The 55,995-nt window shown below is 69.8% G+C and carries 50 protein-coding genes and 1 other RNA gene (2 of these 51 running past the window's edge); 33 read left to right on the top strand and 18 right to left on the bottom strand.

Annotation, left to right across the window (positions count from 1 at the left end; all coding sequences use genetic code 11):
* A protein-coding gene (locus FIU83_RS05815; RefSeq protein ID WP_152483174.1) for a putative 2-aminoethylphosphonate ABC transporter permease subunit crosses the window boundary here: on the top strand, positions 1-585 show its end. Its footprint begins 1,107 nt before the window's first position; only the last 585 of its 1,692 coding nucleotides appear in the window; its start codon lies beyond the left edge, outside the window; its stop codon occupies positions 583-585.
* Between the two features lie 142 nt (positions 586-727).
* The gene (locus tag FIU83_RS05820; RefSeq protein ID WP_152483175.1) at positions 728-1,624 is read left to right on the top strand and encodes a drug/metabolite transporter; all 897 of its coding nucleotides are present in this window, start codon (positions 728-730) and stop codon (positions 1,622-1,624) included.
* A 69-nt stretch (positions 1,625-1,693) separates the two neighbouring features.
* Here the strand turns inward: FIU83_RS05820 and FIU83_RS05825 are convergent, their stop codons facing one another.
* The gene (locus FIU83_RS05825) at positions 1,694-2,266 is read right to left on the bottom strand and encodes an HD domain-containing protein (protein ID WP_152483176.1); all 573 of its coding nucleotides are present in this window, start codon (positions 2,264-2,266) and stop codon (positions 1,694-1,696) included.
* The gene (locus tag FIU83_RS05830; protein WP_152483177.1) at positions 2,263-3,411 is read right to left on the bottom strand and encodes a TauD/TfdA family dioxygenase; all 1,149 of its coding nucleotides are present in this window, start codon (positions 3,409-3,411) and stop codon (positions 2,263-2,265) included. Before FIU83_RS05830 ends, FIU83_RS05825 begins: the two co-directional genes overlap by 4 nt.
* A gap of 105 nt (positions 3,412-3,516) precedes the next feature.
* Here FIU83_RS05830 and FIU83_RS05835 point away from each other — a divergent pair, with 105 nt between their 5' ends.
* Positions 3,517-4,413: a LysR family transcriptional regulator gene (locus tag FIU83_RS05835; RefSeq protein ID WP_152483178.1), complete on the top strand. Its 897-nt coding sequence runs from the start codon at positions 3,517-3,519 to the stop codon at positions 4,411-4,413.
* Here FIU83_RS05835 and FIU83_RS05840 read toward each other — a convergent pair.
* From FIU83_RS05840 to FIU83_RS05850, 3 genes are all read right to left on the bottom strand, one after another.
* On the bottom strand, positions 4,410-4,997 hold the full coding sequence (locus FIU83_RS05840; RefSeq protein ID WP_152483179.1) for an HD domain-containing protein: 588 nt from the start codon (positions 4,995-4,997) through the stop codon (positions 4,410-4,412). The genes FIU83_RS05835 and FIU83_RS05840 overlap by 4 nt on opposite strands.
* Positions 4,998-6,131, bottom strand: a complete 1,134-nt coding sequence (locus tag FIU83_RS05845; protein WP_216645068.1) for a TauD/TfdA family dioxygenase — start codon at positions 6,129-6,131, stop codon at positions 4,998-5,000.
* 165 nt (positions 6,132-6,296) lie between these two features.
* Positions 6,297-6,512, bottom strand: a complete 216-nt coding sequence (locus FIU83_RS05850) for a hypothetical protein (protein ID WP_152483180.1) — start codon at positions 6,510-6,512, stop codon at positions 6,297-6,299.
* A gap of 474 nt (positions 6,513-6,986) precedes the next feature.
* Here FIU83_RS05850 and FIU83_RS05855 point away from each other — a divergent pair, with 474 nt between their 5' ends.
* Positions 6,987-8,105: an alkene reductase gene (locus tag FIU83_RS05855; protein WP_152483181.1), complete on the top strand. Its 1,119-nt coding sequence runs from the start codon at positions 6,987-6,989 to the stop codon at positions 8,103-8,105.
* Between the two features lie 170 nt (positions 8,106-8,275).
* Here the strand turns inward: FIU83_RS05855 and ccoG are convergent, their stop codons facing one another.
* Positions 8,276-9,703, bottom strand: a complete 1,428-nt coding sequence (gene ccoG, locus FIU83_RS05860; RefSeq protein WP_152483182.1) for a cytochrome c oxidase accessory protein CcoG — start codon at positions 9,701-9,703, stop codon at positions 8,276-8,278.
* A gap of 225 nt (positions 9,704-9,928) precedes the next feature.
* On the opposite strand from ccoG, the gene mapR reads away from it, so the two are divergent.
* Positions 9,929-11,338, top strand: coding sequence for a GntR family transcriptional regulator MpaR (mapR, locus tag FIU83_RS05865; protein WP_152483183.1), 1,410 nt, complete (start codon positions 9,929-9,931; stop codon positions 11,336-11,338).
* A 76-nt stretch (positions 11,339-11,414) separates the two neighbouring features.
* On the opposite strand, the gene FIU83_RS05870 is transcribed toward mapR, so the two are convergent.
* Together FIU83_RS05870 and FIU83_RS05875 are read right to left on the bottom strand one after the other, a co-directional pair.
* Positions 11,415-11,906 carry a universal stress protein gene (locus tag FIU83_RS05870; protein ID WP_172976034.1) on the bottom strand — a complete coding sequence of 164 codons (492 nt, stop codon included), beginning with the start codon at positions 11,904-11,906 and terminating at the stop codon, positions 11,415-11,417.
* Between the two features lie 111 nt (positions 11,907-12,017).
* The gene (locus FIU83_RS05875) at positions 12,018-12,923 is read right to left on the bottom strand and encodes a LysR family transcriptional regulator (RefSeq protein ID WP_152483185.1); all 906 of its coding nucleotides are present in this window, start codon (positions 12,921-12,923) and stop codon (positions 12,018-12,020) included.
* Positions 12,924-13,138: 215 nt separating this feature from the next.
* Here FIU83_RS05875 and FIU83_RS05880 point away from each other — a divergent pair, with 215 nt between their 5' ends.
* The 12 genes from FIU83_RS05880 to FIU83_RS05935 all read left to right on the top strand — a co-directional run bounded on the left by FIU83_RS05880 (position 13,139) and on the right by FIU83_RS05935 (position 25,483).
* Complete coding sequence (locus tag FIU83_RS05880; RefSeq protein ID WP_152483186.1) at positions 13,139-14,152, top strand: D-cysteine desulfhydrase; 1,014 nt, start codon at positions 13,139-13,141, stop codon at positions 14,150-14,152.
* A 109-nt stretch (positions 14,153-14,261) separates the two neighbouring features.
* A complete protein-coding gene (gene hisD, locus FIU83_RS05885; protein ID WP_172976035.1) occupies positions 14,262-15,578 on the top strand; it encodes a histidinol dehydrogenase in 1,317 nt (438 codons plus the stop codon).
* Positions 15,579-15,588: 10 nt separating this feature from the next.
* A complete protein-coding gene (locus FIU83_RS05890; protein ID WP_152483187.1) occupies positions 15,589-16,797 on the top strand; it encodes a DegT/DnrJ/EryC1/StrS aminotransferase family protein in 1,209 nt (402 codons plus the stop codon).
* A 57-nt stretch (positions 16,798-16,854) separates the two neighbouring features.
* Positions 16,855-17,838, top strand: coding sequence for a TRAP transporter substrate-binding protein (locus FIU83_RS05895; RefSeq protein ID WP_152483188.1), 984 nt, complete (start codon positions 16,855-16,857; stop codon positions 17,836-17,838).
* Between the two features lie 76 nt (positions 17,839-17,914).
* On the top strand, positions 17,915-18,469 hold the full coding sequence (locus FIU83_RS05900; protein WP_152483189.1) for a TRAP transporter small permease: 555 nt from the start codon (positions 17,915-17,917) through the stop codon (positions 18,467-18,469).
* A gap of 5 nt (positions 18,470-18,474) precedes the next feature.
* Positions 18,475-19,755, top strand: coding sequence for a TRAP transporter large permease (locus FIU83_RS05905; protein ID WP_152483190.1), 1,281 nt, complete (start codon positions 18,475-18,477; stop codon positions 19,753-19,755).
* A 21-nt stretch (positions 19,756-19,776) separates the two neighbouring features.
* A complete protein-coding gene (locus tag FIU83_RS05910; RefSeq protein WP_216645069.1) occupies positions 19,777-20,526 on the top strand; it encodes an aspartate/glutamate racemase family protein in 750 nt (249 codons plus the stop codon).
* Between the two features lie 153 nt (positions 20,527-20,679).
* Positions 20,680-21,714 carry a YeiH family protein gene (locus FIU83_RS05915; protein WP_152483191.1) on the top strand — a complete coding sequence of 345 codons (1,035 nt, stop codon included), beginning with the start codon at positions 20,680-20,682 and terminating at the stop codon, positions 21,712-21,714.
* A gap of 191 nt (positions 21,715-21,905) precedes the next feature.
* Positions 21,906-22,538, top strand: a complete 633-nt coding sequence (locus FIU83_RS05920) for a TetR/AcrR family transcriptional regulator (RefSeq protein WP_152483192.1) — start codon at positions 21,906-21,908, stop codon at positions 22,536-22,538.
* Positions 22,539-22,602: 64 nt separating this feature from the next.
* The gene (locus FIU83_RS05925) at positions 22,603-23,586 is read left to right on the top strand and encodes an MDR family oxidoreductase (protein WP_152483193.1); all 984 of its coding nucleotides are present in this window, start codon (positions 22,603-22,605) and stop codon (positions 23,584-23,586) included.
* 117 nt (positions 23,587-23,703) lie between these two features.
* Complete coding sequence (locus FIU83_RS05930; protein ID WP_152483194.1) at positions 23,704-24,936, top strand: MFS transporter; 1,233 nt, start codon at positions 23,704-23,706, stop codon at positions 24,934-24,936.
* A 106-nt stretch (positions 24,937-25,042) separates the two neighbouring features.
* Positions 25,043-25,483, top strand: a complete 441-nt coding sequence (locus tag FIU83_RS05935; RefSeq protein WP_152483195.1) for a DUF3617 family protein — start codon at positions 25,043-25,045, stop codon at positions 25,481-25,483.
* A 109-nt stretch (positions 25,484-25,592) separates the two neighbouring features.
* On the opposite strand, the gene FIU83_RS05940 is transcribed toward FIU83_RS05935, so the two are convergent.
* The gene (locus FIU83_RS05940) at positions 25,593-28,706 is read right to left on the bottom strand and encodes an efflux RND transporter permease subunit (RefSeq protein WP_152483196.1); all 3,114 of its coding nucleotides are present in this window, start codon (positions 28,704-28,706) and stop codon (positions 25,593-25,595) included.
* Positions 28,706-29,800 (bottom strand): efflux RND transporter periplasmic adaptor subunit, encoded by a 1,095-nt coding sequence (locus FIU83_RS05945; RefSeq protein WP_152483197.1) that lies wholly within the window; start codon positions 29,798-29,800, stop codon positions 28,706-28,708. Before FIU83_RS05945 ends, FIU83_RS05940 begins: the two co-directional genes overlap by 1 nt.
* Before the next feature lie 235 nt (positions 29,801-30,035).
* Between FIU83_RS05945 and FIU83_RS05950 the strand changes: the two genes are divergently transcribed.
* A complete protein-coding gene (locus FIU83_RS05950; RefSeq protein ID WP_152483198.1) occupies positions 30,036-31,211 on the top strand; it encodes an NAD(P)/FAD-dependent oxidoreductase in 1,176 nt (391 codons plus the stop codon).
* A 140-nt stretch (positions 31,212-31,351) separates the two neighbouring features.
* Here the strand turns inward: FIU83_RS05950 and FIU83_RS05955 are convergent, their stop codons facing one another.
* The 4 genes from FIU83_RS05955 to FIU83_RS05970 all read right to left on the bottom strand — a co-directional run bounded on the left by FIU83_RS05955 (position 31,352) and on the right by FIU83_RS05970 (position 33,462).
* Positions 31,352-31,630: a YqjK family protein gene (locus FIU83_RS05955; protein ID WP_172976036.1), complete on the bottom strand. Its 279-nt coding sequence runs from the start codon at positions 31,628-31,630 to the stop codon at positions 31,352-31,354.
* Positions 31,617-32,012 carry a phage holin family protein gene (locus tag FIU83_RS05960; RefSeq protein ID WP_152483200.1) on the bottom strand — a complete coding sequence of 132 codons (396 nt, stop codon included), beginning with the start codon at positions 32,010-32,012 and terminating at the stop codon, positions 31,617-31,619. The genes FIU83_RS05955 and FIU83_RS05960 overlap by 14 nt, the downstream gene beginning before the upstream one ends.
* Positions 32,012-32,344, bottom strand: a complete 333-nt coding sequence (locus FIU83_RS05965) for a YqjD family protein (protein WP_152483201.1) — start codon at positions 32,342-32,344, stop codon at positions 32,012-32,014. The genes FIU83_RS05960 and FIU83_RS05965 overlap by 1 nt, the downstream gene beginning before the upstream one ends.
* Positions 32,345-32,421: 77 nt before the next feature.
* Positions 32,422-33,462 carry a phospholipase A gene (locus FIU83_RS05970; RefSeq protein WP_152483202.1) on the bottom strand — a complete coding sequence of 347 codons (1,041 nt, stop codon included), beginning with the start codon at positions 33,460-33,462 and terminating at the stop codon, positions 32,422-32,424.
* Positions 33,463-33,608: 146 nt separating this feature from the next.
* Between FIU83_RS05970 and mscK the strand changes: the two genes are divergently transcribed.
* On the top strand, positions 33,609-37,061 hold the full coding sequence (gene mscK, locus FIU83_RS05975; protein WP_253939551.1) for a mechanosensitive channel MscK: 3,453 nt from the start codon (positions 33,609-33,611) through the stop codon (positions 37,059-37,061).
* Between the two features lie 18 nt (positions 37,062-37,079).
* On the opposite strand, the gene FIU83_RS05980 is transcribed toward mscK, so the two are convergent.
* From FIU83_RS05980 to FIU83_RS05990, 3 genes are all read right to left on the bottom strand, one after another.
* The gene (locus tag FIU83_RS05980) at positions 37,080-37,844 is read right to left on the bottom strand and encodes a TlyA family RNA methyltransferase (protein WP_152483204.1); all 765 of its coding nucleotides are present in this window, start codon (positions 37,842-37,844) and stop codon (positions 37,080-37,082) included.
* A gap of 162 nt (positions 37,845-38,006) precedes the next feature.
* Entirely contained in the window at positions 38,007-40,025 is a 2,019-nt protein-coding gene (locus FIU83_RS05985) for a hypothetical protein (RefSeq protein WP_152485270.1), read from the bottom strand.
* Positions 40,026-40,088: 63 nt separating this feature from the next.
* On the bottom strand, positions 40,089-41,312 hold the full coding sequence (locus FIU83_RS05990; RefSeq protein ID WP_152483205.1) for an acetyl-CoA carboxylase biotin carboxylase subunit family protein: 1,224 nt from the start codon (positions 41,310-41,312) through the stop codon (positions 40,089-40,091).
* A gap of 244 nt (positions 41,313-41,556) precedes the next feature.
* Between FIU83_RS05990 and ffs the strand changes: the two genes are divergently transcribed.
* The 12 genes from ffs to FIU83_RS17555 all read left to right on the top strand — a co-directional run bounded on the left by ffs (position 41,557) and on the right by FIU83_RS17555 (position 52,490).
* An RNA gene (ffs, locus tag FIU83_RS05995) (signal recognition particle sRNA small type) lies at positions 41,557-41,653 on the top strand.
* A gap of 233 nt (positions 41,654-41,886) precedes the next feature.
* Positions 41,887-42,621, top strand: a complete 735-nt coding sequence (locus tag FIU83_RS06000; RefSeq protein WP_152483206.1) for a tellurite resistance TerB family protein — start codon at positions 41,887-41,889, stop codon at positions 42,619-42,621.
* A gap of 63 nt (positions 42,622-42,684) precedes the next feature.
* Positions 42,685-42,924 carry a hypothetical protein gene (locus tag FIU83_RS17550; protein ID WP_216645070.1) on the top strand — a complete coding sequence of 80 codons (240 nt, stop codon included), beginning with the start codon at positions 42,685-42,687 and terminating at the stop codon, positions 42,922-42,924.
* Complete coding sequence (locus FIU83_RS06010; protein ID WP_152483207.1) at positions 42,918-43,949, top strand: histone deacetylase family protein; 1,032 nt, start codon at positions 42,918-42,920, stop codon at positions 43,947-43,949. The genes FIU83_RS17550 and FIU83_RS06010 overlap by 7 nt, the downstream gene beginning before the upstream one ends.
* Before the next feature lie 194 nt (positions 43,950-44,143).
* The gene (locus FIU83_RS06015) at positions 44,144-46,414 is read left to right on the top strand and encodes a bifunctional diguanylate cyclase/phosphodiesterase (RefSeq protein ID WP_152483208.1); all 2,271 of its coding nucleotides are present in this window, start codon (positions 44,144-44,146) and stop codon (positions 46,412-46,414) included.
* A gap of 145 nt (positions 46,415-46,559) precedes the next feature.
* On the top strand, positions 46,560-48,461 hold the full coding sequence (gene dnaX, locus FIU83_RS06020; protein WP_152483209.1) for a DNA polymerase III subunit gamma/tau: 1,902 nt from the start codon (positions 46,560-46,562) through the stop codon (positions 48,459-48,461).
* A gap of 45 nt (positions 48,462-48,506) precedes the next feature.
* Positions 48,507-48,833: a YbaB/EbfC family nucleoid-associated protein gene (locus FIU83_RS06025; RefSeq protein WP_152483210.1), complete on the top strand. Its 327-nt coding sequence runs from the start codon at positions 48,507-48,509 to the stop codon at positions 48,831-48,833.
* Positions 48,834-48,855: 22 nt separating this feature from the next.
* Positions 48,856-49,461: a recombination mediator RecR gene (gene recR / locus FIU83_RS06030; protein ID WP_152483211.1), complete on the top strand. Its 606-nt coding sequence runs from the start codon at positions 48,856-48,858 to the stop codon at positions 49,459-49,461.
* Between the two features lie 28 nt (positions 49,462-49,489).
* On the top strand, positions 49,490-50,617 hold the full coding sequence (gene rnd / locus FIU83_RS06035; protein ID WP_152483212.1) for a ribonuclease D: 1,128 nt from the start codon (positions 49,490-49,492) through the stop codon (positions 50,615-50,617).
* Complete coding sequence (locus FIU83_RS06040) at positions 50,614-50,925, top strand: YcgL domain-containing protein (protein ID WP_152483213.1); 312 nt, start codon at positions 50,614-50,616, stop codon at positions 50,923-50,925. The genes rnd and FIU83_RS06040 overlap by 4 nt, the downstream gene beginning before the upstream one ends.
* Before the next feature lie 134 nt (positions 50,926-51,059).
* A complete protein-coding gene (locus FIU83_RS06045) occupies positions 51,060-51,509 on the top strand; it encodes a YcgN family cysteine cluster protein (RefSeq protein ID WP_152483214.1) in 450 nt (149 codons plus the stop codon).
* Positions 51,510-51,728: 219 nt separating this feature from the next.
* Positions 51,729-52,490 carry a hypothetical protein gene (locus tag FIU83_RS17555; RefSeq protein ID WP_216645071.1) on the top strand — a complete coding sequence of 254 codons (762 nt, stop codon included), beginning with the start codon at positions 51,729-51,731 and terminating at the stop codon, positions 52,488-52,490.
* Positions 52,491-52,587: 97 nt separating this feature from the next.
* Here FIU83_RS17555 and FIU83_RS06055 read toward each other — a convergent pair whose 3' ends face one another.
* Positions 52,588-54,693 (bottom strand): S9 family peptidase, encoded by a 2,106-nt coding sequence (locus FIU83_RS06055; RefSeq protein WP_152483215.1) that lies wholly within the window; start codon positions 54,691-54,693, stop codon positions 52,588-52,590.
* 71 nt (positions 54,694-54,764) lie between these two features.
* On the opposite strand from FIU83_RS06055, the gene FIU83_RS06060 reads away from it, so the two are divergent.
* Both FIU83_RS06060 and FIU83_RS06065 read left to right on the top strand, forming a co-directional pair.
* The gene (locus FIU83_RS06060) at positions 54,765-55,202 is read left to right on the top strand and encodes a hypothetical protein (protein WP_152483216.1); all 438 of its coding nucleotides are present in this window, start codon (positions 54,765-54,767) and stop codon (positions 55,200-55,202) included.
* Positions 55,203-55,257: 55 nt separating this feature from the next.
* Positions 55,258-55,995 carry the 5' portion of a VWA domain-containing protein gene (locus FIU83_RS06065; RefSeq protein ID WP_152483217.1) on the top strand. Its footprint extends 1,104 nt past the window's final position, so only the first 738 of its 1,842 coding nucleotides appear in the window; its start codon is at positions 55,258-55,260; the stop codon falls past the right edge of the window.

Here is a 55,995-nt window from a genome sequence, read left to right on the forward strand (position 1 = left end):
TTCAACGCCTGGCTGATCGAGAAGAGCGACGGCTACCGCGCGCTGCGCCAGGGACTGCACTTCATGGCCATGCTGCCCATGGCGGTGCCGGGCATGGTGCTGGGCCTGGCCTACATCTTCTTCTTCAACCAGGCCGACAACCCGCTGAACTGGATCTACGGCACCCTGATCATCCTGGTGCTCAACACCCTGGTGCACTTCTATACCGTCTGCCACCTCACCTCGGTGACCGCGCTCAAGCAGCTTGACCCCGAGTTCGAGGCGGTGGGGGCGTCGCTCAAGGTGCCGTTCTGGACCACCTTCCGTCGCGTGACCCTGCCGGTCTCGCTGCCGGCGGTGCTGGATATCTCGGTCTACCTGTTCGTCAATGCCATGACCACGGTCTCGGCGGTGGTCTTCCTCTACACCAGCGACACGCGCCTGGCCTCCGTGGCGGTGATGCACCTCGACGAGGCCGGCTACTTCGCCAGCGCCGCGGCGATGGCGGTGCTGATCTTCTTCACCTCGCTGACGGTCAAGCTGGCCCATGCGGCGATCGGCCACCTGCTGCTGACCCGCGCCCAGCGCTGGCGCCAGGCGAGCTAGGCTCGCCGCCCCCTCGGCGGTCATTTCCGTCTGTGATGCTGCCCCGGCCCTTGGCCGGGGCAGCCCTTTTTTGCAAGGAGTGTGTCATGCGACCCTGTTGGTGGCCGTGGGGCCGGGTGGTTCCGTTCGGCTGGTGCGCGTCATGAGTCCCGCGGCGCTGGGCCTCGTGCTGTTGTCGGTGTGCCTGCACGCCGGCTGGAACCTGATGGGCAAGGGGCGCGCGCCGTCGCTGGCCTTCTTCGTGCTGGCGATGGGCGGCGGGGCGCTGGCGCTGGCGCCGCTGCTGTGGCTGGGGCCGTCGCCGGCCGCACTGCCGCCGGCGTTCTGGGGCTGGCTCGTCGCCTCCGGGCTCTGCCAGATGCTCTACCTGGGCGGCCTGGCCTGGGCCTATGCCCGGGGCGAGATCAGCGTGCTCTATCCCGTCGCCCGCGCCCTGCCGGTGGTGCTGGTGCCGCTGGTCTCGATGGCCATGCTGGGCAGCCGCGCCCTGACGCCCCTGGACCTGGCCGGCATGGGGCTGATCGTGATCGGCGCGCTGTGCCTGCCCCTCACGAGTCCCCGGGCGCTGCGGCCCTCGACCTACCTGACCCCGGCGTTCGGCTTCGCCCTGCTGGCGGCGGTGGCCACCGCCGGCTATTCCCTGATCGACAACCGGGCCCTCGCGCTGATGATGGCGAGCGGCCACTCGAGCCTCACCGCCGGCAGCCACTTCATGGTGCTCCAGGCGCTGATGACCCTGGCCTGGGGGCTGCCCGCGGTGCTGCTGTTGCCCGCCGAGCGGCGACGCCTCGCCGCGCTCCGGCAGGGCGAGCGCTCCACAATCGTGCTGACCGGGATCATGATGCTCGCCACCTACGGCCTGGTGCTGGTGGCCATGGCCCTCACCGAGGAGGTGAGCCTGATCGTCGCCATGCGCCAGCTCTCGATCCCGCTCGGCGTGCTGCTCGGTGTCTGGTGGCTGCGCGAGCGCGCGGCGCCGGCCAAGTGGCTCGGTACCGCGCTGATGCTCGCTGGGCTGTGGGTGGTGGCGTTGCCCTGAGGCGGTGAGGAGGGCGGCGGCGTCTCGGGGGACGCCGCCGAAGGCCCCGCCCGGGCGGGCGGAGCGCGGTCAGTTCGCTTGGTGGGCCTCGATCAGGCGCCGCACCCGGGGGGCGAAGTGCGCGAAGTCCGGCGTCTGTCGGCCGGCTTCCTTGCCGGCATCGTCCAGCAGGCGCACCTTGAGGATCGCCTCCAGGTGGGGGTGCTTCGCGAAGCGCTCTACTTCGTCGGCGGCCATGGGGCCCCCCTGCAGGCGCAGGGAGTGCTGCGAGGCCCGGGAGAGGGTATCGGCATAGGCCGGGTCGACCGCGCAGAGGTAGCGCTTGGCCGCCACGTGCTCGCGAATGCAGGCGACCACCGCCGGGGGCAGGTGTGCCTCCACCAGGGCGGCGCCGGTGCTCTCGTGGCAGCGATCCTCGGTGTCGGTCAGGGCGAAGGTGCCGCGATCCCCGGCGAAATGGCCGATGTCGTGGAGCAGGGCGCCGACGATGATCTCGTCGCTCTCGCCCTGCTGCTCGGCCAGCCAGGCCCCCTGCAGCATGTGCTCGGCCATGGTGACCGCCTCGCCCAGGTAGCTCTTGGCGCCCTGCTCGGCGAAGAGGGTGGCGAGGGTCTCGACGACGGTATCCGGCGTGCGGGTCATGCGGCGTCTCCCTGGGCGGCGGCTTCCAGGCAGGCGAGGGTGGAGAGCAGGCCATCGCGGTCGGCGTAGCAGCCCTGCAGCCAGCGCGATCCCTCGCCCGAGTAGCCGGTACGCGCGTGCAGCACGCGGGTGTTGTCGACCAGGAAGGCCTCGCCCGGGGCGAGCTTGAAGGTCACGCCCATCTCGGGGGATTCGAGGATCTCGCCGAGGCGACGATAGGCGGCGTAGTAGGCGGCCATGTCGGCGTAGGGGATGTCGGAGAAGGGGGCCGCGGAGCGGTTGTTGAAACGAAAGCCGATCAGCTCGCCGTCCGGGGCCAGCTCGATCATCGGGCGCCGGGCCTGGAGGCAGACGTCGCCGAGGCCGCGGTACTCGAAGCGCGCGCAGTAGCCGGCCAACAGCTCGAAGCCGCGGGGATCCTCCTCGCGCAGGCGCTGGGCGGCGCGGAAGCCGTCCACCACCCGGTTGTCGCCGCCGGCCGCGGAGTTCTCCAGGCAGTAGAGCAGCTGCAGGGTCGGCGCCGGATCCCGATAGGGGTTATCGGTGTGGGCCGGCAGGCCGAGGCCGGTGAAGGCCAGGTTGGTCGGCGCGATCTCGCTGCGCACCTCGAAGTAGCGGCCGTAGTTGGTCTCCCGGGTGAAGCCGAACTGGGCCACCACGTCGAGCAGGGCGCCGTCCTCGACGGGCCCGCCCGTGAGCTTGCCGATGCCGTAGCGGCGAATGTCGGCGAGCCAACGGCGCTTGACGGCGTCGTCACTGCCCAGGGCCTTGATGTCGGCGGTGGGCAGGCGCTCGGCCAGCGAGGCGTCCCAGGTCTCGCGGTGCGCGTCGAGCCACCCGCGGCGGGCGGGCGGTTCGCGATCATAGGCATGTTGCCAGAGCCAGGCGCCCTCGAAGGCGAACTCCCGCGCCTCCGGGGCCATGGCCACGATCAGGCGTCCCGCCTCGACCCGCGCCTCGGTCAGCCGGAGGGTGGCGGGGATATCGGCGAGGCTGATCAGGCGTTGGCCGTTGTCGGGGGAGCGGGTGGCGGAGTCCTGGGCGTTGTCGCGCAGCCAGACGCCATGGAAGCGGCGTCGTTCGCCCTGCTGGAAGGTCAGCAGGACGGCCTGGCCGTGGTCGATCAGTTCGGCGGTCTCGAGCATGGGGCTCTCCATGACACTGTGAGATGGATGGATGCCTGGCCATTTGACGTCGCCGATGGCATAACGACAATCAACAGTTTTTGGGGTGAGAGGTGAAAATTTCTTATGGCTGAATCCACCGCCCTGCTGCCCTCGCTGGAGTGGGTCCGGGTCTTCGAAGCGGCGGCGCGGCTGGGCAGCTTCACCGCCGCGGCCCGAGAGCTGGGGCTGACCCAGGCCGCCGTCAGCCAGCGCATCCGGCATCTGGAGGAGCGGCTCGGGGTGTCGCTGTTCGAGCGCCAGGCGCGGGGAGTGACGCTGTCGCTGCAGGGCGAGGCCTGGCTGCCCCATGTGCAGCAGGCGCTAGAGCGGCTGACCCACAGCGCCGACAGCCTCTTCGCGGCGCCCCGCACCCGGCTCAGCCTGATGGCCTCGGCCTCGCTGATCGAACTCTGGATCGTGCCCCGCCTGGCCGAGCTGCAGGCCGCGCTGCCCCGGCGACAGCTCGTCCTTTCCACCATGCACCGCTGGCCGGACTACGCCCAGGCGGAGGCCGACCTGGACATTCGCTTCGGCGAGGGCGACTGGCCGGAGCGGGTCAGCCATCGGCTGTTCGGCGAGGTGCTCACGCCGATGGCGACGCCCGAGCTGCTGGCCGGCGTCGATGACTGGCGGTGCCTGCCGCGTATCGCCGTGGCCGGGCCACGGCTGGGGTGGCGGGAGTGGGATCAGCGCCGGGAACCGGGCCCCGGCCCCATGCCGGTGCTGCGCCTGGACAGCCTGACCCAGGCCCTGAGCGCCGCCGAGGCCGGTGTGGGGGTGCTGCTGGGCTCGCTGCCCCTCTGCCGGGCGACCCTCGAGGCCGGGCGACTGCAGCGCGCGAGCCCCGAGGCGCTGCCCATGGCCGAGGGCTACTGGCTGACCCGGCGCAGCGACCGCCCCGCCGGCCGCGAGGTCGAGCGCGTGCTGGCGGTCCTGCGCCCCGGGGGAGCGTCCGCCCACGCGGACGCTGAGAACGGCTAGAGTTCCAGCGGATATTCCGTGCCGATCACCGCCGGGTCGAAGGGCTGGCGCGAGAAGACGCGGCGCAGCATCGGCTCGAAGTGCTCGAGGGGCGGGGTCGGGTAGTCCGGGTCGAAGGCGGCCTGGTCGTAGCGCTCGCAGAATTCGACGCAGCTCTGGTAGCAGGGGTGGTCCCGGTAGCGGTCGCGCGCGTTCGGGTCCATGCCGAAGTGGTGGGCGAAGTAGTAGGTCTGGAAGAGGCCGTGGTGGTGGACCACCCAAGTCACCTCGCCGCGCACGTAGGGGCGGATGATCGAGGCGGCGAGCTGGGAGTGGTTGTAGGGCGCCAGGTCGTCGCCCAGGTCGTGGAGCAGGGCGCCGACGATGATGTCCTCGTCGGCGCCGTCGGCCTCGGCCCGGGCGGCCGACTGCAGCGAGTGCTCCAGCCGGGTCACCTGGTAGCCGCTCAGGCTGTGCTCCAGCCCGCGCAGCGCGTCCAGCAGGCGATCCACCAGCCCCTCGTTGAACTGCGCTTCCAGCCCCTCGAGGAAGAGGTACTCTTCCCGGGTGCCGTCCTGCATCTGGCGAAATGCGACCTGTTCCATTCAGGCGACCTCCTCGATCGATTCACGGTGTTTCAAAAGAGTGGCGAAGCGCTCCCGCGGGCCGTCGCTGTCGAGATAGCAGCCCTGCAGGTGGCGACGCCCCTCATGGCTGTCGTAGCTGGTGCGGCCATGCAGCACCCGGCTGTTATCGAAGAGCATCAGCTCGCCGGCCGCAAGGGCGAAGCGCCGCTCATAGGCGGGGTCGGAGAAGAGCTCGCCGAGGCGCTGCCGGGCGGCGTGGAAGACGCGGGTCTCGGCGTCACAGAGCAGCGGCAGGGCGTCGAGGCGCGGGCTGTAGTGGACCCCGGTCGGCTGGCCGTCATCGTCGCTCTGGATCATGGCGCGGTGGGTGACGAGCTCGGTGCCGGCATCGACGAAGCGAAAGCGCACCGGGGTGGTCTTGAGCAGCGCATAGCCCTCGGGGGACTCGTGGCGCAGCCGCTCGAGCACCTTGAGGCTGTCGACCAGGGTCGAGAGCCCGCCCCGGGTCTCGTTGATCAGGCAGTGCAGCAGCTGGATGCCCGGCACCGGCGTGCGGTAGGGGTTGTCGGTGTGCGGGCCGAGCGCCACGCTGCGATAGGCCAGGTCGTTGCCGCTCGGCCGCGAGTAGACCTCGAAGTAGCGGCCGAAGTTGGTCTCCTTGACGTAGCCGAAGTGGCGGCCGACCTCGAGGATACGCTCGGGGTCGGTGGGCACGCCCGTCAGCACCAGGTGGCCCAGGCGCAGGTAGGCGTCCAGGGCGGCCCAGAAGTAGGCCGGCTCGTCGCGCACCCGGGGCCAGTCGAAGCGCACGCGCGCCGGGTCCAGCTGTGAGTCCCAGGGCTCGGCGGCGGGGAAGGTGGCGGCGTCGTCGAGCTCGTCGGCCAGCACGCGCAGGTCGTAGGTCTCGCGATGGCCGTCGCTGAAGGCGAGCGTCGCGTGGTCCTCGTCGACGCGCGTGGCCTCGGTCAGCGTCAGCGCCGTGTCGATGGCGTGGGAGTCGAACAGGCGCTGCTGGGTCATCGGCTCCAGCTGGTCGGGCGACTGGGTGCGCTCGCGAAGCCACAGCGGGCTGAGCGCCCGCGAGGCCTCGCCGCGCACGAGGCGGATCGCCGGCGGCTGCTCATGAATGTCGAACGCGGGGCGGGTGGGCATGACGGGCATCCTCGTATGGCGTCGATCATCGGGCTGTCGATCGCCGGCATGGTGGGCGTCGCGCCGCTCGCGGGGTAGGGCCGCGGCCTTATCGCCCGCCATGCATTTTTCTTATGCCCCTCACGACAGCTCCTCAGGCCGACCCCTCGTCCAGGGCCTTCGCCGTCATTGCGGAGCGCGTCGCCCCTTGGGGCTTCTGGGCCGTGGTGCGCCCGACCGGTGCCGAGCGCCGCGCTGCGCCTCGAGGATGGCGTCATTACGCAACTCCGGACGCACGATGTCGTCCTCGGCGAGCAGGGCGGCCAGCGCGCGGCGGCGGGTGACGCCGGCGGCGGCCGGGGTCTGAGCGAAAGTCTGGGAGGTGGTCGTGCGGTAGGTCATGATCGTCTCCGGTTCCCCTGACATTGGACGGGATGGTTCGGCCAGCGCCGACCCAGGGGAGAGGAGTCGCACGCCGCTTTAGCTGCATTTCTATGCCGCCCGCAAGTTGGTGCTTAAATCGGCGGCGGCCCGGGGGCCGGGCAATAAAAAACCCGCTTTGCAGGTGCTAAAGCGGGCCTCTGGCGGCGCTTTAGCGGCATTTGTAGAGCGCCCGCAAGCTGGGAATCAAATCGGCGCTGACCGAAGCATAGGCTCCGCCTCGCCCCAATGTAAAGCGCCGAGGCTACCGGGAAGCCGGAAGAGCAGGCCGCCTGGCGCCCTTCGATGGCGGCACGCGGCGTCTTGGCAATCAATTAACATGATAACGATTAGCCGGGGTGGCCAACGGGCGGTCGTTACTAGTAAACTGGTCTAATCAAGACGGGCGGCGAGGCGCCGACCCCGGATTCGAACCCTCGAGGAGGACCATACCGCATGGCGTACGAGACCCTGCTGACTCCGACCCGCCTGGGCAGCCTGGCGCTGCCCAACCGCATCCTGATGGCGCCGCTGACCCGGGCGCGCACGCCCGACAGCGTCCCTGGCGCGCTGCAGGAGGCCTACTATGGCCAGCGCGCCGGCGCCGGCCTGATCATCAGCGAGGCGACCAACATCTCGCCCACGGCCAGGGGCTATGTCTATACCCCCGGCATCTGGACCGATGAGCAGGAAGCCGGCTGGAAGGGCGTCGTGGAGGCCGTGCACGCCAAGGGTGGGCGCATGGCCCTGCAGCTGTGGCACGTGGGGCGCGTCTCCCACGAGATGGTGCAGCCCGAGGGCCAGGCGCCGGTGGCGCCGAGCGCGCTCAAGGGCGAGGGGGCGCAGTGCTTCGTCGAGTTTCCCGACGGCAGCGCCGGTCGTCACGAGACCAGCACCCCGCGGGCGCTCGAGACCGACGAGATTCCCGGCATCGTCGAGGACTACCGTCAGGCGGCGATCCGCGCCAAGCGGGCCGGCTTCGACATGGTCGAGGTGCACGCCGCCAACGCCTACCTGCTCAACCAGTTCCTGGCCACCGGCACCAACCGGCGCACCGATCGCTACGGCGGTTCGATCGAGAACCGCGCCCGCTTCCCGCTGGAGGTGGTCGATGCGGTGGCCGAGGTGTTCGGTCCCGCGCGCACCGGCATTCGCCTGACCCCCTTCATCGAGATCTTCGGCCTGACCGACGACGAGCCCGAAGAAATGGCCTTCTACCTGATGGAGGAGCTCTCCCGGCGCGGCCTGGCCTACGTGCACGTCAACGAGCCCGACTGGGCCGGCGGCGACGTCAAGTTCAGCGACGACTTCCGTCGCGCCCTGCGCGAGCGCTTTTCCGGCAGCCTGATCTTCTGCGGCCACTACGACGCCGAGCGCGCCCAGCGGATCATCGATGAGGGGATCGCCGACGCGGTGGCGATCGGGCGTCCCTATATCGCCAACCCGGACCTGGTCGAGCGCTTCCGCGTCGGCGCCGCGCTCAACGAGCCGAACCCCGAGACGTTCTACGGCGGCGACGCGACCGGTTACACCGACTATCCGTTCCTGGACAACGGGTACGATCGCCACGGTTGATCGCCCCGCGTTGCGAAGTCCTTTAGCTTGGCTGTTTTTGCCCCCTCCTCGAGGGGGCTTTTTTGTGGTCTCGGGAGGATGCCTCTGTCGGTTTGGGGCGAGTCGTGAAGGGTGATTCGTGAAGGGTGATTCGTGAAGGGCGAGTCGTGAAAGGCGATCGGCAGGGGCCCTCAGCGCGGGGCGACCGGTCCGAGGAAGCGCGTCTCGCGCTCGATCGCCAGCGCGGCGTCGCCGGCGGCGACGCGCAGCGTGACGGCCTGGCTCGGCCGGGTCAGGGCCTCGGCGTCGGCCTCGAGGGCGATACGCCAGCGCTGGGTGGCGCCCGCGGGCACTTCCATCGCCTCGGGGCCGGCCAGGGCGAGGGTCGGCAGGCCGGTCGCCTCGAGGTGGAAGCGGTGCGCCCGATCGTCCTGGTTGCGCAGGGTCAGGGTGTAGTGGTTGACGACGCGCCCCTCCGCGACCTGGGTGAAGAGCCGCTGGCGGTCGCGTTCGATCTCGAACTGCAGGGGCGTGCGCTCGACCATGAACGCCACCATCAGGCCGATCATCACGACGAGCCCGGCGGCGTAGCCCGCCAGCTGGGGGCGCAGGAGGCGCGAGGCCCGGCCGGCCAGGGCGTGCTCGGTGGTGTAGCGTACCAGGCCGCGCGGCTTGCCGAGGCGCGTCATGACGTCGTCGCAGGCATCGATGCAGGCGGCGCACCCAATGCATTCGTACTGCAGGCCGTCTCGGATGTCGATGCCGGTGGGGCAGACCTGCACGCACAGCTCGCAGTCGATGCAGTCGCCCGCCGGCGCGCTCTGGCCATCGGCCTTGTGCCGGCGCTCGCGGCGCGGCTCGCCCCGGGCGGCGTCGTAGGAGACGATCAGGGTGTTTGGATCGAACATCACCGACTGGAAGCGGGCGTAGGGGCACATGTGCAGGCACACCTGCTCGCGCAGCCAGCCCGCGTTGAGGTAGGTGAACAGCGTGAAGAAGCCGATCCAGAACAGCGCCCAGGGGCCGGACTCCAGGCGTGCCAGGTCGACGACCAGCTCGCGGATCGGCGTGAAGTAGCCGACGAAGGTCAGGCCGGTGACGAAGGCGATGGCAAGCCAGGCGCCGTGCTTGGCGGCCTTGCGCCACAGGTCGTCGAGGCGTCGGGGCGAGCGGTCGCGGCGCATCCGCCGATGCCGCGGGCCCTCGAGGCGATGCTCGAACCAGAGGAACAGGAAGGTCCAGACGCTCTGTGGGCAGGCGTAGCCGCACCAGACGCGCCCGGCGAGCATGGTGATCAGGAAGAGGCCGAAGGCGCAGACGATCAGCAGCCAGGCCAGCAGGATGAAGTCCTGGGGGAAGAAGGTGGCGCTGAAGAGGTGGAACTCGCGGCTCGGCAGGTCGAACCAGACGAGGGGACGATCTCCCCAGGGGATCCAGGGCAGCCCGAGGTAGAGCGCCATCAGCGCCCAGTTCGCGCGGCGGCGCAGGCGCTGGAAGACGCCCTTGACCTCGCGAACATGGAAGCGCGAGTGCGGGGCGGGCCTCGGGGACGCGGCGGGGTCGTGGCGACCGACCCCGTCCTCGGACGTCAGGTCGTGGAGGGGGATGCGTTGCTTCATGTCGGTATCCAGAGGGGCAGGCGAGCGGTGGCCGCACTATGCGCGCGGGGTAGAGCGCATAACAGACTCAGATCGTCGGCAAAAAACCGGATCAGATGATCACCGGCCGCCCTGTGACAAAGGTTTACGCTGTACGGTGGCCTTCATCGGAAAACGCGACTGTTTTCACGGCCGGGACTCGGCTGGGGTAAGCTGTCGGACCCTGACGCGCCGGAAGTTGAGCCGATGAAGCGCTACGAGAAGTTCGCCGACAGCATCGCGACCCTTATCCGCCAGGGGGTGCTGGCCCCCGGGGAGCGCATCCCCTCGGTGCGCCAGGCCAGCCGGCACCACGGCATCAGCCCCTCGACCGTGTTCCAGGCCTACTACCTGCTGGAGCGCCGCGGGCTGATCACCGCGCGGCCCCGCTCGGGCTATTTCGTGCGCGAGCAGGCCCGGCGGCTGATGGAGGAGCCCCGGGTCTCGGGGCAGCGGGCGGATCCCGCCGAGGTGGAGGTCAGCGAGCTGGCCTTCTCGGTGCTGGCGTCGCTGCAGGACACCCGCACGGTGCCCTTCGGCTCGGCGTTTCCGAGCCCCGAGCTCTTTCCCCTGGCGCGCCTGGCGAGCAGCATGGCGCGGGGGCTGCGCGAGCTTTCTCCCCACGCGGTGATCGCCGACATGACCGCCGGCCACCCCGACCTGTGCCGCCAGATCGCCCTGCGCTACATGCTCGGCGGCCTGCAGCTGCCACTCGACGAGCTGGTGATCACCAACGGGGCCATGGAGGCGCTGAACCTGGGCCTGCAGTGCGTGACCCAGCCCGGCGACCTGGTGGCCATCGAGGCGCCCGCCTTCTACGCCAGCCTCCAGGTGCTGGAGCGCCTCGAGCTGAAGGCGGTGGAGATCCCGGTGCACCCGCGCGAGGGCATCGACCTGGACCTTCTCGAGGCACGCCTGGCGGCGCTGCCCATCAAGGCCTGCTGGTTCATGAGCCACCTGCAGAACCCCCTGGGCGCGAGCCTCGACGAGGCGCGCAAGCGTCGCCTCTACGCACTGCTGAAGCGCCACCGGGTGCCGATGCTCGAGGATGACGCCTACGCCGAGCTCTACTTCGGCGCCACGCCGCCGACGCCCGTGAAGGCGTTCGACGACGCGGGCCTGGTGATGCACTGCGGCTCCTTCTCGAAGTGCCTGGCGCCGGGCTACCGCGTCGGCTGGGTGGCGGGCGGGCGCTTCGCCGCGGCGATCTCGCGCCTCCAGCTGATGACCACCATCTCGCCCTCCATCCCGGCCCAGGCGGCCATCGCCGACTACCTGCAGCGCGGCGGCTTCGATCGCCACCTGCGCACGCTGCGCCATGCCCTGGAGGCGCAGCAGGCCGCCATGCTGGCCTCCGCCGATCGTCACTTTCCCGCGGGTACCCGCATCACCCGGCCCGACGGCGGCTACTTCCTGTGGGCCGAGTTTCCCGAGCACGTCGACTCGCTGCGCCTGTTTCGCATGGCGCTGGACCAGGGCGTCAGCCTGGCCCCGGGGCCCATCTTCTCGGCCACCCAGGGTTTTCGCCACTGCGCGCGCCTGAGCTACGGGCACCCGTGGACGGCGCGCAGCGAGCGGGCCATGGAGACGCTGGGGCGGCTGATCGCCTCGTTCTGACCCCATCCGCCGTCCAGACACGACGATGCCAGCCGGTGGCACCGGCTGGCATCGTCGTGTCTGTCGCGGCCGAGGGTCAGTCGCGACGCGGCGGCACCACCACCACCGGCACGTGGGAGCGCTTGATCACCCCCTTGGTGATCTTGCCCGCGTAGCTCGCCGAGAAGCTGCGCTTGTTGGAGGCCATCACGATCATGTCGCTGCCGCGGTCATGGGCGTGATCGGTGATCACCGCCGCCGGGTAGCCCTCCAGCACATGACGCTTCATCTCGCGGTCGCCATAGGCTGCCTCGAGCTCGGGGTGGCCCGCCCAGAAGGCCGCGATCTTCTCGTCCAGCACCTTGCTTGCCTCCTCGAGACGCTGTTCCCGCAGGGTCTCGAGGAGCTTGCGGTCCGGAATATTGGCTCGCAGGGTGCTCACCACGTCGTCGGACAGCGACTTGACCGCGTGCAGTACCTCCAGCTCCGCGCCGGTGGCCACCGCCAGGCCCACGGCGTGCGCCAGCACCGGATCGCAGTCGATCTTCAGCCCCACGCAGCACAGGATGCGACGGATACCATGGCTCATCATGCCTCCTTTCACGGCGCGGCATCGGCGGCCGCGTTGCGCGATCATTGTCAGTCAACACTGCCTAGTTTACCGCACGGGGCCCCACGGCGCCGAACGTCCGGGGAGGCGTCAGATCGCCGGCGGACGCTCGTTGATCAGCTGCCAGAACTGGTCGGCCGTGGCGGCGCCGCGGGCGGCTTGCCGGTAGCAGGCGACGATCAGCATCGGGCCGCCCAGGCGTTCGAGCAGGGACACCAGCTTGCCGGACTCCAGGTCCCCCTCGATCAGCCCATGCGGCAGCCAGCCGATGCCCAGCCCGGCCAGCGCCAGCTCCCGGATGCCGATGGTAAACGCCGTCTCGCAGACTATCTCGATGTCGTAGTGGCGCTGCAGGTTCAGCAGGTAGGGCGATGCCAGCGCCTCCCCCAGGAAGCTGTCCGGGCTGTAGCCAATGAGGGGCAGCGCCGAGTCGCTCTCCAGATCGAAAAGGGGCTGGCCCAGTCGGTCTCCGGCACAGACCGGGATCAGCTGTTCACTGCCCAGGGTGACCCGCTCGATCCCCTCGCGGTCGGGGAACAGTGGCTGGCCCTCCCGCTCGCTGCACAGCAGCAGGTCGGCCTCGCCATGCTGGAAGTCGCGGATGCAGTCGCTGCGGTCGGAGGACTGGACCTGCAGGCGGGCCTGGGGGGCGTGCACGCGGAAGTGACGGAGCAGTCGCGGCAGGTAGCTGACCGTCAGGGTGTGCTGGGTGGTCAGGATCGCCCGGGGACCATGCTTGGCATCCGCCCGGAGGCGGCTGCGCATGGCGTACAGACGCGCCAGCCAGTCGCGCATCGAGGGCTCGTAGGTCCGCGCGTGGGGAGTGAGGGCGAGGCGCGGCGAATGGCGGTCGATCAGCTCCACCCCCAGCCACTCCTCCAGCTGGCGGATGCGCCGCGAGAAGGCCGGCTGGGTGACGTGGCGCATCTCGGCGGCCTGGGAGAAGGTGCCTGCCTCGATCAAAGCGAGAAAATCTTCAATCCACTCGATTTTCATAACAATCTTCCAGGAGGTGGGGGAGAGGCAGGCAAAACGGTGGTGTATGCAAAAAAGTAACCGTTCTCGAGCATCTTGGCATTGGTCCGCATAGGTGCGCGCGTATTAGCGTTGGGTCAGACCGGTCGGTGGCGAACGGTGACTCGCCGGCCCGTTGACCGTCTCACTTCGAGAGCACGCTTATGCCGCAACAAATTACCCGCCTGGAGGCCCGTATGCACCTTTCCCGTTTTCCCCGTGTCCGCCTCGGCCACATGCCTACGCCGCTCGAGCCGATGGACAACCTGAGCCGTCTGCTGGGTGGCCCGCGCCTGTGGATCAAGCGCGATGACTGCACCGGCCTCTCCACCGGCGGCAACAAGACCCGCAAGCTCGAGTTCCTGATGGCCGATGCCCTGGAGAAGGGCGCCGACACCATCATCACCCAGGGCGCGACCCAGTCGAACCACGCCCGCCAGACCGTTGCGGCGGCCTGCAAGCTGGGCCTGGGCTGCCATATCCTGCTCGAGGACCGCACGGGCAGCCACGACCCGGCCTACAACTACAACGGCAACGTCTTCCTCGACCAGCTCCACGGTGCCACCGTCGAGAAGCGCCCCGGCGGCGCCGACATGGCGGCCGAGATGGAGGCCCTGGCCGAGACCCTGAAGGCCGAAGGCAAGACCCCCTACATCATTCCCGGCGGCGGCTCCAACGAGATCGGCGCGCTGGGCTACGTCAACGCTGCCCTGGAGCTGCTCGCCCAGGCCAACGACATGGGCCTGCAGATCGACCACCTGGTGCACGCCACCGGCAGTGCCGGCACCCAGGCTGGCCTAGTGACCGGCCTCGCCGCCTGCAACGCCGGTATCCCGGTGCTCGGCGTCGGCGTGCGCGCGCCGAAGGACAAGCAGGAGGCCAACGTCTTCGCCCTGGCCCAGAAGACCGAGGCCAAGCTGGGCCTCTCCGGCGTGGTGAACCGCGAGGACGTGGTGGCCAACTGCGACTACGTGGGCGAGGGCTACGGCATCCCCACCGACAGCATGGTCGAGGCCGTCACCCTGATGGCGCGCCACGAGGGCATCCTGCTCGACCCGGTCTACTCCGGCAAGGGCATGGCGGGCCTGATCGACCTGATCCGCAAGGGCCACTTCAAGGAAGGCGAGAACGTGGTCTTCCTGCATACCGGCGGTAGCGTCGCGCTGTTCGGCTACCCGGATGCCTTCGGCTTTCCCGACTACCAGGCGTAACGACCGGCCCCGGCCCGAATGGGCCGTGCGGTGCCGAGTCGTACTCCCCGGGGTGCGCCCCGGGGCTTCATCAGAGATTTGAGCCGTTAGCGCCATTGCGGAGCACACAATGACAATTCGACACCTCAAGCAGGCGGAGGGCGCCGAGGGCGTCGCCGCCGAAGATCAACGGGTCACCACCGCGGTGCGCCAGATGCTCGACGACATCCGCGAGCGGGGCGAGCCCGCCGTGCGCGAGTACGCCGAGAAGTTCGACGGCTGGACCGACGACTTCGTCCTCAGCGACGCGAAGCGCCAGCGCCTGATCGACAGCGTGCCGCAGTCGGTGAAGGACGACATCGACTTCGCCCATCGCCAGATCAAGCGTTTCGCCGAAGCCCAGCGCGACAGCCTGACCTCCTTCGAGATCGAGACCGAGCCCGGCGTGCTGCTCGGCCAGCGGGTGCTGCCGGTCGACTGCGCCGGCTGCTACATCCCCGGCGGCCGCTACGCCCACGCCGCCTCGGCGCTGATGAGCGTGGCGACGGCCAAGGCGGCCGGGGTGCCCCACGTGGTGGCCTGCTCGCCGCCACGCGGCGACAGCATCAACCCGGCGGTGGTCTACGCGCTGCACGTGGCCGGTGCCGACATGATCCTCGAGATGGGCGGCGTGCACGCCATGGCGAGCATGGCCTTCGGCCTGTTCGGTGGGCGCGAGGCCGATATCCTGGTCGGCCCGGGCAATGCCTACGTGGCCGAGGCCAAGCGCCTGCTGTTCGGCCAGGTCGGCATCGACGTCTTCGCCGGCCCGACCGAGTCGGCGGTGATCGCCGACGACTCCGCCGACCCGATGACCATCGCCGTCGACCTGGTCTCCCAGGCCGAGCACGGCACCAACTCGCCGGTCTGGCTGTTTACCACCAGCGAGGCGCTGGGCCGGAAGGTCATCGAGCTGGTGCCGAAGGTCGCCGACGACATGCCCAACGCCGACGTCATCCACGCCGCCTGGCGCGACCACGGTGAGGTGATCCTGGGCGACACCCGCGAGGAAGTCGTCGAGGTCAGCGATCGCTACGCCTGCGAGCACCTGCAGGTGCTGTGCGAGGACCTCGACTGGTGGAAGGAGCACCTGAGCAACTATGGCTCGCTGTTCCTCGGCGAGGGCAGCACCGTCACCCACGGCGACAAGTGCTCGGGCACCAACCACATCCTGCCGACCAAGCGGGCCGGTCGCTATAGCGGTGGCCTCAACGTGCACAAGTTCATGAAGGTGCTGACCACCCAGCAGCTCAGTGAGGAAGCCAACCGCACCTTCAGTGCCGTGGGTTCGCGCATTTCGCGCACCGAGGGGATGGAAGGGCATGCCCGGGCCTGCGACTGGCGCCTGACCAAGTACTTCCCCGACGAGCAGTGGGAGTTCCCCGTCCATCACCAGCCGCGTTACTGAGGTAGGTCCCATGCGCCGTTTCGCGAAATCCTTTACCCAGCAGGAGCCGATCGCCGAGGAGGCGATCGAGGCCGCGGTGGCGGTCATGCGCACCGGCCGCCTGCACCGCTACAACCTGGTCGAGGACGAGAAGGGCGAGACCGCCCTGCTGGAGCAGGAGTTTGCCGCGAGCCTGGACGTGCCCTACGTGCTGGCCTGCGCCTCCGGGGGCTATGCGCTGCAGCTGGCGCTGCGCGCCTGCGGCCTCGAGCCCGGCGCTCCGGTGCTCTGCAACGCCTTCACGCTCTCGCCGGTGCCGGGCAGCATCCGCGCCGCCGGCGGCGAGGCCGTGCTGGTGGACATCCGCGAGGACACCACCGTCGATCCCGATGACCTGGCCGCCGCGGCGAAGGAGAGCGGGGCGCGCTTCTTCCTGCTCTCCCACATGCGCGGCCATATCGGCGACATGGACGCCATCGTGGCGGTCTGCGAGGCCCACGGCATCACCCTGATCGAGGACTGCGCCCATACCATGGGGGCCAGCTACGACGGCCGGCCCAGCGGTACCTTCGGCAAGGTCGGCTGCTTCAGCACCCAGACCTACAAGCACATCAACTCCGGCGAGGGTGGTTTCCTGAGCACCGACGATCCCGAGGTGATGCGCCGCGCGGTGATCATGTCGGGCTCCTACATGCTCTACGACCGTCATCTGGCGGCCCCGTCGGCCGAGACCTTCGCCGAGACCCGACTGGTGACACCCAACATGAGCGGGCGGATGGACAACCTGCGCGCGGCGATCCTGCGCCCGCAGCTGGCCGAGCTCGGCGCGCGCCAGCGGCGCTGGAACGTGCTCTACCGCCGCCTCGAGGCCGCCCTGGCCGAGATGGCCGAGGTCGAGACGATTTCACGGCCCGCCCGGGAGGACTTCGTCGGCAGCTCGATCCAGTTCAGGCTGCCGTCGCTCTCCCACGACACGATCGCCCGGTTCATCGCCGGCTGCGAGGCGCGGGGTATCCCGCTCAAGTGGTACGGCAAGCCGCAGCCCGAGGACTACACCAGCCGCTACGACAGCTGGGGTTATCTCGCCGAGACGCGGCCGCTGCCCAATGCCGACCGCGTGCTGGCCACGCTGTGCGACCTGAGGCTGCCGCTGACCTTCGACGAACACGACTGCGACGACATCGCCGAGCTGCTCGGCGATGCCCTGGCGCAGGCCACCGACACGACTACCCGCGGGTAGTGCGTACCTCGCGTACGCAGACGCAGCACCCACCCGATGAAGAATGGAGTGACAACAATGTTCAAGAAAACTCTCTTGGCTTCCGCCGTGCTCGCCACGCTGAGCACTCAGGCCGTCCAGGCCGAGACCTTCAAGGTCGGCATGGGCGATCCCATGGATTCCGACCAGGGGGCCCTGGCGCAGCGTTTCGAGGAGCTGGTCGAGTCGCTCTCCGGCGGCGAGATGCAGGTCGAGCTGTTCCCCGGCGGCCAGCTCGGCTCCGAGACCGGCATGATCCAGGACACCCGCATCGGCAAGCTCGACTTCGCCCTGGTGGGCGTGGGCAACCTGACGCCGTATGCGCCCCGCCTCGGCGCCCTGACCATGCCCTACGCGATCCGCAGCCATGCCGACGCGGTCAAGGCGACCACTGGGCCGCTGGCGGATCGCTGGAACAGCATTGCCGAAGAGGAAGCCGGCGTGCACATCGTCAGCTGGCTCTATTCCAACTTCCGCTACCTGACCAACTCCCAGCGCCCGGTGACCACTCTCGAGGACATCGAGGGCCTCAAGGTGCGGGTGCCGCAGAACGAGCTGATGCTCGCCACGTATGAGGCCTGGGGTGCCAGCCCGATCAGCATGTCCTGGCCGGAGGTCTTCACCGGCCTGCAGCAAGGCGTGATCGACGGTCAGGACAACCCCTACATCGTCAACTACACGATGAAGTTCCAGGAAGTGCAGGACTACCTCACCGAGATCCACTACCAGTACTCCCTGCAGCCCATCGTGATGGGCGTGCGGACCTACGAGAAGCTTTCCGACGAGGAGCGCGCGATCATCGATCGGGCCGGCCTCGAGGCGCAGCTCTACGCCCTGCAGTTCCAGCTGACCGAGGCCTCCAAGGCCCGTGCCGGCATGGAGGCCGAAGGGGTCGAGGTCTCGACCCTCGAGGACGAGGACGAGTGGGTGCGCATCGCCAAGGAACAGGTCTGGCCGGAGTTCTATGACGAGATCGGCGGTCAGGAAGCCTTCGAGGAGATGCAGAAGGCCCTCGGCCACTGAGTGAGGTCGGGCCGGGCGACGCCGCGTCGCCCGGCCCGTCGCGCTTCTCGCACTCCCACCGGGGAAGGAGGCTTTCGTGTTAGACAAGCTCAATCATATCGAGGATTACGCCTGCCGCTTCCTGCTCGGGGTGTTCGTCGTGCTGCTGTTCGTGCAGGTGGTCATGCGCGTGACACTGGGCATCGGCATGGCCTGGATCGAGGAACTGGCGCGCTACGCGTTCATCTGGTTCGTCTTCCTGGGGGCGGCCCATGCGGCCCATCTGGGTGCTCACAACCGGCTGCAGACCCACATCAAGATGATGCCCCGGCGCGTCGCAAACACCCTGCTGCTGCTGGTCGACCTGATTTGGGTGGGCTTCTGCCTGGTGCTGGCCTGGAAGAGCCTGGACCTGATCGGGCTGCTGCTGGAGTTTCCCTATGACTCGCCGGCCCTGGGCTGGTCGCTGGCCTACGTCTATTTCGTGTTCCCCATCGCCTTCGTGCTGATGGCCTTTCGCGTGCTGCAGGTGCAGTACCTGAAGTTGGTCAAGGGCATCGAACCCGGCGACGTGGATCAGCAGGAAGTCAGCAAGATTACCGAAGGGGAGTCCAACACCACCGGCAACTCCTCCTCCAACGGCAAGGGGTAAGCAGCATGGCCGCAACGGTTCTGTTTTCCATGTTCGGGGCGCTGCTGTTCTTCGGTGCGCCCATCGTGGTGGCCCTCGGGGTCGCCTCCATGGCGGTCTACGTCCTCAGTGGCGATGATCTCAGCTCGCTGATCGAGCTAGCCTTTTCCGCCATCAACTCGTTTCCGCTCATGGCGCTGCCGTCGTTCATCCTGGCCGGCGCCCTCATGGGCGACGCCGGCATCGCCCGGCGCCTGATCCATATCGCCGAGGAGCTGGCCGGGCCCGCCGCCGGTGGCCTGGGCGCCGCCGCGGTCATGGCCTGCATGTTCTTCGGCGCGATCTCGGGCTCGGGCCCGGCGACCACCGCCGCGGTCGGCATGCTGGTGATTCCGGCGATGATCGAGCGTGGCTACGGACGCAGCTATCCGGCGGCGATCACCGCCACGGCCGGCGGGCTCGGGGTCGTGATCCCGCCCAGCATGCCGCTGGTGATCTACGGCGTGACCGCCAACGAGTCCATCTCGGCGCTGTTCATGGCCGGGGTCTTTCCCGGCATCATGCTCGGCGTGGGCCTGATCGTGGCCAACTACATCACCGCCAAGCGCAACGGCTACCAGACCGAAGGCACGGGCTACGACAAGAAGCGCATCTTCAAGGTGCTGAAGGACGGCTTCTGGTCGCTGATGGCGCCGGTGGTGATCCTGGGCGGCATCTACTCCGGGATGTTCACGCCCACCGAGGCCGCGGTGGTCTCCATCTTCTATGCCCTGTTCGTCGGCATCTTCATCCACAAGGAGTCGTCGCTGCGCGGTCTCAACGAGGCCTTCCAGAGCACCACCTGGCTGACCGGGCGGGTACTGATCATCATGTTCACCGCCACCGCCTTCGGTCGCATCCTGGTCGAGAACCACATCCCGGCGATGATCGCCCAGGGTATCCTGCAGATCACCGACAGCCTCTGGCTGGTCTGGATCCTGGTGATCGGTTTCCTGCTGATCGTCGGCATGTTCATCGAGATCCTCGCGACCATCATGATCGTTACCCCGGTGCTGCTGCCGGTGATGGTGGAACTCGGTGTCGATCCGGTTCATTTCGGCATCGTGCTGGTGGTGAGCCTCGGCATCGGTTTCTCCACGCCGCCGCTCGGCGAGAACATGTTCATCAGCTCGAGCATCGCCAACGTCTCCATCGAGCGCATCTCGGTGCGGGCCATTCCGCTGGTCGGCTCCATGGTGGTGATCGACCTGCTGCTGGCGTTCTTCCCCCAGATCACCCTCTGGCTGCCCACGGTGCTGGGCTTCTGATCACCCATAAATAGGCCAACGATGACGATGCAAGATCGCGACCACAAGACCGCTACCCGCGACCCGCACACCATGGTCGGCGTGCTGGGGGGCATGGGACCCGATGCCACCGTGACCTTCATGCAGCGGGTGATCGACGCCACCCCTGCCGAGGACGACATCGACCACGTCCACTTGCTGGTGGACAACAACCCCAAGGTGCCGTCGCGGATCAAGGCGCTGATCGACGGCGACGGCGAGAGCCCGGGGCCGGCGATTGCCGAGATGGCGCGGCGTCTCGAGCGGGCCGGCGCCGCCTTCCTGGTGATGCCCTGCAACACCGCCCACTACTACTGGCAGGACGCCCAGGACGCCGTCGACATCCCGGTCTGGCACATCGTCGAGCGGACCCTGGATGCCGTCGCCGAGCGCCGGCCCGGCGCCCGGGTCGGCATGCTCTGCTCGCCGGCCCTGCGCAAGATCGGCCTCTACGAGGGCTTCGTCGAGGCGCGCGGCCTGTCGCTGGTCTACCCCGAAGACGAGGGCGCGGTGCTCGAGGTGATTCGCGCCGTCAAGCGCGGCGAGGGGCGTCACCCCGACACCCTGGCCGCCTTCGCCCGGGCCGCCGACCACCTCAAGGCGCGCGGGGCGGACGTGCTGGTGCTGGCCTGCACCGAGCTCTCGGTGATCGACGACGCCCTCGACGGCGCGCTGCCGGTCGTCGACAGCGTGCGGGTGCTGGCCGAGCAGGTGGTGGCCGCCGCCGAGGGCGTTGAGCCCGTCACGCCCTGATCCTTACGCCCGGGTCGTCACCCCTGGGCGTCCCGACCGATCCGGTCCGAGCGGCGCTCGGGCCCCGTTTTCCCGCCTCGCCGAGCCGTTCTCGTCCACTGCGGCGGGGAGCGATAGTGCGCGCCCGTCAGGCGGCTCCAGGAGACTTGCGACATGAAAACCACGTACTTCGATACGCCACTTGCCGAGCGCCTCGGCCGGGCCCGGCCCATCGGCCGCGGCCTGCTGGTCTGCGTCACCATCGCACTGGCCACCACCTTCATCGCCGACCACTACGGTGGTCCGACGCTGCTCTATGCCCTGCTGTTCGGCATGTCGCTCCACTTCCTGAGCGAAGAGGGGCGCTGCCGCGAGGGCATCGAGTTCGCCGCCCGCACCGTGCTGCGCCTCGGCGTGGCCCTGCTGGGGGCGCGCATGACCCTCGCCCAGGTCGGCGATTTGGGGATCGGCCCCGTGCTTACCGTGGTGGCGGCCGTGGCGCTGGTCATCGCCATGGGCTCGGTGCTGGCCCGGCTGCTGGGCCTGGATCGCGACCTGGGGCTTCTCACCGGCGGCGCCGTCGCCATCTGCGGCGCCTCGGCGGCGCTCGCCCTGTCGGCGGTGATGCCGCGTCACGAGAACCACGAGCGCAACACCATCCTCACCGTGGTCGGCGTCACCACGCTCTCGACCATGGCGATGGTGACCTATCCGCTGATCGCCGGGGCCCTGGAGCTCGCCAACGCCCAGGCGGGGATCTTCCTCGGCGGCACCATCCACGATGTGGCCCAGGTGGTGGGCGCCGGCTACATGATCTCGGAGGAGACCGGCGACATCTCGACGCTTGTAAAGCTGGTGCGGGTGGCGATGCTGGTGCCGGCCGTGATGGTCTTCATGTGGCTGTTCCGGGCCTCGCGCCAGGAGGAGGGGGCGTCGACCAAGGTGCCGATGCTGCCGAGCTTCCTGGTGGGGTTCGTGGTGCTGGTGCTGGTCAACAGCATGGGGCTGATTCCCGAGGCGGTGAACGAGGGCATGTCGACCCTCTCCCGCTGGTGCCTGGTCACCGCCATCGCCGCGCTCGGCATCAAGACCTCCTTCCAGAAGCTCGCGGTGGTGGGCTGGAAGCCGGTGATCCTGATGGCGCTGGAGACCCTCTTCCTGCTGGTCGTGGTGCTCGGCGTGGTGATGGTCGCCGGCCTCGGCACCTGATCGCCTGGGCTAGGGGCCTCAGCCCGGGCCCCAGATAGGGTCGAACCATCAATATGCAGCGGCCAGTCGGCCTTCGTCGACTGGCCGTTTTCGTGTGGCCGCAGGAGGAGCCTGGCAGGCGGGGGAAGGCGCGTCGACGAATCATCTTTTGTCGTCTTGATTTTATAGACAATCGGTCTATATTAATCGACATGACCAATGCGACCACCAGACCCCGCCGCGGCCGGCCCCCCAAGGTGCCCCGCGACGACCCCGATACCCGGGCGGCCTTGATCCGTAGCGGCACCGAGGTGCTGACCGAGCAGGGCTTCACCGCCTCGGGCATCGACGGCATCCTCAAGCGTGTCGGCGTGCCCAAGGGCTCGTTCTACTACTACTTCGACAGCAAGGAGGCGTTCGGGCTGGCCGTGATGGAGCACTACGGTGCCTACTTCGCGAAGAAGCTGGAGCGTCACCTGGATGACGCGTCGCGTCCGCCGCTTGAGCGCATCGAGGCCTTCGTCGCCGATGCCCGTGACGGCATGGCCCGCCACGACTTCCGTCGCGGTTGCCTGGTCGGCAACCTGGGCCAGGAGGCCGGCGGATTGCCGGAAGGGTATCGCGACTGGCTCCGGGCGACCCTCGACGACTGGCAGCGGCGCCTGGCGCGCTGCCTTGACCAGGCGCGGGAGGCCGGCGAGCTCGCCGAGCGGGCCGACGTCGAGCGGCTCGCCGAGGCCTTCTGGATCGGCTGGGAGGGCGCCGTGATGCGGGCACGACTCGAGGGGCGGGCGCGTCCCCTGGAGGTCTTTATTTCCACGTACATGGAGGGGCTGCCCCGCTAGGGGACGTCTTCATGCCATTTCATAGACGCTCGGTCTATAAGTGTTCAACAAGACGAGGTGCACGATGTTCAAGGCCATTCTGATCGACAAGAACGACGAGGGGCAGCGGGTCGCGGTGGAAACGCTGGACGAGGCCCGCCTGCCGGAGGGCGACGTCACGGTGCGGGTCGACTGCAGTACGCTGAACTACAAGGACGCCCTGGCGATCACCGGCAAGGGCCCGGTGGTGCGCCAGTTTCCGATGGTCCCGGGGATCGACCTGGCGGGCACGGTCGAGCACTCCTCGGTGGAGGCCTACCAGGCGGGCGATGCCGTGCTGCTCAACGGCTGGGGCGTGGGCGAGAAGCACTGGGGAGGCCTTGCCGAGAAGGCGCGGCTGGACAGCCGCTGGCTGATTCCCCAGCCCGCCGCCTTCACGGCCCGCCAGGCCATGGCCATCGGCACCGCCGGCTACACCGCCATGCTCTCTGTGATGGCGCTGGAGCGCCAAGGCGTGACGCCGGAGCAGGGTGAGGTGCTGGTCACCGGCGCCAACGGCGGGGTGGGCAGCTACGCCATCGCGCTGCTCGCCCGGCTGGGCTATCGAGTGGTGGCCTCCACCGGCCGCCTCGAGGAGACGGACTACCTCAAGTCGCTGGGCGCCGAGTCGGTGGTCGACCGCGCCGAGTTCTCCGAGCCCGGCCGTCCCCTGGGCAAGGAGCGCTGGGCGGGGGCCGTCGACTCGGTGGGCAGCCACACCCTGGCCAACGTGCTGGCCTCGACCCGCTACGGCGGCGCCGTGGCGGCCTGCGGGCTGGCCCAGGGCATGGACCTGCCGGCGAGCGTCGCCCCCTTCATCCTGCGCGGCGTGACGCTTTGCGGCATCGACAGCGTGATGCGCCCCTACGCCGATCGCGTCGAGGCCTGGCGCCGGCTCGGCGAACTGCTCGCGCCCGAGCAGCTCGACGCCATCACCCGCACCATCGGCCTGGACGAGGCGATCGACACGGCCGGCGAGCTGCTGGCCGGCCGGGTCCGCGGTCGCGTGGTGGTCGACCTGGCGCGCTGATCACGAGGCCGGGTGACCGAGGGGGCACGCCGCCGGCGTGCCCCCTTTTTGCGTCCGGGCGCCGCGCGCTTTTCTGATAGGCTTGCCGGATTCACCGATCGTCGCCGAGGAGTCGTCATGAGGGCCGCCAGCCGCCTGGAGAAACGCAACGTTGCCATCCTGGTCGCCGGCCAGACGCTCTACATGGTCGCCACCATCACCGTGATGACCCTGAGCGGGGTGGTGGGCCACCGGCTCACGCCCGTGGCGGGGCTGGCGACGCTGCCCGTCGCCATGATGATGATCGGCACCCTGTCCGCGACCCTGCCGGCCTCGCTCTACATGAAGCGGGTGGGGCGCCGGCGGGGCTTCATGGTCGGGGCGGCGCTCGGCGGCGTCCTCGGTGGGCTGGTGGCCTTCGCCGGCATCGCCCTCGCGCACTTCTGGCTGTTCTGCCTGGGCAACCTGCTGCTGGGGGGCTACCAGGGCTTCGCCATGTACTACCGCTTCGCCGCGGTAGACGTGACCCGTCCGGCCTTTCGCAGCCGGGCCATCTCCCTGGTGATCGCCGGCGGCGTGGTGGCGGCCTTCCTCGGGCCCTGGAACGCCAGCCTGACCAACGACTGGATCGCCGCGGTGCCGGACGGCGGCCCCTACCTGATGATCGCCGGCCTGGCGCTTCTGGCGATGCTGATCCTCGGTGGGTTGCGAGTGCCGGCGAGCGGCGAGCCCGCGCCCGGCGAGGTCGCCCGGCCGATGGCCGAGATCGGCGCCCAGCCGCGCTTTCGGGTCGCGCTGGTCGCCGCGGCCACCGGCTACGCCATCATGGGGCTGGTGATGACCGCCACGCCGCTCGCCATGCGCGCCCATGGGTTCGAGATGGGGCAGGTGGCGCTGGTCATGCAGTGGCACGTGCTCGGCATGTTCGCGCCCTCCTTTTTTACCGGCGACCTGATCGCCCGCTTCGGGGTGATGCGCATCCTGCTGGTCGGCACCGCGATCCTCGCCGCCTCGAGCGTGCTGGCGACCGTCGGCACCGGGCTCGGGCACTTCTGGACGGCGCTGGTGCTCCTCGGCGTCGGCTGGAACTTCCTGTTCATCGGCGGCAGCACCCTGCTCGCTGGCACCCACGGCGAGGCCGAGCGCGGCAAGGTGCAGGGCATCAACGACCTGGTCATCTTCACACTGGTGGCGGCCGGCTCGCTGCTGTCGGGCACCCTGCTGCGTGAGCTGGGCTGGGCCGCGCTCAACCTGGCCATGCTGGGGCCGATCGCGCTGGTCACCGCGCTCACCGCCTGGCTGGCGCTCAGCGAGGCCCGTGCTCGCCCCGCGGCGACGAGCAGTGATAGCGCGAGGTCGAGCCGGGGCTAACGGGGCGCGTGCCGGTCGGGGGAGGGCGCGGCGTGTCGCGCCCGATTGGGATATGCTGAGGGCGATGCCGAAGGCCTGGCAGATCATCCACCCAGGGAGAGCCCTCATGCCGTGTCGTCCCCTTATCGCCAGCCTGCTGCTGGTCACCCCGCTGCTGACCGCGCCCCTCGTGGCGGCCGCCGACGCCCCCAACATCGTGCCCGGCCAGTGGGAGTTCACCAGCACCACCGCCGTGGCCGGGGACCTGCCGATTCCCGATCAGACCGAGACCACCCAGGAGTGTATCGCCCAGGGCGATATCGAGGACGCTTCCTTCAGCTTCATCGAGGAGGAGGAGGGCTGCGAGCTGCTCGACCACGAGGTCACGGTCGACGGCATGGACTATCGCATGGTCTGCCGGGCCGAGGGTGGCGAGGCCAGCATCATCGGCCGCATGGACTTCCTCGGCGAGCGGGTCGAGGGCAACGTCGACATCCTGGTCGACTCCGCCGCGGGCGAGCTCAAGATGACCACCGCCGTGGAGGGCCGGCGCCTCGGCGACTGCTGAGCCGTCCAGGCACCGTCTCCCGGCGATCGGCGCCGATATCCTGACGTGATCCTGGCACCTCCAGCGATGCTCGATCGATGCCGCCGGGCCCCGGCGGCATCGCTTTGCCTCAGTGGGCGGCGGTCTCCTCGCCCATCTCGTCGGCCAGGCGCCGGGCGACATCGCCGGGCGAGCCGGTGCGCCGGGCCAGCAGGTCGTAGGCCACCGGCACCACGAAGAGGGTAAAGAGGGTGGCCGCGGCCAGGCCGCAGAGGATGACGATGCCGATCACCAGGCGCGTCTCGGCGCCGGCGCCGCTGGAGACGATCAGCGGCACGGCGCCGGCCATGGTGGTCACCGCGGTCATCACGATGGGCCGCAGGCGGGTCACCGAGGCCTCCACCAGCGCCTCATGGAAGGCCACGCCGCGGTCGCGCAGCTGGTTGGCGAACTCCACGATCAGGATGCCGTTCTTGGCCGCCAGTCCCACCAGCATCACCAGCCCCACCTGGCTGTAGATGTTGAGCGACTGCCCGGTGAGGTAGAGCCCCAGCAGGGCGCCGCAGATCGCCAGCGGCACGGTGAACATGATCACCAGGGGATGCACGAAGCTCTCGAACTGCCCGGCGAGCACCAGGAAGACCACCAGGATGCCCAGCCCCAGCAGGAAGGCGGTGGCGCCGCTGGCCTCCTGGTAGTCCCGGGAGGCGCCCTTGACGTCGGTCTGGGCCGCTGGCGGCAGGATCTCGTCGACCGTCGCCTCGAGGTAGGCGAGTGCCTCGCCCAGCGGATAGCCGTCGGCCAGGTCGGCCTCGATGGTGATCGCCCGGACCCGGTTGAAGCGGTTCAGGGTGCTCGGGCCGGCGAAGTCGTGAAGCGTCACCAGGCTCGCCAGGGGAATCAGCTCGCCGGAGCGGTCGGAGCGCACCCGAAGGCTCTCCAGGGAGCGGGGACTCGGTCGGCTGCCGGGCTCGCCCTCGAGGATGACGTCGTATTCCTGGCCGTCGTCCACGTACTGGGTCACGGTGCGCCCGCCCAGCAGGGTCTCCAGGGTGCGGCCGATCTCGGTCACCGTTACCCCCAGGGCGGCGGCGCGGGTGTAGTCGATGTCGACGCGCAGCTGCGGCTGGTTCTCCTCGTAGTCGCTGTCGAGCCCGGTCAGGCGCGGGTTGTGCTCGCGCAGGTGGGCCAGCAGGGTGTCGCGCCACTCGGCGAGCTGATCAAAGGTGCCGCCGCCGAGCACGAACTGCACCGGCTTCTCGACCCGGGAGCCGAAGCCCTGGCGCATCACCGGGAAGGCCCGGATGCCGGGCAGGCCGGCGAGGCGGCCGCGGATCTCGTCCATGATCGCCCAGGCCGAGCGGCGCTCGGCCCAGTCGGCGAGGGTGACGATGACGAAGCCGCTGTTGAAGTTCTCGATATTGCCCCAGCCCCGGGGGGCGCGCACCAGGATGCGTTCGACCTCGCCCTGCTCGGTCATCGGCAGCAGGCGGGTCTCGATCTCGTTCATGTAGTCGAGCATGTAGTCGTAGGTGGCGCCGGGCGGTCCGTTGACCAGCACGAAGAAGTTGCCGCGATCCTCCTTGGGGGTGTACTCGTTGGGCAGCTCACCGTTGAGCCATACCATGGCCCCCACGATGCCGAGGAACAGCGCCAGCACCAGTAGGCGCAGCCGAAGCATCCGCTCGAGCAGCCGGCGATAGCCCCGGCGGGAGCGGTCCAGGCCCCACTGCACGGCGCGGGCCAGGCGCCCCTCGTGCATGTCGGCGCGGAGCAGCTTGGAGGCCATCATCGGCGTCAGGGTCAGCGCCAGCAGGCTCGAGAGGACCACCGCGGCCGCCAGGGTGAGGGCGAACTCCGAGAACAGCCGGCCGATGTCGCCCTGCAGGAAGCTCAGCGGCACGAAGACCGCCACCAGCACCAGGGTGGTGGCGATGACCGCGAAGGCGATCTGGCGGGTGCCCCGGAAGGCCGCCACCAGCGGTGTCTCGCCGTGCTCCTGCATGCGCCGGTGGATGTTCTCCAGCACCACGATGGCGTCGTCGACGATCAGGCCGATGGCCAGCACCAGGGCCAGCAGGGTCAGCAGGTTGATGGTGAAGCCCAGCGCCGCCAGCGCCGCGAAGGTGCCGACCAGGGCGATGGGCACGGTCACCGCCGGGATCAGGGTGGTGCGCAGGTTGCCGAGGAACAGGAAGATTGCCACCACCACCAGGCCCATGGCGATGAAGAGCGTCTGCACCACCTGGCCGATGGCGCCGTCGACGAACACCGAGGCGTCGAAGTTCAGCGACAGCGCCATGCCCTCGGGCAGGGTGCCCTGCAGGCGCTCCATCTCCGCCTGGGCGCCCTTCGATATCTCCAGCACGTTGGCGGTGGACTGCTTCATCAGCCCCAGCCCCACCATGGGCTCGCCGTTGCCGCGAAAGACGGTGCGCTCCTCCACGGCGCCGATCTCGACCCGGGCCACGTCGCCCAGGCGCACCAGGTAGCCGTCGGCGCCCTCGTCCAGTGCCAGCCGGCGGAAGTCCTCCGGGGTGGCGAAGCTTCTCGGCAGGCGCACGATGAACTGGCGCGACTCGGAGACCACGGCGCCGCCGGGCAGCTCGACGTTCTCGTCGCGCAGGACATCCTCGACGTCGCCTACCGTGAGGCCGCGCGCCGCCAGGGCGTCGGCATCGAGCCAGACGCGCATGGCATACTCGCGACCGCCCCCGACCCGCACCTGGGCGACGCCGGGCAGCACCGAGAAGCGATCCACCAGGTAGCGGTCGGCGTAGTCGGTGAGCTCGGCCACGTCATAGCCGCCGCCGCTCAGCGAGAACCAGATCACCACCTCGGAGCTCGAGTCGGCCTTCTGCACCTCGGGCGGGTCGGCCTCCTCGGGGAGGTTGTCCCGGGCGCCCGAGATGCGGTCGCGGATATCGTTGGCGGCGGCGTCGATGTCGAGATCCAGGCCGAACTCCACGTTGATGCTGGAGCGGCCGTCCTCGCTGGAGGAGGAGATCACCTCGATCCCCGCTACCCCGGCGATGCGATCCTCCAGCACCTGGGTGATCCGGGTCTCGACGATGCTGGCCGAGGCGCCGGGGTAGCGGGTGTCGATGGAGACCACCGGCGGGTCGATGGCGGGATACTCCTGGAGCGGCAGGCGCTCGAGGGCCAGCAGGCCGAAGGCGACGATTAGGGCGGCCATCACCACGGCCAGCACCGGGCGCTGCACGGAGAGGTCGGAGAGGCGCATCAGCCGTTCACCTCGGCGGCGTCGCGGCTGCGGCGCAGCAGCTGGGGCACGGTGGTGTCGTCGTCGAGGATGCCGAGCAGCCGGGTCGGCTGGCCGTCGCGGACCCGCTCGGTGCCGTGGGCGACCACCAGGTCATCCTCCTGGAGCCCCTCGAGGATCTCCACCTCGCCCTCGCGCCGCGCGCCGATGCGCACCTCGCGCTCCTCGACCCGGTAGGCCTCGCCGTCGCTCTGGAGGGTCAGCACGAACTGGCGCTGACCCTGGGGAATCAGCGCCGCCTCGGGGATCACCAGCGCCTCCCGGGGCGCGCCCTCGAGGCGCACCTGCATCAGCATGCCGGGGCGCAGCGCGAGCTCGGGATTGGTCAGCTCGGCGCGCACCGTGAGGCTGCGGGTGATCGGGTCGATGCGGGTGCCGATGCTCGCGATCTCGCCGCGAAACAGGGTATCGGGCAGGGCCGCGCTGGTCGCGGTCAGCGCGAGGCCCGGTGTGAGCTGCCCGAGGGCTCGCTCCGGGAGGGTGAAGTCGAGCTTCATCGTGTCGAGCCGGTCGAGGGTCACCAGCTCGGTCCCCGGCGTCACCAGGGTGCCGACGCTGACGTTGCGAAAGCCCACGATGCCGGCGAAGGGCGCCTGGATGCGGGTATCGGCGAGCCTTGCCTCCAGGGCCTGGATCTCTGCCTCGGCCTGGCGCAGCCGGGCCCGGGCATCTTCCACCTCGGCACGCGGCGCCAGGTTGCGGCTCTGCAGCTGGGCGAGGCGGTTGACGGCGTTGCGCCGCTCGTCGCGCAGCGCCTGGGCGACCCGCAGGTCGGCGCGCTGCTCGTCGTCGGCCAGGCGCACCAGCAGCTCGCCGGCCTCGACGCGCTCGCCGCCCTCGAAGGTCAGCTCGACGATGGTCTCGGTGACGGTGGCAGAGAGGGTCACGCTCTCGTCGGCGCGGAGGGTGCCCAGCGACTTCAGCGGATCGGACCAGGCGGCGAGGCTGGCGCGGGCGGCGATCACCGGAGTGGGCTGCTGGGCGGCCGCCAGCGGCGAAAGCACCAGCAGGGCCAGGCCGATCAGCAGTGTCAGGCGTGTTCGCGATGGGATCATGTCGGTGTCTTGTCGAGAATCGATGAGCGGGTGCCCGTTCCGTCGGGCCCGTGGTGACCGAATGCTCGGCCTGGGGCGAGTATGGCAGCCGAGTGTGTAAGCAATGCACAGCCTTGCCAACCTTCAATGTACAATCCTTGTACAGAATCAGCCACCCGTCGGCGGTGGTCGGCGCCGGGCCGGCGGGCTGCTAGAATGCGCGGCCCGACTCGATGCCCTGCAGGAGACCCAGGCCGTGACGTATGACGTGGTAGTGATCGGCGCCGGTGCCGCCGGCCTGATGTGTGCGCTGACCGCCGGCTATGCCGGGCGGCGCGTGCTGGTGGTGGATCATGCCAACAAGGCCGGCAAGAAGATCCTGATGTCCGGCGGGGGCCGCTGCAACTTCACCAACCTCGCCTCTACGCCGGCCAACTTCTATTCGGCCAACCCGGCCTTCTGCATCTCGGCCCTCAAGCGCTACCGGCCCGAGCACTTCGTCGAGCTGGTGGACCGCCACGGCGTCGAGTACGTGGAGAAGGCCCCGGGGCAGCTGTTCTGCGCCGACTCGTCGAAGGAGATCCTGCGGGTGCTGCTGACCGAGTGCGACTGGGCCGGCGTCGAGATCCGCCTCAAGACCGCCATCGAGTCGGTGGCGCGTGCCGGCGAGGGCATGCGGCTCGTGACCTCGGCGGGACGCATCGACGCCGGCGCCGTGGTGGTGGCGAGCGGGGGGCTCTCCATCCCGACCCTGGGCGCCACCGGGTTTGGCTACGACCTGGCCCGGCAGTTCGGCCTCGCGGTCACCGAGACCCGCGCCGCCCTGGTGCCCTTCACCCTGACCTCGCAGTGGAAGGCGTGCGCCGAGGCCCTGGCCGGCGTCAGCGTGGAGGTAGCGGTGAGCTGTCGCGGAAAGCGCTACCGCGAGCCGATGCTCTTCACCCACCGCGGCCTCTCGGGCCCCGCCATGTTGCAGATTTCCAGCGTCTGGCAGCCGGGCGACACCCTCGCCATCGACCTGCTGCCCGATATCGATGCCTTCGAGGCCCTGGCCGCGGCGCGCCGCGAGACGCCCAGGCGCCGGCTCTCGACCTGGCTCGGCGAGCGGCTGCCCAAGCGCCTCGCCCTGGCGCTGATCGAGTGGCATGGCGACGACGGGGTGCTGGCCGAGTACTCCAACGACCGCCTGGCGGCCTGGGCCGAGCGGCTCGGCGACTGGCGGGTCAAGCCGGCCGGCACCGAGGGCTGGCGCACCGCCGAGGTGACCCTGGGCGGGGTCGATACCCGCGCGATCTCCTCCAAGGACTTCGCGGTCACGGGCCTGCCCCAGCTGCGCTTCATCGGTGAGGTGCTCGACGTCACCGGCGAGCTCGGCGGCCACAACTTCCAGTGGGCCTGGGCGTCGGGCGTGGCCTGCGGCAACGCCCTCTAGGGCGACCTGAACGCGTTTAGGACAAGCTGCACTTGCTCTGGCGGTAGGCAGGGCTCGGCGGCAGAACGCCGGAACCGTGCGGCGACCGGGGAGCGGTCGGGGGGAGAGCCGCCCGGGGCAGGGGGCCGGAGCGCCGGGGCTCAGCGCAGCAGGTCGCGGGCCTTCTTGGCGAAGAATACGCCGGCGGTGAGGCGGCGTGCCAGGCGGACCGCGCCGCGGGGGTGGCGCAGCCCGCGATAGGCGAGCAGCCCCGCGGCCACCAGCAGCGGGGTCCTGTGTCGCGACAGGAAGCGCCAGCTACGGTCGAGGGTGCGTTCGGCCGTGCGCCAGCGATGGGCGGCCACCAGAAGGTCGATGCGCTGCTGTTCGATGGCGTGGTCGAGCTCGGCCCGGCGTGCCTTCCGGTCAGCGCGATTCACGGCTCGCCTCCACCAGTTCGCGATCCGTCGCCAGGTGGCGCAGGGTGCCGGCGAGCAGGGTGCGGCGCCTGGCCAGCTGCATCACGCGCAGGGCCAGCAGCAGGCCGCTGCCCAGCAGCACCACGGCGCTGGCGCCGATGGCGGCCAGGCGGTGGGTTTCCCAGAAGGCGACGATCACCAGGGTGGTGAGCACCCCGATGCCCAGCAGCAGCAGGATCAGGCTGAGACCGGCCAGCAGCAGCAGGCCGACCAGGCGTGCCCGCTCCTCCTCCAGTTCGAGCACGGCGAGGCGCAGGCGCGTCTCGCCGGTCGCCAACAGGCTGCCGAGCAGGCGCTTGCCCGCGCCGAACAGCCGGTGAGCCGGTCCCTGGCTCTCCGCCATCAGCGCCGCCCGATCAGCATGCCGACCACCACGCCCACGGCGGCGCCGATGCCGATGCTGGTCCAGGGGTTGTCGTGGACATAGCGGTCGCAGGCGTCGGCCTGCTGGGTCACGTTGTCGCGGGCCTCGCCGTAGAGGCGTTCGCCGCGCTCCTCGAGGCGCCCGCGGGTGTCTTTCAGCCGCTTCTCGGCGCGCTCGCGGAGCTCCTTGATGTTGCTACGGGAGTCATCGGCGGTGGCGCTGACCAGCTCCTCGATGGTCTGGGTGAGGTGGTGCAGGTCTTCCTTGAGCTGCTGGGTGGATTCGCTGGTGCGGGAGTGCTGATTGGCCATCGGGTCTTCCTTGGACGGTGAATGACACGGTCAGCATAGCAGCAGGTCGGACGGCTCTGCATCCGTCCCTGACCGGCTCAGCGCTCGCTGCTGGCGGTGAACAGCGGGTTGAGGCTGAAGCCCAGACTCAGGCGATTGGTGCGCTGGTCGTAGTCGATCAGGCTCTCGCCGTAGCCGTAATAGTACTGCAGGTGGCCGCGGATGCTGCCGAACATCGGCCAGGAGTAGTCCAGCTGGGTGCCCAGGTGGCCCTCGGCGGGATTGCCGCGCATCATCAGGCTCAGTTCATTGTCGTCATTGACGCGCCGTGCCACGGTGACGTCGCCGTAGCCCAGGTACTCGTGGATGTCGGGATTGTCGTCCTCGCTCTCCGACTCGGGAATGCGCCAGTGGGGGGCCAGGACCAGGGCCCAGTCGTCGTTGACGAAGGTGGATTCGAGGATCAGCCGGTTCCAGCTCCGGGAGAGTATCTCGGAGCGCCCGTTGGACTCGTGGTTGAGCGACACGCGGTTATGGATGTTGGTCCAGCCCAGCAGCGAGGTGTCGTTGTCGAAGTCGAGGAACACCTCGGGCTCGTAGTTGGTCTCGCGAAACGGCGAGGAGGCATCCGCATTGAAGGCCTGCCACCAGCTGCGCTGGGTGTAGCCAAAATGCAGGTCGCCGCCCATGTCGCCGAAGAGATCCTCGACCAGGTTGAACTTGACGCTGAACTGGAACTTCATCTCCGCCCGGTCGGCTTCGGTGTCGTCGCTGACACCGCGGAAGACCCCGTCGCCGGGTGTGGCGTTGTAGCTCAGCGGGAACCAGTAGTTGCGGCGATGGGTGGTGATGGCATAGGGATTCTGGGCCGACGCGCGCTCCAGCTGGCGGCGCTCCTCGACCACTTCCTCGAGCTCTCGCCCGCTGGCATCGGCGTCGGGCGTGGTGGGAGCAGGGGACGCCTCCTGGCTGGCCTGCAGGCGCTGGCGCAGCGCCCCCATCTCTGCCTCGAGCTCGGCCATGCGCGCCTCGATGGCCTGTCGCTCGCCCTCGCTCAGGGGGGCGGCAGCCTGGACTGCGCCGGCGAGGCCCGCGAGCAGCAGTGTCGCGGCGTACAGAGGGGATCGGGCAGGCATCATGGTCGGGCACCTTGTGGAGGAACACGGCGTTTCTATCACGCCAGGCCGGCAAGTCAACTGTGCTCCCGGGGCGACAGGCGATCGTTGCCTTACCGTCCCCGGAGGTCGAGAATCACGCGATGCTTCATCATAACCGAGGCCGCCCCTTGAACGCCCCCTATCCCCTCGCTCGTCGCTGCGCTGCCGCGTGCCTCGGCCTGTTACTCCTCATCAGCCTGCTGGTGGTATCACCGGTGGCGCCGCCGGTGCAGGCCCAGGAGGTCGCATCGCCGGCCGGCATCGACCGGCCTCTTCCGACCCGCGAGGAGATCGAGGCCCGCCTCGAGGAACGCCAGCCGGACGAGGGCGCGACGCCCCCCGATGGCGTCCAGCGGGAGATCGAGGCGTTGCGGGCGGCCCGGGAGGGCCTGGCGCAACTGGCCGCGGCGGAGGAGCAGCTGGCCGAGCTCGAGGCCCGGGTCGAGCAGGCACCCCAGGCGCTGCAGCGCACCCGGCAGGCCCTCGACGAGATGGAACGGGTCGATCGGCAGGCGACCCTCGAGGAGCTGGAGTCGCTCTCCCTCGAGGCGCTGGAGACGCGTCGCAAGAGCGCAGAGGAGGCGCTGTCGGCGTCCCAGGACACGCTCGCCGAGGTCTCCTCCCGGCTGCTCAATGCTCAGACCCTGCCGGAGCGCGCTCAGCAGGCCATCGGCGAGGCGATGCAGCGGGTCGATGAGCGGCGTCGCCAACTCGAGGAACTGGCCGACGCCGAGGTGGCGACGGACGCCCCGGGGCGATGGCAGCTGCGCATCGAGCGCGCCCTGGCCGAGCGCACCCTGGCGCTGCACCAGCGTCGGCTGGAGACCAATAGCCAACTGCGCGAACTCGATCAGGAGCGCCGTGACCTGCTGGAGCGTCAGGTCGCCCGGCAGGAGGCACGGCTGACCATGCTCCAGGCGGTCATCGATCGCCGCCGCCGTGAAGCGTCCGAGGAGGCCATCGCCAAGGCGGTCAGCGAGGAGGGGGAGGGCATCGTCGGCCACCCCCTGGTGCGCGAGGCGCGGGAGATCAACCGCACCATGAGCCTCGAGCTGCTGCGCGCCACCGACCGGGCCAATCGCCTGGTGCGCGAGGGGCAGGAGGTGCGTCGCCAGTTTGATCGGGTTCGTCAGCTTCAGCGCAACCTCAACGAGCAGATCGACGCCGTGCGTGGCAGCATGCTGCTGTCGCGCATCCTCCGCGAGCAGCGGCTGACGCTGCCCCGCGTGGAGGAGCGCCCCGGCCTGCAGGACGAGATCGCCGACCTGCATCTCAAGCAGTTCGAGCTCCGGCGCCAGCACGATCAGCTGCGCGAGGGCCGGCAGCTGGCCCGCCAGAGGATCGAGCAGGCCGACGCCGAGGCCTCGCCACCGCTGGTCGACTCGCTGCTCGATCTGTACCAGGCGCGCCGCGAGCTGGTCGATCAGCTGGAGAAGGCCTACGGCGACATGCTCAGCGCGGCCATCGACCTGCAGCTCAACCAGCAGCAGCTGCTCGACACCAGCCAGGCACTGCGTGCCACCATCGATGAACAGCTGTTCTGGATCGCCAACACCCGCCCCCTGAGCCTCGCCTGGTTGGGCCACCTGCCGGAACACCTGGCCGCGGAGTGGCGCGAAGGAGAGTGGCGCGTCCTGCTGCCGGCGAACTGGCGACTGCCGAACGCCCGGGCGCTTGCCGGTGTGCCGATCCTGCTGGCGGCGCTGGGGCTGATCGCCTGTCGCCGACGCTTCCGGGCGCGGCTGTCGCAGCTGCACCAGGAGGTCGGCCACCTCAAGCGCGACTCCCAGGGGCACACCCCCCAGGCGGTGGCGCTCAACGGCCTGCTGGCGCTGCCCGGCCCGCTCTGCCTGCTGGCGGCGGGCGTCGCCCTGGTCGCGGGCGGCCAGGGTGCCGGCCAGGCCATCGGGGAGGCGCTGCTGCACCTGGCGCTGGCCTGGGCGGTGCTCGGCTGGGCGCGCCATTTGCTGGTCCCGTCGGGCGTGGCCACGCGCCACTTCTACTGGCCCGTCGGCTATGCCAGCGCGCTGCGCGGCTGGCTCTGGTGGCTGGGGGCGGCGCTGGTCCCGGTGCTGCTGATCACCCCGCCGGCCCGGGACGCCGGCATCGCGCTGAACCAGCGGCCGGTCGGCCTGCTGCTGATGCTCGGCGGCCTGTTTGCCATGAGCCTGGTGCTGGCCAAGCTGATCCTCGCCCATGTGCCCTTCTTCGGGGTCAAGCTGTTCCGCCTGATGCTGGGGCTCGCCATCGCGCTGGTGCCGCTGGCGCTGGCGGGGCTGATCGCCTACGGCTACGAGTACACCGCCCTGAGCCTGGTGGGGCGCTTCGTCATCTCGCTCTACCTGCTGGGGCTATGGATCCTGGTCGAGGCCGCGGTGATCCGCGGCCTGGCGGTGGCGGCACGTCGGCTGGCCTACCGTCGCGCCCTGGCCAGGCGCCATGCCCAGGCCCAGGAGGGCGGCGAGGGCCTGGAGGTGGTCGAGGAGCCGCCGCTGGACATGGAGCAGGTCAACCAGCAGTCGCTGCGCCTCTCGAAGCTGATCCTGATGATCGGCTTCATCCTGGTGCTCTACCTGGTGTGGTCGGACCTGCTCTCGGTGTTCGGCTATCTCGAACAGGTCACTCTGCTCGAACCCGGTGAGGGCTCCTCCGCCGAGACGCTCGGCACCATGGTCTCGGTGGCCGATGTCATCACCGCCCTGCTGGTGGTGGGGCTGACCCTGATGATGGCGCGCAACCTGCCGGGCCTGCTCGAGGTGATGGTGCTCTCCCGGCTGGCGCTCAAGCAGGGCAGCGCCTACGCCATCAGCTCGCTGCTGGCCTACGCCATCGTCGGTGGTGGCGTGGTCGCGGCGCTGGGCACCCTCGGGGTCTCCTGGAGCAAGCTGCAGTGGCTGGTGGCGGCCCTGAGCGTGGGCCTCGGCTTCGGTCTGCAGGAGATCTTCGCCAACTTCGTCTCGGGGCTGATCATCCTGTTCGAACGGCCGGTGCGCATCGGCGACACCATCACCCTGGGCAACCTCACCGGCACGGTGAGCAAGATCCGCATCCGCGCGACCACGGTGACCGACTTCGATCGCAAGGAGATCATCATCCCCAACAAGACCTTCATCACCGACCAGCTGATCAACTGGTCGCTCTCCGACACCATCACCCGGGTGGTGCTCTCCTATGGGGTCGCCTTCGGCTCGGATCATCGCCTGGTGCACCGCCTGCTGCGCGAGGCGGCCGACGAGAACGCGCGGGTGCTGGCCGACCCGGAGCCCCAGGTGTTCTTCATGAACTACGCGGAGAGCGCCCTCGATTTCGAGCTGCGGATCTTCGTCAACAGCCTCGGCGATCGGCTCTACGCCACCGACGAGATCAATTGCCGGGTGGGGGAGCTGTTCGCCGAGCACGGCATCGACATCGCCTTCAACCAGCTCGACGTCTGGCTCCATCGGGCCGGCGGCCAGGCCAGCAGGGTTCAGAGCGTCTCGTCGCGGCGGCTGGCCGAGCCCGACCGGCCGCTGCCCGGCGCCAAGGGGGACCCGGGCGAACTCGACGCCGGGGGGGACGGCGATGGCGACGTTGGTCGCTGAGTCGGGGAAGGCGGAGAGTCAGCGCCGCACGGCGTGGAGCAGGAACTCCCGGTTGCCGTCGCCGCCGAGCAGCGGACTGGGCTGCCAGTGCAGGATCTCGACACCGAGCTCGGCGCAGGTCTTGCGGATACGCGCCTCCACCTCGGCGAAGCGGCGCTCGTCCACCACCAGCCCTCGGGCGTTGACGCCGCCCGGACCCACCTCGAACTGCGGCTTGACCAGGCTGGCGAGCTCGCCGCCCGCCGGCAGCAGGGCGGCGAGCTCGGGCAGGATCAGCGTCTGCGAGATGAAGGAGACATCCATCACGGCAAGCTCCGGGCCGCTCGCCCCCTGGGCGACGAAGGCCGCCGAGAGGCGCGGGTCGCCGGTCATGGCCCGGGCATTGAGCCCCTCCAGGCAGGTCACGCGGGGGTCGTCGCGCAGGGCGGCATCCAGCTGGTCGTGCCCCACCTCCACGCCGATCACGTGGCGTGCGCCGAAGCGCAGGGCGCAGTCGGTGAAGCCCCCGGTGGACTGTCCCACGTCGAGCACCAGGCGCCCGTTCAGGGTCAGTCCGAGTGCCTCGATCAGCGCCTCGAGCTTGAGCCCGGCCCGGGAGGCATATCGCTCCTCGGGGTCCTCCTCCACCACGAGCTCGGCGGTCGCCGGCAGTTTCTCGCCCGGCTTCACGAGGGGGGCGCCCCCTGCCGCCAGGCGCACGCGGCCGTGGCGAATCAGCCGCTGGGCGCGGGTGCGGGAACGGGCCAGGCCCTGGGTGACAAGCAGCTGATCGAGGCGGGGCATGGCGGCTCCGGCGAGGCAGGGATGGGGCCGCCATTATGGCATATCGTGCCGCCTGCACGCGGCGCCACTCGGCGTGGAAGGGCCAGTGCGATGCCCCGCGCCTGGCGAGGGCCGGGCGCGGGGCATCTGTGGGGCGTCGTCGGTGAGGCGGGAGGCTAGGGGCTAGGGGCCCTGGTCCGCCTGCAGCTCGGCGGGCGGGATCCGGTCGCTTCCCCAGCTGCGGTGGATGTAGGCCGTGACCCGGTCCAGCTCCTCCTGGGTGATCTTGGCCAGCTCGCCGCGCTCGAGGGGGTCGTAGTGGTAGATGTAGAGGCGCGAGGCGAACTGCTCGAAGGGCAGCGAGGACTCGCCGAAGCGCTCCCCCTGGTCCGCCGTGCTCACCTTGATGCCATCGCCCCAGTCCTGGCCGCTGTCGTTGTTGGGGTTGAAGAAGTAGACGCGCATCTCGTCGCTGGGGTCGAGGTTGACCCGCAGGATGGTGATGGCATGCCAGCCGATGAAGCGTGCGGCGCTGTCGGTCACCGCGATGCCCGCCGGCTGCGGGTGGATCAGTGGCTGGTTGCCGTTGTAGTAGGGGTGGTAGCTGGCATAGAAGTGGCGCAGGAAGTCGTCCAGTTCATGCAGCTGTCCGGTGGCCACGTCGACGTTGATGCGAAACCCGCGTCCGGACCACCAGCCGTGGAACTCCGGGTTGACCCAGCGGTGGGGGTCGCCCTCGCGTCCGATGCAGCGCCGCCCCATCTCCGCATAGATGCGATCCAGGTGCGGCACCACGATCAGCGAGACCGGGTCGAGGTCCATGGGCAGCGTCTGGGCGACCCCCGACAGGCTCGCCATGGAGGAGAGCGGCATGCCCTCGAAGTGCATGATGATATCGTCGTCGCGGGCCGCCCAGGTCACCATCTGCAGCAGGTAGTCCGGGTCGTTGTAGGCCCACATCGACAGCGCCCGGGCCGATTGGCAGGTGGGATTGTTGCCCTGGCCCACGCCCAGCGGCAGGCCCAGCATGCAGAGTACGCCCTCCAGCAGGCGGGCGCGGGGGGAGACGCTCTCGCCGAAGGCCAGGTTGAGGCGTGCCTGGGACCACTCCGAGAGGGAGAGCCCCAGCTGGCGCCACATGGCCGGGGCCACCGGCGGCTGGTAGAGGATGCCGCGTTCCAGCATCAGCGCCAGGCCGTAGGCGGCCTGGGGCGTGGCGGGATAGACCCCGCCGCGGATCAGCGCATGCACCAGCTCGCGATAGCAGAGCAGGCAGTCGCGTCCGGTGGAGGAGAGCCCCAGCGCCTCCGCCAGCAGGTGGTCGTTGTGGTCCAGCAGGTGGCGCAGCAGGACCGGGTGGTAGGCCGAGACCAGGCCGGTATCGTGCATGGCACGGGCGAAGCCGGTGGCCTCGCCCTGCAGGGCCGTCGCGTCCATGCTGGAGAGCCGCTCGCGATAGGCCTCCAGCCCGGGGTCCTCACGACAGGCGCGTGTCGGGCCGAACAGCGAGCTGACCAGGCGGTCGGCGCCCTGGCCGCTGGCCCCGAGGTCGATCTCGGGGTTGGCCTGGCAGATGGCGATCTGGGTGATCATCTGCTTGACCGGTTCCACCTGGATGGGGCGCTGCTCGAGGATCCGCCAGATCTCCTCGATCAGGCGGTCGATGATGTGTTCGTAGCCGATGCGCTCGGCCAGGTGGCGAAACAGGTGACGGGGCACCATGGCCAGCCGCCCCTGGGTCTCGCGCTCGGCCTCGGTGGGAGCGCCGAACAGCAACCAGAGGTTGATGGCCATCGCCTGGGTCAGGTAGTGGTGCGCCTGTTCCATCGAGACCTGCGGGTGCACGAAGTCACCCTTGGCCACGGCCAGCAGGCGCAGTTCGCTCAGCGCCTCGATCACGACGGTGTTGGGGTCGGCGCTCTTCAAGGCGTGGGTAGTGAGGGAGGGCACGAGGTATTGGGGGGTCTGCCAGTCGGAGCCGAGGAAGACCCCGGCCTCCTCGAGGGCGCTCGCGCGCTGCTCGACCCCCTGACACCCGCCTTCCTGGAGCATCACCCGCCGGGCCGTGTCCAGCACCCTGGGCAGCTTGCCGGGCTTGGCGAAGTCGCGCGCGTCGTGGAGCAGTCCGATGGCCTCATCGAGCTTCTTCAGCAGGCCAGCGAGCTTGTCGCTGGCCGCCGGCGCATCGCTGCTGCTGATCATGTCACGTGGCGTCGTCACGCAGACTCCTTGTCGTCAGGCTGTCACGTCGTCATGACGCCTGCGTTAGACATAGAAATCAAGCTCTTCCAGATGCTTGAGCAGTTCCTTCATGCGCGCGGCCTCGTCGCCCTTGAAGTAGACCAGGCCCCAGTGCGTGCCGAAGGCGGTCCGCTTGGTGACGGTCTCCTCCAGGGGCGGGGTCAGCTCGTGGGACTCGAAGTAGGGGTCGTCCTCGACCTCCTCGGGGATGTCCAGCTTGCTGACCACGCGGCGGCGCGGGTAGACGCCGAAGCAGCCGGCGTAGCCGTCGGCATCGACCACTTCCTTCGGGAAGAAGTCGCGCACCTCGTCGTCGGTCGATTTGGGGTCGAAGACCAGCATGCTGGCCTGGTAGGCATTGAAGCCGTAGACCCGCTCGAGCAGCTCGAAGACCTTGAAGCCCGGCGGGCGATAGGCGACTTCGCCGAAGTACATCTCGCCGTCGTTGGTGACGAAGTACTCGGGGTGAATCAGGCCGAACTCGATGTCGAAGGCCTTGATCAGCTTCTCGATCTGGGCGGTGATCTGGGGGCGGTACTTCTCCAGCTCCGGCGAGGCCGGCACGAACACCGAGTAGCCCAGGGTCACGTACTCGGAGATGTTGAGGAAGACGATCTTGCCGTTGTGGATCCACGCCTCGACGGCGAATTCCCAGCCGTCCAGGTGCGACTCCATCAGCACCGGGAACTCCTCCTCGGGAATGGTATCGACCTCGTCCGGGGTGCGGATCACGCGGTGCCCCAGGCAGCCCGCCTTGTCGAAGGCCTTGAGGTGGATGGGATCGTTGGGGTCGCCGTCGAGCTTCAGCAGGGTCTGGTTGACCCGCTTCAAGAAGCGGATGACGTCCTCCTTGTCGTGGGCCTCCTCGAAGATGCCCACGCGGATACCGCCGAGCTGGGCGCGCCGCTTCATCAGCGCCTTATCGCGCAGCAGCAGCGACTGGCCGTAGAGGCGCGGGCTGTCGAGCAGCACGGAGTTGATGGCGCCGGCCCACTCGACGGTCTCCTCGAACAGCGGGATCGCCACGTCGACGCCCATCTCCTTGAGGGTCTCGGCGATCTCCATGGAGCGGTCGTTGAGACGCTCGAAGTTCCAAGGCACGTAGGGGATGTCGTGTTTCTGGCAGTACTCTTCCGCCCAATCCGGGGCCACCACGACGTAGCGTCGATCGAAGTTCTCGGCGGCTTCGATGGCATTCAGGCTCCAGCCAAGCAGAGCGATATGGCCCTTGTTTGGATCCTTCTTCATGGTGCGCCTCCTGGGTGTGGGGAAGAGGTGATGGCACCGCGTTGTCGAGTGCGCCAACGCGGTGCGGCCTACCTCCACCCTACACCAGGGATCGTGCTTTCACATCCCGAGGGCGCTAACGCTCGGCCACCGGTGCCGGGTATGCCTTGCGGCAGCGGTGCTCGCTTGGTATAGTGCGCCCCGCTCGCCAAGTGCTTGACCCGCTTGGCGTTCGGCGTCCATGAGACGCTCGTCGTGGTGGCCCCGTTGGTCCTCCCGCAACGCTAAACCGCAAACCCCGCCAGGCCCGGAAGGGAGCAACGGTAGTGGTGGACGCGTGTGCCGGGATGTGGCTTTCGGGGCCGCCTCCTTTTCGGCACCCCTCTCCCTCCTCGTGCCGTCATCGACCGGTGTGATGCCCCTCCCATGATGTGCTGAAGCCCTTCGCCACCCGTGCGATGCGTGGCCACATGTCTGGCGTTCGGCAGTGCGATGCGCCGTCTCCCGGGTTGCCTCGCTGCCATGCGCCCTCGGTCGGGAAACCTATTCGGTCTGTTGCCATCGAAGCCCTAGCCGTTTTCACAAGGAGCGCGACATGAACGCCAGGAGCATCCTCGAGCAGGTCATGAAACAGGCCGCCGGCGGCCACAAGGGCACCGGCGGCCTGGACGTCCAGGAGATGGTGAATCGCGTGACGTCTTCTCTCGGCGGCGGTGGTGACTCGCGTAGCGGCGGCGGTGCCTCCTCGGGCGGCGTCGACATGAAGAGCCTGCTCGGCGGCGGGGCACTCGGCATGCTGATCGGCTCGAAACGCGGTCGAAAGATGGGCGGCAAGGCGCTGAAGTATGGCGCCATTGCCGGCGTCGGCGTGCTGGCCTGGAAGGCCTGGCAGAACTCGCGCGGCGATGGTGGTGCAGAGCGTGTCGGTGACGAAGCCGCCGAGGGGCACCCCATGGAACGCCTCGAGGGGGCCTCGCGGGAGCGGCGCAGCCTGGAGCTGCTGCAGGCCGTGATCATGGCGGCGAGAGCCGATGGCCATATCGACGAGCGCGAGCGCGCCCTGCTGGCCGAGCAGATCGATGCCATGGGCGCCGACGCCGAGCTCCACGATTGGGTGGAGCGCCAGCTCTCGGCGCCGCTGGACGCCGAGGCAGTGGCCCGCCAGGCCGACTCGCCCCAGGCGGCGCGGGAGATGTACCTGGTCAGCGTGGCGGTGATCGACGATCAGAACCCCATGGAGCGCGCCTGGCTCGACCAGCTCGGAAGTGCCCTGGGGCTGGACGAGGGCATGCGCCAGGAACTCGAGCGCCAGGCGCTGTCGGCCGCCTAGGGCGTCGCTGCCGCGATCCCGGGGCTGGCCTTTGGCTTCGGGACGCTGCCGGCGAGCTCCCGGGTGCTGCGGGTCGAGGAGTGGCTGACGACCCAGGCGCGCTGCCTGGAGCCGAGGGGGCATCCGCTGAGCGGCCGGGAAGAAGTGAGCATCGACGATCTCAAGGACCAGTTCCTGGTGATCGGCAACCAGCCCAACGTGGGCGCCGACCTGCTGCGCGAGTACCCTGCATGGTGGCGCCCGGCTCGCCCCGGTGCCCCTTTCTCCTTACCGACCGACGAGGATGCCCGACCGAGATGCTGACCTTCCACACCGAACGGACCAAGCTGCGCCGCGCCCGCACCGAACTGGATGGCGGCCGGATGGTGACCCCCTACGAATGCCCCGAACGCGTCGACCTGGTGCTCAAGCGCGTGCGCGAGAGCGGCCTGGGCGAAGTGCGTGAGCCGGCCGAGCACGGCCTCGCCCCGGTGCTGGCGATTCACGATGCCGACTATGTCGCCTTCCTCGAGCGCTGCTGGGCAGACTGGGTGGCCGCCGGCCGCGAGGGCGAGGCGATCGCCTGGGTCTGGCCGACCCGCGCCATGCCGGGTCGCGTCATCCCGGATCACATCGACGGCCGGCTCGGACACTACGCTCTGGGCGCCGACACCTCGATCTGCCAGGGCACCTTCGAGGCGGCCATGGCCAGCAAGGACGTGGCGCTCTCGGCGGTGGATCATGTGCTGGCGAGCGGCGAGCCGGCCTTCGGCTTGTGCCGCCCGCCCGGCCACCATGCCGCCACCGACCAGTTCGGCGGCTACTGCTTCTTCAACAATGCCGCCATCGCCGCCCAGCGCGCCCTGGACGTCGGGCGTTCCCGGGTCGCGGTGCTTGATATCGACTTCCATCACGGCAACGGCACCCAGCAGATCTTCTACGACCGCGACGACGTGCTCTTCCTCTCGATACACGGCGATCCGCGCCACTGCTTCCCGCATTTCCTCGGTCACGCCGACGAGACCGGCGAAGGGGCGGGCGAGGGGTTCACCGTCAACTACCCCCTGGCGCCGGGCACCGGCTACGCCGCCTGGGCCGAGGCGCTGGAGGCGGCCAAGGCGCGCATCCTCTCGGCCGGCTGCGAGCTGCTGGTGGTCTCGCTCGGCGTCGACGCCTTCGAGCACGATCCCATCAGCGCCTTCACGCTCTCGAGCGACGACTTCACCGACGTGGGGCGTCGGCTGGGACGCCTCGGCCTGCCCACGGTCTTCCTGCTCGAGGGCGGCTACGCGGTGGAGGAGATCGGCATCAACGCGGTCAACGTGCTGAGCGGATTCGAACGGCCCTGAGTCCCGGTCGACGCGCTCGGCGGCCCGCGCCCGGCTTGGCGTTTACCGGCCTGCGGGCCACACTGGAAGGGCGAGAGCGCCGGCCACCGAGGATGCAGCATGTGGGATGATCCGGCCGAGCCCGACGGCGTCGAGGCTCGGTCCGCCCCGGTGACCGAGGGCGGCGGTGTCCACCGCAACGGGGGTGGCTTCGGATGAAGCACGCCCAACGCCGCATCGTCACGCTGGCGACCCTTGGCATCCTCGTCACCGGCGCGCTGGTCGGGCTGGCAACGGCCTGGCCGCTCTACCAGGGCCATCGCCAGGGGCTCGAGACGGTCACCCTGATGAGCGCCTCGGCCCAGGCGGAGAGTCTCGATCACCTGCTGGCGCGCTATCGGGACGTGGCTCGCCAGATCGCCAGTCGCTCCGAACTGCGGCGCCGCCTGGAAGCCTATCTGGAGGACCCTGCCGCGACCGGCGAGGGGCGCGACGCCTTGGCAGATGACATGGCGCCGACGCTGGTGGACGCGATGCTGCCCTCCACGGACCTGGTGGGGCTGGTGCGGCGGGACCCGGCGGGCCGGCCACTGGTGACCATCGGCCGGGTGCCGCCGGCGCGAGCGACCGACGCCACCCGGCCGGCCGACGAGACGCGCCTGGTGGCGGCGCAGGAAGGCCTACTCATCGAGGTGACGACCCCGGTGCTCTCTCGCGATGGCCAGCGCCTGGGCAGTGACCGGCTCTATTTCGGCGCACGGGGGATCGCCGAGGTGCTCGGCGATCCCGGTCGCTTCGGCGAGGGGGCCCGTCAGTGGCTGCGGGCGCCGCCTGGTCCGGCGCTGCTGTCGGCGGGGCCCGGTGGCGCGCTGGTCCCGGTCGAGGTCGACGGGCGGCTCGCCGAGCGCCTGGATAAGGCGCTGACCAGCGGGCGGGTCGAGCTCACGCAGATGCGCCGCGACGAGGAGGGCGACGCGGCGGTGCTGGTGCAGGCGCCACTGGCCACCCCGGGCTGGGCGCTGCTGGTGCAGATCCCCGCCCGCGGCCTCTACGGCGTGATCTACCACGAGCTGCTCTGGGCGGCCATCGTGATGCTGGTGCTGATGATGCTGGGGGCCCTGGCGACCGCCCGGGTGATCAGCCCGCTGCTGTCGCGCATCACCGATCAGGCCGGTCGCTTGCGTCGCTCGGCCCATTTCGACGCCTTGACCGGGCTGCCCAATCGCACCTATCTCAACCAGCGCCTCGCCCTGGCACTGGAGCGCGCCGAGGAGGACGGCAGCGCCCTGGCGGTGCTGTTCCTCGACCTGGACCATTTCAAGGACATCAACGACAGCCTCGGCCACCCGCTGGGCGATCGGCTGCTGCAAGCGGTGGGACGGCGGCTGAGCCGCACCGTGCGCGACGAGGACGCCCTGGGCCGCCTGGGAGGGGACGAGTTCGTGCTGATCCTGGAGCACCTGCACGAGCCCGCCGATGCGGGCCGGGTGGCGCAGAAGCTGATCGATGCCCTGTTGCAGGCGTTCATCGTCGACCAGCACGAGATCTTCATCGGCGCCTCGATCGGCATCAGCGTCTCGCCCCGCGACGGGCGCGACGCCGGCGAGCTGATTCAGCGCGCCGATACCGCCATGTACGGGGCCAAGGCGCTCAAGCGCAACACCTGGATGTTCTATACGCCGGCGCTGGCCGAGGCCAGCCGCGAGCGCTTCACCATGGACACGGGCCTGCGTCGCGCCCTGGAGCGTCAGGAACTGGTGCTGCACTACCAGCCCCAGGCGCGGGTGGAGGGCAGCCGAGTCTTCGGGGCCGAGGCGCTGGTGCGCTGGACGACCCCGGAGGGCGAGATGATCGGGCCGGGGCGCTTCATCGCCCTGGCGGAAGAGGCCGGGCTGATTCATCTGATCGGCCGCTGGGTGCTGGGCGAGGCCTGTCGCCAGGCTCGGGAGTGGGAGCTGGCCGGGCTCCCCCTGCGGGTCGCCGTCAACCTGTCGGGGCTTCAGGTGGTGCAGGGGGACATCGTCGCCGACGTACGCGAGGCGCTCGAGAAGAGTGGGCTCTCGCCCGAGCGGCTCGAGCTGGAGATCACCGAGGGCTTCGTGATCGGCCATGCCGATGAGGGCCTGGAGCGGCTGAACGATCTGCGGCGTCTGGGCGTCGAGCTGGCCGTGGACGACTTCGGTACCGGCTACTCCTCGCTCTCCTACCTGACCCGCCTGCCGGTGCAGTGCCTCAAGATCGACCGCTCCTTCATCAGCGACGTGCCTGGCGACCCCGACGACGAGACCATCGTCGCCGCCATCCTCTCGATCGCCGAGCGCCTGGGGCTCGACGTCATCGCCGAGGGCGTGGAGGATGCCACCCAGCTCGAGTTCCTGCGCTCGCTGGGCTGTCCCGCCTATCAGGGCGACTACCTGAGCCCGCCGCTGACGGCCGCGGAGTTCGCCCGGCGCTGGGGAGCCGAGGGGCTGGCGCGGGAGGCCTGAGGCCGTGCCGCTTTTCGCCGGGCGCCGCGGCCGATAGAATGACCGTTTGCCGTCGAGGCACGGGCACGCTCCAGCGAGCCGCCCGGTGGCCCGGCGCCCCCATCACCCAGCTGCTGTTCGCTTTACCGCAAGGATCCCGCGCTGCATGAGCTATCAGGTTCTGGCCCGCAAGTGGCGACCGCGTACCTTCCATGAGCTGGTCGGCCAGGAGCATGTCCAGCGCGCGCTGGTCAACGCCCTGGACCAGGGCCGGCTTCACCACGCCTACCTGTTCACCGGTACCCGCGGCGTCGGCAAGACCACTCTGGCGCGGATCCTGGCCAAGTGCCTGAACTGCACGGCGAACGGCCGCGGCGACGAGGGGGTGACCTCCACCCCCTGCGGGGAGTGCGACAGCTGTCGCTCCATCGACGAGGGGCGTTTCGTCGACCTGATCGAGGTCGATGCCGCCTCGCGCACCAAGGTCGAGGACACCCGCGAGCTGCTCGATAACGTCCAGTACGCGCCGACCCAGGGGCGCTACAAGGTGTACCTCATCGACGAGGTGCACATGCTCTCCACCAGCAGCTTCAACGCGCTGCTCAAGACCCTGGAAGAGCCACCGCCCCACGTGAAGTTCCTGCTGGCGACCACCGACCCGCAGAAGCTGCCGCCCACGGTGCTGTCGCGCTGCCTGCAGTTCACCCTCAAGCACATGGCGCCGGAGCGCATCGTCGGGCACCTGGCCGCGGTGCTGGAGGCCGAATCGGTCCCCTTCGAGGAGAGCGCCCTGTGGCTGCTCGGCAAGGCAGCCGAGGGCTCGATGCGCGATGCCATGAGCCTCACCGACCAGGCCATCGCCTTCGGCCAGGGCGAGGTGCGTCACGCCGACGTGGCGGCCATGCTCGGCACCCTCGATCATCGCCACGTGCTGGCGCTGGTCGAGGCGCTGGCCGAGGTGGATGCCGCCCGGCTGCTCGGCGAGGTGGCGTCCCTGGCCGAGCAGGGCCCGGACTTCGCCGCGGTGCTCGACGATATCACCGGCGTGCTGCACCGCCTGGCCATCGCCCAGATGGTGCCCGACGCCGTGGACAACGGCCACGGCGACCGCGACGCCCTGCTGGCGTTGGCCGCTCGCTTCACCGCCGAGGACATCCAGCTCTTCTACCAGATCGGCATTCAGGGCCGCGGCGACATGGAACACGCCCCGGACCTGCGCACCGCCCTGGAGATGACCCTGCTGCGCATGCTGGCGTTCCGTCCCCAGGGCGTGCCGCGGCCGGCGCAGACGCCGCTGCCTCTGCGCGGGCAGCCGGGCGGCGGCGAATCGGGCCCGGCCGGCAGCCCGGGGAGCGAGCCGGCACCGGGTCCCGCGGCGGCCCCCGCCACGTCGGCCGAGGCCGCCCCGAGCCAGGCGTCCGCGCCGACCGCACTCCAGTCGCCCGAGCCGCCTCCCGCGGCCGAGCCGCCCCGCCCGGCGTCGAACGCTGAGGTGCCAGCGGCAGCGGACGTGACGCCGCCGGCCGAGGCCGCGACGATCTCGCCTGAGCCCGAGCCCGAGCCCGAGCCCGAGCCCGAGCCCGAGCCCGAGCCTGCCCCCCCGCACGAGGCCCCCGACGATCCCGCGCCCGCCGATCAGCCCGAGGTGGTCGCGCCGGAGGGACGCTTCGACCACGCCGCCTGGCTGGCCCGCTTCGAGGGGCTGGGGCTCGGCGGGCTGACCCGCAACCTGGCGGCCCACTGCGTGGTCGAGGCCGACGACGGCGAGCGGCTGACGCTGCGCCTCGATCCCTCCCAGGAGGCGATGAACGCCGAGGTCCACGTGAGCCGCATCCGCGAGGCGCTGGCGGCCATCGGGGTCGAGCGGCGCCTCACGATCGAACCCGGGGCGTTGCCCTCGGCGATCGAGACGCCCCGGCAGCAGGCCGATCGCCTGGCCGCCCAGCGGCATGCCGAGGCGATTGAAGCCTTGAATCGCGACCCCCATGTACAGAAGCTGCAGCAGGCCTTCGGTGCGCGCCTGATCGAATCCACGGTCAAGCCCGCCGAGGCCGAGGCGCGCGGCTGAGCCGCGCGCCGCGACCGATCACACCAACCACGAGAGGATTTCGCCATGATGAAGGGTGGCATGGGCAACATCATGAAGCAGGCCCAGGAGATGCAGGAGAAGATGCAGAAGGCCCAGGAGGAGGTCGCCAAGGCCGAGGTCCTGGGCGAGGCGGGCGCCGGCATGGTCAAGGTGACCATGAACGGCCGCCACGACGTCAGCAAGGTCGAGCTCGACCCGAGCCTGATGGAGGAGGACAAGGAACTCCTCGAGGACCTGCTGGCGGCCGCCGTGAACGACGCGGTGCGCAAGGTCGAGGCGGACTCCAAGGCGCGCATGGAGGAGGCCACTGCCGGTCTCAACCTGCCGCCGGGCTTCAAGATGCCGTTCTGAACCAGGCCGAGACGGACCGACCATGAGCTTTTCCCCGCTGATCGAGAGACTGATGGAATCGCTGCGGGTGCTGCCCGGCGTCGGCCCCAAGACCGCCCAGCGCATGGCCATGCACCTGCTCGAGCGCGACCGTGACGGCGGCCGGCGCCTGGTGGAGGCGATGGACGTGGCGCTCGAGCGGGTCGGCTACTGCCGGCGCTGCCGGACCCTCACCGAGGAGGAGGTCTGCGGCATCTGCCAGAGCGCACGGCGCGACGAGGCCCTGCTCTGCGTGGTGGAGTCCCCCGCCGACCAGCTGGCCATCGAGGAAGCCGGCGGCTTTCGCGGCCGCTACTTCGTGCTGCACGGCCACCTCTCGCCACTCGACGGCATCGGCCCCGAGGACATCGGGCTCGACCAGCTCGAGGCACGGGTCGCCGAGGGGGACGTGGAGGAGGTCGTGCTGGCCACCAACCCCACGGTGGAGGGGGAGGCCACCGCCCACTACATCGCGTCCCAGCTGGCTCCCCGGGGCGTCACGCTGTCGCGGTTGGCCTATGGCGTGCCCATGGGCGGCGAGCTCGAGTACGTCGACGGTGGTACCCTGAGCCGCGCCTTCAACGGCCGCCTGCCCTTCCGGGGCGACTGAGCCCCTTTCCCTGCTGTCGGAACCCTGCATGACCCTGAACCCCGAGATTCGCTGGATCGATACCCCCACCGCCCTGGACGCCGCCTGTGCCGAGGTGGCCCAGGCGGACGTGATCGCCCTGGACACCGAGTTCTTTCGCGAGAACACCTTCCATCCGGTGCCGGCGCTGATCCAGTTCGCCGCCGGCGGCCCGGCCTTCCTGGTCGATCCCCAGCAGGTAGCGTGCACCGAGGCCTTCCGTCGCCTGCTCGCCGAAGGGCCCTTGAAGCTGCTGCACGCCTCCAGCGAGGACCTCGAGGTCTTCGCCCACTGGGCCGGGGTGCCCGTGGCGCCGCTGGTGGACACCCAGGTCGCCCAGTCGCTGCTCGGCGAGGTGCCCTCGATGGGCTATCAGAAGCTGGTGGCGCACTGGACCGGCGAGACCCTGCCCAAGGACGAGACCCGCTCCAACTGGCTGCTGCGACCGCTCTCCGAGTCCCAGCTGCGCTACGCGGCCCTGGACGTGGTCTTCCTGCTGGAGGTGTGGGAGCGCCAGCGCGCCGCCCTCGAGCGGCTGGACCGCATGGCCTGGGTCGAGGAGGAGTGCGCCGCCCTGGTGGCCCAGGCGGCGCGCAGCGAAGCCGCCGACGGCCAGTGGTACCTGCGCCACCGCCAGCTCTGGCGTCTCTCGCCACGCCAGGTGGAGGCCTATCGGCGCCTGACCGTCTGGCGCGAGGGCGAGGCCCGGCGACGCGACGTGCCGCGCGGCTGGCTGGTGCCCGACCGGCTGCTCTATGCCATGGCCGAGCAGCTGCCGGAGAACCGCTTCGAGCTGTCGCGGATCGAGGAGCTCAAGCCCGCGCTGATCAAGCGCGAGGGTGACGAGCTGCTGAGGCTGGTGCGCGAGGCGGTGAAGGTCGACGAGGAGGCGCTGCCGGCGGCACCGCTCTCGCCGATGTCCCCCGAGTTCAAGCAGCGCCTCAAAGCCTTGAAGAAGGTGGTCAATGCCGAGGCCGAGGCGCTGGGCGTGGCCCCCGAGGTGCTGCTCAAGCGGCGCGAGCTGGAGGCCCTGGTGAGCGCCGACCTGCGCGGCGAGCCGCTGCCCCTGCCCGGCGGCTGGCGTCGAGAACGACTGGCGACGGGCCTGACCGCGGCCCTCGAGGAGGCATCACGATGAGCGACGACCGGATGCGCGGCGACAAGCTGCTCTGCGAGATCTTCAAGAGCGCGCGCAAGGAGGAGATGTACCTCTACGTGGACAAGCGCCAGGGGCTCGGTGACGTGCCCGAGGCGCTGCTCGAGCACTTCGGTCGGCCGCTGCCCACCATGACCCTGATCCTTACCCCGGAGAAGCGCCTGGGCCGAGCCCAGGCCGGTGACGTCATGGCCGCCATTCGCGAGAAGGGCTACTACCTGCAGATGCCCCCCGCCAAGGAGGAGTACCTGCTCGACCTCTATCGCGCCCCGACCGAGGCGCGGTATTAGTCTAACGCGCCCGATGCTGCGCGAACCTCGCTGGATCACGCCCCACGACATGGCAACCCGGTGCGGCACCACCGGCGATGGACGCCATGGGTGAGCCCCGCTTCGCCGAGGCCCCGACAGGGGCAGGAGAGAGCATGAGAGAACGATTCTGGGAGCGCTTCGACCTGGCGGAGCTCACCGACGAGGAGTGGGAGGCGCTCTGCGACGGCTGCGGCCAGTGCTGCCTGCTCAAGTTCCAGGACGAGGAGAGCGGTGACCTGGCGGTGCTCAACGTCGCCTGCGAGCTGCTCGATATCCCGAGCTGCCGTTGCGGCGACTATGCCCACCGCTTCGAGAGGGTGCCGGACTGCACGCAGCTGACGCCCGAGCGCATCGACGATTTCCGCTGGCTGCCCAAGTCCTGCGCCTACCGCCGGGTGGCGGAGGGGCGCAAGCTGGCCGCCTGGCATCCGCTGATCGCCGGCGGGCCGGAGCGCATGCACCGCAAGGGCGTCAGTGTGCGCAGCTTCGCCGTCTCCCAGCGCGAGGTGCCCGAGGAGGCACTCGAGGAGCACATCATCGCCATCCTGCCCATCGACGGCTGACCCCCTCCTCGTCGGGACCCTCGGCCCCATGCCTGAGGCGCCTCATACGCAGTGGGCGTCTAGGCTCATGCCCTTACCATCGTGCTTTCATGGCTTCGTCCTATGGCGCCGCCCAGCGCCCCGGACGATGCTTCGTTTTGTGTAACGGTTTGTTGTCCAGCGTGAGTGTGTGTGGCGCGTCACGCTCGGGGGCGTGGGATCACGATAAGGGGATGCATCATGAAAGGCTTCAGGAAGCTAGTGCTGGCCGTGGCGGTGGGGGCCCTGGCCTCGTCCGGTGTGTCGGCGCAGTCCTCCTCGTGGGGCGGGGAGGCGATTAGCGACGACGAGATGGCGGCGATGTTCAACGACCTCATGAACGAGGGCCGGGTGCTCGACGAGCAGGAGATGGCGCAGCTGCAGTCCTGGCTGCCGACGCGCCAGAGCCCTGAGTCGCTGCTGCTGCTCTATCCGCCGAGCGCCGGGGAGGGCGACGCGGGGCTGACCAGCGCGCGTGACGGGAGCGATATCGTGCTGGCCGCCAGCGGTGATGGCTCGGACGACGGAACGGACGATGGCACGGATGACGGAACGGACGACGGCACCGATGACGGCACGGATGACGGAACCGACGATGGCACTGATGACGGCACGGATGACGGAACGGATGACGGAACGGATGACGGAACGGATGACGGCACCGACGACGGCACCGACGACGGCAATGGCGATAACGGCCTACCTCATTCCGGTGGCGGGGGCGGTGGTTCCGGCGGTGGCGGCGGCGGTGGTTCCGGCGGTGGCGGCGGCGGTGGTTCCGGCGGTGGCGGCGGCGGTGGTTCCGGCGGTGGCGGCGGCGGTGGTTCCGGCGGCGGTTCCGGCGGCGGCTCGGGTGGTGGTTCCGGCGGCGGCTCGGGTGGTGGTTCCGGCGGCGGTTCCGGCGGCGGCTCGGGCGGCGGCTCCGGCGGTGGTGCCGGCGGCGGTGCCGGTGGCGGCCGTTGATGTGGGGCTCTTCCGGTAGGAGCCGTTGCGGCGGACAGGTGTGACAGGGACCCGGCCTCGGCCGGGTCCCTGCCGTATGGGCGGGTGTCGCGAGGCGTCAGGCCTCCCGGCCCGCGAGGCCCAGCGCCCAGAGGAGAAAGGCATCCTGGCGGGCGTTGTCGTGCCAGGCCTTGAAGCGTCCCGAGGCGCCGCCGTGGCCGGCGGACAGGTCGGTCCTCAGCAGGATGGGGTGTGCCTGGAGGCGCGGCGCAGGCGTGAGCGCCTTGAGGCGCGCATAGAGCTTGGCCGGCTCCCAGTAGGGCACCCGGGTGTCGTGCCAGCTTCCCTGGAGGAAGATCGCCGGCCAGGGCCGGGCCGAGAGGTTGTCCAGCGGCGAGTAGTCGCGGATCCGCCGGCGCGCCTCGGGCTCGCGGGGATCGCCCCACTCGGTGTACTCCGCGGTGGTCAGGGGCAGGTCGGGGTTCTCCATGGTGCGCAGCACGTCGACGAAGGGCACGTCGAGCACCGCCGCGCAGAAGGCGTCGGGGGCCAGGTTGAGGCTGGCGCCGACCAGCAGGCCGCCGGCGCTGGCGCCGTAGGCGGCGATGCGCTCACCGTCGCTTAGCCCCTTCTCGACCAGGGCGTCGCGGGCGGCGAGGAAGTCGTGGAAGCTGTTGGCCTTGTGCTCGAGCTTGCCGGCCAGGTACCAGGGCTCGCCGCGATCGCCACCGCCGCGCACGTGGGCCACGGCGAAGGCCGCCCCGCGTGCCAGCAGCTCCAGGCGGGCCACCGAGAACCAGGGATCGAGCCCCTCGCCGTAAGCCCCGTAGCCGTAGAGCAGGGTGGGCAGGGGGTGGCCGGAGAGGTCGGCCCGTCTGACCACCGACACGGGCACGCGTTCGCCGTCGTGGGAGGTCGCCCAGATCCGCTCGCAGGCCAGCTGCTCGGGGGGCAGGTCGCCGTGGACCGGCTGGCGCTTGAGCACGCGCCGCTCGCCGCTGTCCAGGTCGAGCTCGATCCAGGTCACCGGCAGGGTGAAGGATTCCTCGCGCAGCCGCAGGCGCCGGTCGGCGAAGTGCGGCGCGTCGCCCAGCGCCAGGCTGCAGGGCCGCTCCGGCAGCGGCAGGCGCTCGTCCCGGGTGGGGGCGTGGTCGGCATCCAGCTCGAGCACCCGCAGGTGTACCTGGGCCTCGTGGTGGTCGCGCTCGGTGAGCACCAGCCCCCAGGCGAAGGCGTCGACGCCCTCCAGGGTCGCCTCGTCGCGGTGATCGATCAGCGGCTGCCAGTCGTGCTCCGGTTCGCCACTCTGCCACAGGCGTTCCGCGACCCGATCCAGTCGGAAGTGGGTTGCCTGGCGGTTATGCAGGACGTAGAAGTGGCCGGGGCGATGGTCCACCGCATACTCCACGCCGGTCTCGCGGGCGCGAAAGCAGCGGGGCGGCGTCGCCGGGGCGCGGGCGGGGATCAGGTGGCTCTCGCTGGTGTCCTTGGAGGCGCTCTCCAGGATCAGCCACTCCCGGGAGCGGGTCTTGCCCAGACCCAGCCAGAACTCCGGGTCGGCCTCGCGCAGGATCAGCGCCGGCTCCCCGGCCCGGCCGTCGGCGACCGGCAGGCGCCAGATGCTCTCCGGGCGCTGGGTGGCGTCGAAGCGGGTGAACAGCAGGGTGGCGTTATCCTCGGCCCAGCCGATCTCGGGGCCGATCTCCTCGAGCAGCACCGCGGGCTCGCCGTCCGGCAGCCGCTTGAGGTAGAGCGTGTAGGTCTCGTCGCCGCGGGTGTCCTCGGTCCAGGCCAGCCAGGCCTCGTCCGGGGAGAGGGCCATGTCGCCGAGCTCCAGGAAATCGTGCGCGGCGGCCCGGGCCTCCAGGTCGAGGAAGGCCTCGGCGGCCTCGGGCCGGCCGTTGGGGTGACGCCACCAGACGGGGTAATCGGCGTTGGCCGCGGTCTCGCTCCACACCGTGTAGTGATCGAGCGGCGTCCTGAGCCCGCTCACGGCGAGCTCACGACGCGCCAGGTGGCCGTGATAGAGCCGCTCCACCAGGTCGTCCAGCGGAGCGAACCAGCGATCCGACTCCTCGTTGGCGGCCTCCAGGAAGGCGCTGACCTCCGGGGTGTCGCGGTTCTCCAGCCAGTGCCAGGCCGGATCGTCGGCGTGGCGGAAGCGGACTGCAGGATCGTCGGCGGGGAGGGTCGGGGCCTTGTCACGTGGCGGCTGTGCTTTCATGGCGCGGGATGTACCATACTCAGTGTGTTTTCAAGAACGTGCGTCGACGACGCACAACTCGCGAGGTCGTGATGCTGATGTCGGATTCGATGCCCCTACTATGGCTGGTCTATGTCGTGTTGTCGCTGGTGGTGCTGCTCACCGGCTACCTGGGGCTGGGGTTTCTGCCGCGCTTGCCGCGGCTGGTGATCACCTGGGCGGTGGCCGGCCTGATGTGGACACCGTCCCATTTCCGCCTGCCCCTGCTCGACGAGGGGGAATTCTACAGCGGGTTCGCTCCCGCCGTGATGGTCGCGGCCGTGGCCTTCCTCGAGAACAACCGCGAGACCTTCCTGCCGGTGGCCCTGCTGGTCGTGGTGGGCGCCGGCGTGGGCGCCCTGCTGGGGCTGCTGTTGTGGTGGCGCGGTCGCACCCGCGGCCAGGATGAGGTCGTGGATATGGACGAAGACGCGCCCGCCGCCTCCGGCGGTCGCGGCAGCGGCGAACGCCAGGAGCCGGTGCTCGGCTGACGGGCGCCTCATACGACCGACGGGCGTGTCGGCAACGACCGGCCAAGGAGCTTCGATGAGCGGGTACGGCAAGGAACGCATCGGCTGGCTGCCTCGGGCGCTGGCCGCGGGCATGGCCCTGTGGCTCGTGGCCGGCCCGCTCTGGGCCCAGCCCCACGAGGAGCGCCCCGACGTCCGGGTGGTGGTCGATGCCTCCGGCAGCATGCGCGACAACGATCCCGAGCGGCTCGCCGTCAGTGCCCTGGACCTGCTGGTGGCGCTGCTGCCGAGCGGCGCACGGGCGGGCGTGTGGACCTTCGGCGAGACGGTCGACAATCCCCTGCCGCTGGGCGAGGTGGATGCGGCCTGGCGCGAGCAGGCCCTGGCCCTGCCGCCGGCGCTTCAGGCCTACCAGCAGTACACCGACATCGAGGCCGCGCTCGACGCCGCCTCCCGCGGTGAGGCCGACGGCTGGCGCCACCTGGTGCTGCTGACCGACGGCATGATCGACCTGCCCCCGGGCCGGGGCGCCAAGCCCGAGGTCGACCGGGCCTCGCGGCGCCGGCTGGTCGAGGAGCGAGCGGCCGAGCTCGCCGACCAGGGCGTCGCGGTGCATGCCATCGCCTTCTCCGACCAGGCCGACCTGGCCCTGGTGGAGCGCCTGGCCCAGTCCACCGGCGGACTGGCGGCCCTGGCCGAGAGCCCCGAGGGCCTGCTGGGTGCCTTCCTGGACATCGTCGAGCGGATCTTTCCCGCCGACCAGGTGCCCCTGGACGAGGGGCGCTTCGTCATCGACGGCGGCGTAGAGACCTTC

This window comes from Halomonas sp. THAF5a (assembly GCF_009363755.1).
Classification (GTDB): Bacteria; Pseudomonadota; Gammaproteobacteria; order Pseudomonadales; family Halomonadaceae; genus Halomonas.

Excerpts from the sequence above, each read along its gene's own strand:
- FIU83_RS05820 (WP_152483175.1), top strand. The coding sequence starts at position 728 with ATGAGTCCCGCGGCGCTGGGCCTCGTGCTGTTGTCGGTGTGCCTGCAC.
- FIU83_RS05825 (WP_152483176.1), bottom strand. The coding sequence starts at position 2,266 with ATGACCCGCACGCCGGATACCGTCGTCGAGACCCTCGCCACCCTCTTC.
- FIU83_RS05830 (WP_152483177.1), bottom strand. The coding sequence starts at position 3,411 with ATGCTCGAGACCGCCGAACTGATCGACCACGGCCAGGCCGTCCTGCTG.
- FIU83_RS05835 (WP_152483178.1), top strand. The coding sequence starts at position 3,517 with ATGGCTGAATCCACCGCCCTGCTGCCCTCGCTGGAGTGGGTCCGGGTC.
- FIU83_RS05840 (WP_152483179.1), bottom strand. The coding sequence starts at position 4,997 with ATGGAACAGGTCGCATTTCGCCAGATGCAGGACGGCACCCGGGAAGAG.
- FIU83_RS05845 (WP_216645068.1), bottom strand. The coding sequence starts at position 6,131 with ATGCCCACCCGCCCCGCGTTCGACATTCATGAGCAGCCGCCGGCGATC.
- FIU83_RS05850 (WP_152483180.1), bottom strand. The coding sequence starts at position 6,512 with ATGACCTACCGCACGACCACCTCCCAGACTTTCGCTCAGACCCCGGCC.
- FIU83_RS05855 (WP_152483181.1), top strand. The coding sequence starts at position 6,987 with ATGGCGTACGAGACCCTGCTGACTCCGACCCGCCTGGGCAGCCTGGCG.
- ccoG (WP_152483182.1), bottom strand. The coding sequence starts at position 9,703 with ATGAAGCAACGCATCCCCCTCCACGACCTGACGTCCGAGGACGGGGTC.
- mapR (WP_152483183.1), top strand. The coding sequence starts at position 9,929 with ATGAAGCGCTACGAGAAGTTCGCCGACAGCATCGCGACCCTTATCCGC.
- FIU83_RS05870 (WP_172976034.1), bottom strand. The coding sequence starts at position 11,906 with ATGAGCCATGGTATCCGTCGCATCCTGTGCTGCGTGGGGCTGAAGATC.
- FIU83_RS05875 (WP_152483185.1), bottom strand. The coding sequence starts at position 12,923 with ATGAAAATCGAGTGGATTGAAGATTTTCTCGCTTTGATCGAGGCAGGC.
- FIU83_RS05880 (WP_152483186.1), top strand. The coding sequence starts at position 13,139 with ATGCACCTTTCCCGTTTTCCCCGTGTCCGCCTCGGCCACATGCCTACG.
- hisD (WP_172976035.1), top strand. The coding sequence starts at position 14,262 with ATGACAATTCGACACCTCAAGCAGGCGGAGGGCGCCGAGGGCGTCGCC.
- FIU83_RS05890 (WP_152483187.1), top strand. The coding sequence starts at position 15,589 with ATGCGCCGTTTCGCGAAATCCTTTACCCAGCAGGAGCCGATCGCCGAG.
- FIU83_RS05895 (WP_152483188.1), top strand. The coding sequence starts at position 16,855 with ATGTTCAAGAAAACTCTCTTGGCTTCCGCCGTGCTCGCCACGCTGAGC.
- FIU83_RS05905 (WP_152483190.1), top strand. The coding sequence starts at position 18,475 with ATGGCCGCAACGGTTCTGTTTTCCATGTTCGGGGCGCTGCTGTTCTTC.
- FIU83_RS05910 (WP_216645069.1), top strand. The coding sequence starts at position 19,777 with ATGACGATGCAAGATCGCGACCACAAGACCGCTACCCGCGACCCGCAC.
- FIU83_RS05915 (WP_152483191.1), top strand. The coding sequence starts at position 20,680 with ATGAAAACCACGTACTTCGATACGCCACTTGCCGAGCGCCTCGGCCGG.
- FIU83_RS05920 (WP_152483192.1), top strand. The coding sequence starts at position 21,906 with ATGACCAATGCGACCACCAGACCCCGCCGCGGCCGGCCCCCCAAGGTG.
- FIU83_RS05925 (WP_152483193.1), top strand. The coding sequence starts at position 22,603 with ATGTTCAAGGCCATTCTGATCGACAAGAACGACGAGGGGCAGCGGGTC.
- FIU83_RS05930 (WP_152483194.1), top strand. The coding sequence starts at position 23,704 with ATGAGGGCCGCCAGCCGCCTGGAGAAACGCAACGTTGCCATCCTGGTC.
- FIU83_RS05935 (WP_152483195.1), top strand. The coding sequence starts at position 25,043 with ATGCCGTGTCGTCCCCTTATCGCCAGCCTGCTGCTGGTCACCCCGCTG.
- FIU83_RS05940 (WP_152483196.1), bottom strand. The coding sequence starts at position 28,706 with ATGCGCCTCTCCGACCTCTCCGTGCAGCGCCCGGTGCTGGCCGTGGTG.
- FIU83_RS05945 (WP_152483197.1), bottom strand. The coding sequence starts at position 29,800 with ATGATCCCATCGCGAACACGCCTGACACTGCTGATCGGCCTGGCCCTG.
- FIU83_RS05960 (WP_152483200.1), bottom strand. The coding sequence starts at position 32,012 with ATGGCGGAGAGCCAGGGACCGGCTCACCGGCTGTTCGGCGCGGGCAAG.
- FIU83_RS05965 (WP_152483201.1), bottom strand. The coding sequence starts at position 32,344 with ATGGCCAATCAGCACTCCCGCACCAGCGAATCCACCCAGCAGCTCAAG.
- FIU83_RS05970 (WP_152483202.1), bottom strand. The coding sequence starts at position 33,462 with ATGATGCCTGCCCGATCCCCTCTGTACGCCGCGACACTGCTGCTCGCG.
- FIU83_RS05980 (WP_152483204.1), bottom strand. The coding sequence starts at position 37,844 with ATGCCCCGCCTCGATCAGCTGCTTGTCACCCAGGGCCTGGCCCGTTCC.
- FIU83_RS05985 (WP_152485270.1), bottom strand. The coding sequence starts at position 40,025 with ATGATCAGCAGCAGCGATGCGCCGGCGGCCAGCGACAAGCTCGCTGGC.
- FIU83_RS05990 (WP_152483205.1), bottom strand. The coding sequence starts at position 41,312 with ATGAAGAAGGATCCAAACAAGGGCCATATCGCTCTGCTTGGCTGGAGC.
- FIU83_RS06000 (WP_152483206.1), top strand. The coding sequence starts at position 41,887 with ATGAACGCCAGGAGCATCCTCGAGCAGGTCATGAAACAGGCCGCCGGC.
- FIU83_RS06010 (WP_152483207.1), top strand. The coding sequence starts at position 42,918 with ATGCTGACCTTCCACACCGAACGGACCAAGCTGCGCCGCGCCCGCACC.
- FIU83_RS06015 (WP_152483208.1), top strand. The coding sequence starts at position 44,144 with ATGAAGCACGCCCAACGCCGCATCGTCACGCTGGCGACCCTTGGCATC.
- dnaX (WP_152483209.1), top strand. The coding sequence starts at position 46,560 with ATGAGCTATCAGGTTCTGGCCCGCAAGTGGCGACCGCGTACCTTCCAT.
- FIU83_RS06025 (WP_152483210.1), top strand. The coding sequence starts at position 48,507 with ATGATGAAGGGTGGCATGGGCAACATCATGAAGCAGGCCCAGGAGATG.
- recR (WP_152483211.1), top strand. The coding sequence starts at position 48,856 with ATGAGCTTTTCCCCGCTGATCGAGAGACTGATGGAATCGCTGCGGGTG.
- rnd (WP_152483212.1), top strand. The coding sequence starts at position 49,490 with ATGACCCTGAACCCCGAGATTCGCTGGATCGATACCCCCACCGCCCTG.
- FIU83_RS06040 (WP_152483213.1), top strand. The coding sequence starts at position 50,614 with ATGAGCGACGACCGGATGCGCGGCGACAAGCTGCTCTGCGAGATCTTC.
- FIU83_RS06045 (WP_152483214.1), top strand. The coding sequence starts at position 51,060 with ATGAGAGAACGATTCTGGGAGCGCTTCGACCTGGCGGAGCTCACCGAC.
- FIU83_RS17555 (WP_216645071.1), top strand. The coding sequence starts at position 51,729 with ATGAAAGGCTTCAGGAAGCTAGTGCTGGCCGTGGCGGTGGGGGCCCTG.
- FIU83_RS06055 (WP_152483215.1), bottom strand. The coding sequence starts at position 54,693 with ATGAAAGCACAGCCGCCACGTGACAAGGCCCCGACCCTCCCCGCCGAC.
- FIU83_RS06060 (WP_152483216.1), top strand. The coding sequence starts at position 54,765 with ATGCTGATGTCGGATTCGATGCCCCTACTATGGCTGGTCTATGTCGTG.